The 57,671-nt window shown below is 48.1% G+C and carries 56 protein-coding genes and 2 other annotated features (2 of these 58 only partly in view); of the genes, 54 read left to right on the top strand and 2 right to left on the bottom strand.

Features of this window, described 5'->3' with window-relative positions:
• The 50 genes from lonB to yajC all read left to right on the top strand — a co-directional run.
• A protein-coding gene (lonB, locus tag FGT79_RS09440; RefSeq protein ID WP_138752421.1) for an ATP-dependent protease LonB crosses the window boundary here: on the top strand, positions 1 to 1,233 show its 3' portion. The gene continues 471 nt to the left of window position 1, outside the view; only the last 1,233 of its 1,704 coding nucleotides appear in the window; its start codon lies off the left edge, out of view; it ends in the stop codon at positions 1,231 to 1,233.
• A gap of 37 nt (positions 1,234 to 1,270) precedes the next feature.
• Positions 1,271 to 3,640, top strand: a complete 2,370-nt coding sequence (gene lon / locus FGT79_RS09435) for an endopeptidase La (protein ID WP_138752420.1) — start codon at positions 1,271 to 1,273, stop codon at positions 3,638 to 3,640.
• Entirely contained in the window at positions 3,637 to 4,224 is a 588-nt protein-coding gene (gene yihA, locus FGT79_RS09430) for a ribosome biogenesis GTP-binding protein YihA/YsxC (protein WP_138752419.1), read from the top strand. The genes lon and yihA overlap by 4 nt, the downstream gene beginning before the upstream one ends.
• Positions 4,225 to 4,437: 213 nt before the next feature.
• Positions 4,438 to 5,028 carry a non-ribosomal peptide synthetase module gene (locus tag FGT79_RS09425; RefSeq protein ID WP_138752418.1) on the top strand — a complete coding sequence of 197 codons (591 nt, stop codon included), beginning with the start codon at positions 4,438 to 4,440 and terminating at the stop codon, positions 5,026 to 5,028.
• A gap of 150 nt (positions 5,029 to 5,178) precedes the next feature.
• The gene (locus FGT79_RS09420) at positions 5,179 to 5,847 is read left to right on the top strand and encodes a DUF4309 domain-containing protein (RefSeq protein WP_138752417.1); all 669 of its coding nucleotides are present in this window, start codon (positions 5,179 to 5,181) and stop codon (positions 5,845 to 5,847) included.
• Positions 5,848 to 6,127: 280 nt separating this feature from the next.
• Positions 6,128 to 6,526, top strand: coding sequence for an adenosylmethionine decarboxylase (gene speD / locus FGT79_RS09415; RefSeq protein ID WP_138752416.1), 399 nt, complete (start codon positions 6,128 to 6,130; stop codon positions 6,524 to 6,526).
• A 199-nt stretch (positions 6,527 to 6,725) separates the two neighbouring features.
• The gene (gene hemA / locus FGT79_RS09410; protein WP_138752415.1) at positions 6,726 to 8,108 is read left to right on the top strand and encodes a glutamyl-tRNA reductase; all 1,383 of its coding nucleotides are present in this window, start codon (positions 6,726 to 6,728) and stop codon (positions 8,106 to 8,108) included.
• 22 nt (positions 8,109 to 8,130) lie between these two features.
• Entirely contained in the window at positions 8,131 to 8,943 is an 813-nt protein-coding gene (locus FGT79_RS09405) for a cytochrome C assembly family protein (RefSeq protein ID WP_138752414.1), read from the top strand.
• Between the two features lie 40 nt (positions 8,944 to 8,983).
• Positions 8,984 to 9,628, top strand: coding sequence for a precorrin-2 dehydrogenase/sirohydrochlorin ferrochelatase family protein (locus tag FGT79_RS09400; protein WP_138752413.1), 645 nt, complete (start codon positions 8,984 to 8,986; stop codon positions 9,626 to 9,628).
• Complete coding sequence (hemC, locus tag FGT79_RS09395) at positions 9,628 to 10,599, top strand: hydroxymethylbilane synthase (RefSeq protein WP_138752412.1); 972 nt, start codon at positions 9,628 to 9,630, stop codon at positions 10,597 to 10,599. The genes FGT79_RS09400 and hemC overlap by 1 nt, the downstream gene beginning before the upstream one ends.
• Before the next feature lie 5 nt (positions 10,600 to 10,604).
• Positions 10,605 to 12,173 carry a uroporphyrinogen-III C-methyltransferase gene (gene cobA, locus FGT79_RS09390; RefSeq protein WP_246096241.1) on the top strand — a complete coding sequence of 523 codons (1,569 nt, stop codon included), beginning with the start codon at positions 10,605 to 10,607 and terminating at the stop codon, positions 12,171 to 12,173.
• Complete coding sequence (gene hemB / locus FGT79_RS09385; RefSeq protein WP_138752410.1) at positions 12,174 to 13,175, top strand: porphobilinogen synthase; 1,002 nt, start codon at positions 12,174 to 12,176, stop codon at positions 13,173 to 13,175. It begins immediately after the preceding gene.
• Between the two features lie 4 nt (positions 13,176 to 13,179).
• On the top strand, positions 13,180 to 14,481 hold the full coding sequence (hemL, locus tag FGT79_RS09380) for a glutamate-1-semialdehyde 2,1-aminomutase (RefSeq protein WP_138752409.1): 1,302 nt from the start codon (positions 13,180 to 13,182) through the stop codon (positions 14,479 to 14,481).
• A 25-nt stretch (positions 14,482 to 14,506) separates the two neighbouring features.
• Positions 14,507 to 15,511, top strand: coding sequence for an RluA family pseudouridine synthase (locus FGT79_RS09375; protein WP_138752408.1), 1,005 nt, complete (start codon positions 14,507 to 14,509; stop codon positions 15,509 to 15,511).
• A gap of 89 nt (positions 15,512 to 15,600) precedes the next feature.
• Positions 15,601 to 16,893, top strand: coding sequence for a LysM peptidoglycan-binding domain-containing protein (locus FGT79_RS09370; RefSeq protein ID WP_171056148.1), 1,293 nt, complete (start codon positions 15,601 to 15,603; stop codon positions 16,891 to 16,893).
• Between the two features lie 123 nt (positions 16,894 to 17,016).
• Positions 17,017 to 17,257 (top strand) — a binding site (T-box leader).
• Between the two features lie 57 nt (positions 17,258 to 17,314).
• Complete coding sequence (locus tag FGT79_RS09365; protein ID WP_138752406.1) at positions 17,315 to 19,957, top strand: valine--tRNA ligase; 2,643 nt, start codon at positions 17,315 to 17,317, stop codon at positions 19,955 to 19,957.
• 30 nt (positions 19,958 to 19,987) lie between these two features.
• Positions 19,988 to 21,373 (top strand): bifunctional folylpolyglutamate synthase/dihydrofolate synthase, encoded by a 1,386-nt coding sequence (locus FGT79_RS09360; protein ID WP_138752405.1) that lies wholly within the window; start codon positions 19,988 to 19,990, stop codon positions 21,371 to 21,373.
• A 7-nt stretch (positions 21,374 to 21,380) separates the two neighbouring features.
• A complete protein-coding gene (murC, locus tag FGT79_RS09355) occupies positions 21,381 to 22,775 on the top strand; it encodes a UDP-N-acetylmuramate--L-alanine ligase (RefSeq protein ID WP_138752404.1) in 1,395 nt (464 codons plus the stop codon).
• Positions 22,776 to 22,948: 173 nt separating this feature from the next.
• A complete protein-coding gene (locus FGT79_RS09350; RefSeq protein ID WP_138752403.1) occupies positions 22,949 to 24,358 on the top strand; it encodes a hypothetical protein in 1,410 nt (469 codons plus the stop codon).
• Positions 24,359 to 24,419: 61 nt separating this feature from the next.
• Entirely contained in the window at positions 24,420 to 24,662 is a 243-nt protein-coding gene (locus FGT79_RS09345) for a DUF4321 domain-containing protein (RefSeq protein WP_138752402.1), read from the top strand.
• A 52-nt stretch (positions 24,663 to 24,714) separates the two neighbouring features.
• Complete coding sequence (locus FGT79_RS09340) at positions 24,715 to 25,344, top strand: Maf family protein (RefSeq protein WP_138752401.1); 630 nt, start codon at positions 24,715 to 24,717, stop codon at positions 25,342 to 25,344.
• An 86-nt stretch (positions 25,345 to 25,430) separates the two neighbouring features.
• A complete protein-coding gene (gene radC, locus FGT79_RS09335) occupies positions 25,431 to 26,120 on the top strand; it encodes a RadC family protein (RefSeq protein ID WP_138752400.1) in 690 nt (229 codons plus the stop codon).
• A gap of 39 nt (positions 26,121 to 26,159) precedes the next feature.
• Positions 26,160 to 27,191 carry a rod shape-determining protein gene (locus FGT79_RS09330; RefSeq protein ID WP_138752399.1) on the top strand — a complete coding sequence of 344 codons (1,032 nt, stop codon included), beginning with the start codon at positions 26,160 to 26,162 and terminating at the stop codon, positions 27,189 to 27,191.
• A 37-nt stretch (positions 27,192 to 27,228) separates the two neighbouring features.
• On the top strand, positions 27,229 to 28,110 hold the full coding sequence (gene mreC / locus FGT79_RS09325; RefSeq protein WP_246096239.1) for a rod shape-determining protein MreC: 882 nt from the start codon (positions 27,229 to 27,231) through the stop codon (positions 28,108 to 28,110).
• Positions 28,110 to 28,634 (top strand): rod shape-determining protein MreD, encoded by a 525-nt coding sequence (mreD, locus tag FGT79_RS09320; protein WP_138752398.1) that lies wholly within the window; start codon positions 28,110 to 28,112, stop codon positions 28,632 to 28,634. The genes mreC and mreD overlap by 1 nt, the downstream gene beginning before the upstream one ends.
• A 65-nt stretch (positions 28,635 to 28,699) precedes the next feature.
• Entirely contained in the window at positions 28,700 to 29,365 is a 666-nt protein-coding gene (locus tag FGT79_RS09315; protein WP_138752397.1) for a septum site-determining protein MinC, read from the top strand.
• A 3-nt stretch (positions 29,366 to 29,368) separates the two neighbouring features.
• Positions 29,369 to 30,160, top strand: a complete 792-nt coding sequence (minD, locus tag FGT79_RS09310; protein ID WP_138752396.1) for a septum site-determining protein MinD — start codon at positions 29,369 to 29,371, stop codon at positions 30,158 to 30,160.
• Between the two features lie 7 nt (positions 30,161 to 30,167).
• Complete coding sequence (locus FGT79_RS09305) at positions 30,168 to 31,313, top strand: FtsW/RodA/SpoVE family cell cycle protein (RefSeq protein WP_138752395.1); 1,146 nt, start codon at positions 30,168 to 30,170, stop codon at positions 31,311 to 31,313.
• A 257-nt stretch (positions 31,314 to 31,570) separates the two neighbouring features.
• Entirely contained in the window at positions 31,571 to 32,386 is an 816-nt protein-coding gene (locus FGT79_RS09300) for a M23 family metallopeptidase (RefSeq protein ID WP_171056146.1), read from the top strand.
• Positions 32,379 to 33,260: a M50 family metallopeptidase gene (locus FGT79_RS09295; protein WP_138752393.1), complete on the top strand. Its 882-nt coding sequence runs from the start codon at positions 32,379 to 32,381 to the stop codon at positions 33,258 to 33,260. The genes FGT79_RS09300 and FGT79_RS09295 overlap by 8 nt, the downstream gene beginning before the upstream one ends.
• A gap of 37 nt (positions 33,261 to 33,297) precedes the next feature.
• A complete protein-coding gene (locus FGT79_RS09290; protein ID WP_246096237.1) occupies positions 33,298 to 34,533 on the top strand; it encodes an Rne/Rng family ribonuclease in 1,236 nt (411 codons plus the stop codon).
• An 85-nt stretch (positions 34,534 to 34,618) separates the two neighbouring features.
• Positions 34,619 to 34,708, top strand: a sequence feature (ribosomal protein L21 leader region).
• A gap of 15 nt (positions 34,709 to 34,723) precedes the next feature.
• Complete coding sequence (gene rplU, locus FGT79_RS09285) at positions 34,724 to 35,035, top strand: 50S ribosomal protein L21 (protein WP_138752392.1); 312 nt, start codon at positions 34,724 to 34,726, stop codon at positions 35,033 to 35,035.
• Between the two features lie 11 nt (positions 35,036 to 35,046).
• On the top strand, positions 35,047 to 35,385 hold the full coding sequence (locus FGT79_RS09280) for a ribosomal-processing cysteine protease Prp (RefSeq protein ID WP_138752391.1): 339 nt from the start codon (positions 35,047 to 35,049) through the stop codon (positions 35,383 to 35,385).
• Between the two features lie 90 nt (positions 35,386 to 35,475).
• A complete protein-coding gene (gene rpmA, locus FGT79_RS09275; RefSeq protein ID WP_053374800.1) occupies positions 35,476 to 35,787 on the top strand; it encodes a 50S ribosomal protein L27 in 312 nt (103 codons plus the stop codon).
• Positions 35,788 to 35,994: 207 nt separating this feature from the next.
• On the top strand, positions 35,995 to 36,732 hold the full coding sequence (locus tag FGT79_RS09270; protein ID WP_138752390.1) for a Spo0B domain-containing protein: 738 nt from the start codon (positions 35,995 to 35,997) through the stop codon (positions 36,730 to 36,732).
• Positions 36,733 to 36,745: 13 nt separating this feature from the next.
• Complete coding sequence (obgE, locus tag FGT79_RS09265; protein WP_138752389.1) at positions 36,746 to 38,071, top strand: GTPase ObgE; 1,326 nt, start codon at positions 36,746 to 36,748, stop codon at positions 38,069 to 38,071.
• Positions 38,072 to 38,299: 228 nt separating this feature from the next.
• Positions 38,300 to 38,737: an ACT domain-containing protein gene (locus tag FGT79_RS09260; RefSeq protein ID WP_138752388.1), complete on the top strand. Its 438-nt coding sequence runs from the start codon at positions 38,300 to 38,302 to the stop codon at positions 38,735 to 38,737.
• Between the two features lie 27 nt (positions 38,738 to 38,764).
• Entirely contained in the window at positions 38,765 to 40,051 is a 1,287-nt protein-coding gene (locus tag FGT79_RS09255; RefSeq protein WP_138752387.1) for a homoserine dehydrogenase, read from the top strand.
• Between the two features lie 4 nt (positions 40,052 to 40,055).
• The gene (thrB, locus tag FGT79_RS09250) at positions 40,056 to 41,033 is read left to right on the top strand and encodes a homoserine kinase (protein ID WP_138752386.1); all 978 of its coding nucleotides are present in this window, start codon (positions 40,056 to 40,058) and stop codon (positions 41,031 to 41,033) included.
• Positions 41,030 to 41,899, top strand: a complete 870-nt coding sequence (gene pheA / locus FGT79_RS09245) for a prephenate dehydratase (RefSeq protein ID WP_138752385.1) — start codon at positions 41,030 to 41,032, stop codon at positions 41,897 to 41,899. Before thrB ends, pheA begins: the two co-directional genes overlap by 4 nt.
• Before the next feature lie 161 nt (positions 41,900 to 42,060).
• Complete coding sequence (locus tag FGT79_RS32240; RefSeq protein ID WP_138752384.1) at positions 42,061 to 43,905, top strand: LysM peptidoglycan-binding domain-containing protein; 1,845 nt, start codon at positions 42,061 to 42,063, stop codon at positions 43,903 to 43,905.
• Positions 43,906 to 44,240: 335 nt separating this feature from the next.
• Positions 44,241 to 44,876, top strand: coding sequence for a BofC C-terminal domain-containing protein (locus FGT79_RS09235; protein WP_138752383.1), 636 nt, complete (start codon positions 44,241 to 44,243; stop codon positions 44,874 to 44,876).
• A 171-nt stretch (positions 44,877 to 45,047) separates the two neighbouring features.
• Entirely contained in the window at positions 45,048 to 45,551 is a 504-nt protein-coding gene (gene ruvC / locus FGT79_RS09230) for a crossover junction endodeoxyribonuclease RuvC (RefSeq protein WP_138752382.1), read from the top strand.
• Complete coding sequence (gene ruvA, locus FGT79_RS09225) at positions 45,548 to 46,183, top strand: Holliday junction branch migration protein RuvA (protein WP_138752381.1); 636 nt, start codon at positions 45,548 to 45,550, stop codon at positions 46,181 to 46,183. Before ruvC ends, ruvA begins: the two co-directional genes overlap by 4 nt.
• 19 nt (positions 46,184 to 46,202) lie before the next feature.
• On the top strand, positions 46,203 to 47,204 hold the full coding sequence (gene ruvB / locus FGT79_RS09220; protein WP_138752380.1) for a Holliday junction branch migration DNA helicase RuvB: 1,002 nt from the start codon (positions 46,203 to 46,205) through the stop codon (positions 47,202 to 47,204).
• Positions 47,205 to 47,210: 6 nt separating this feature from the next.
• On the top strand, positions 47,211 to 47,678 hold the full coding sequence (locus FGT79_RS09215) for a thiol-disulfide oxidoreductase DCC family protein (protein WP_138752379.1): 468 nt from the start codon (positions 47,211 to 47,213) through the stop codon (positions 47,676 to 47,678).
• Positions 47,668 to 49,794 (top strand): SpoIID/LytB domain-containing protein, encoded by a 2,127-nt coding sequence (locus tag FGT79_RS09210; protein WP_138752378.1) that lies wholly within the window; start codon positions 47,668 to 47,670, stop codon positions 49,792 to 49,794. Before FGT79_RS09215 ends, FGT79_RS09210 begins: the two co-directional genes overlap by 11 nt.
• 10 nt (positions 49,795 to 49,804) lie before the next feature.
• Positions 49,805 to 50,851 (top strand): tRNA preQ1(34) S-adenosylmethionine ribosyltransferase-isomerase QueA, encoded by a 1,047-nt coding sequence (gene queA / locus FGT79_RS09205; protein ID WP_138752377.1) that lies wholly within the window; start codon positions 49,805 to 49,807, stop codon positions 50,849 to 50,851.
• Between the two features lie 22 nt (positions 50,852 to 50,873).
• Positions 50,874 to 52,007 (top strand): tRNA guanosine(34) transglycosylase Tgt, encoded by a 1,134-nt coding sequence (gene tgt, locus FGT79_RS09200; protein ID WP_171056145.1) that lies wholly within the window; start codon positions 50,874 to 50,876, stop codon positions 52,005 to 52,007.
• Positions 52,008 to 52,021: 14 nt separating this feature from the next.
• Positions 52,022 to 52,339 carry a preprotein translocase subunit YajC gene (yajC, locus tag FGT79_RS09195; protein WP_138752375.1) on the top strand — a complete coding sequence of 106 codons (318 nt, stop codon included), beginning with the start codon at positions 52,022 to 52,024 and terminating at the stop codon, positions 52,337 to 52,339.
• Between the two features lie 37 nt (positions 52,340 to 52,376).
• Here yajC and FGT79_RS09190 read toward each other — a convergent pair whose 3' ends face one another.
• Positions 52,377 to 52,772 carry a TIGR04086 family membrane protein gene (locus FGT79_RS09190; protein ID WP_138752374.1) on the bottom strand — a complete coding sequence of 132 codons (396 nt, stop codon included), beginning with the start codon at positions 52,770 to 52,772 and terminating at the stop codon, positions 52,377 to 52,379.
• A 474-nt stretch (positions 52,773 to 53,246) separates the two neighbouring features.
• Between FGT79_RS09190 and FGT79_RS09185 the strand changes: the two genes are divergently transcribed.
• Entirely contained in the window at positions 53,247 to 53,945 is a 699-nt protein-coding gene (locus FGT79_RS09185) for a YetF domain-containing protein (RefSeq protein ID WP_138753012.1), read from the top strand.
• A gap of 46 nt (positions 53,946 to 53,991) precedes the next feature.
• Here FGT79_RS09185 and spoVB read toward each other — a convergent pair whose 3' ends face one another.
• On the bottom strand, positions 53,992 to 55,575 hold the full coding sequence (spoVB, locus tag FGT79_RS09180) for a stage V sporulation protein B (RefSeq protein ID WP_138752373.1): 1,584 nt from the start codon (positions 55,573 to 55,575) through the stop codon (positions 53,992 to 53,994).
• A 332-nt stretch (positions 55,576 to 55,907) separates the two neighbouring features.
• Here spoVB and FGT79_RS09175 point away from each other — a divergent pair, with 332 nt between their 5' ends.
• The 3 genes from FGT79_RS09175 to secF form a co-directional block, all read left to right on the top strand.
• Positions 55,908 to 56,147: a post-transcriptional regulator gene (locus tag FGT79_RS09175; RefSeq protein WP_138752372.1), complete on the top strand. Its 240-nt coding sequence runs from the start codon at positions 55,908 to 55,910 to the stop codon at positions 56,145 to 56,147.
• Positions 56,148 to 56,230: 83 nt separating this feature from the next.
• The gene (gene secD / locus FGT79_RS09170) at positions 56,231 to 57,463 is read left to right on the top strand and encodes a protein translocase subunit SecD (protein WP_138752371.1); all 1,233 of its coding nucleotides are present in this window, start codon (positions 56,231 to 56,233) and stop codon (positions 57,461 to 57,463) included.
• On the top strand, positions 57,453 to 57,671 hold the beginning of the coding sequence (gene secF / locus FGT79_RS09165; RefSeq protein WP_138752370.1) for a protein translocase subunit SecF. 696 nt of this gene lie beyond the right edge of the window; the window shows 219 of its 915 coding nt (coding positions 1–219); the start codon lies at positions 57,453 to 57,455; its stop codon lies beyond the right edge, outside the window. The genes secD and secF overlap by 11 nt, the downstream gene beginning before the upstream one ends.

Raw genomic sequence — 57,671 nt, 5'->3', positions numbered from 1 at the left:
GGTGCTGGAGCGATGGGGGTGGCCGGAATTCCGCAGCCAAAGCCGGGAGCGGTCACGAAAGCGCATGGCGGTATATTGTTTATTGACGAAATAGGTGAATTGCATCCCGTTCAGATGAATAAATTGTTAAAAGTGCTGGAGGACCGCAAGGTTTTTCTAGAGAGCGCCTATTACAATTCAGAGGATTCCAATATCCCGGTGTATATCCATGATATATTCCAGAACGGCTTGCCGGCAGATTTTAGGCTTGTAGGCGCTACAACGCGCTCACCGCAGGAGATTCCACCAGCTATCCGCTCTCGCTGCATGGAGGTGTTCTTCCGTCCGCTGCTTGCAGTGGAAATTGGACTCGTCGCCGAAAATGCAGTGAAGAAAATCGGTTTTGCACCTTGCCCGGAAGCGATTGAAGTCGTCAAACGTTATGCGACAAACGGCCGTGAGGCTGTAAACGTCATACAGCTTGCTGCCGGTGTTGCATTGTCTGAGAAAAGGGACAGTATTACTGCAGGAGACATTGAGTGGGTGGTGAACAGCAGTCAGATCCCACCGCGCCCGGATCGCAAAGTGCCTGATGCTCCGCAGGTTGGCTTTGTGAATGGCCTTGCCGTATATGGACCTAATATGGGAACGCTGCTTGAAATCGAAGTAAGTGCGATTCCAGCGGCAGCCTCTAAAGGTCAATTTACAATTACAGGGGTTGTTGACGAAGAGGAGCTTGGCGGGGGCTCGCGTACGCTTAGAAGGAAAAGCATGGCCAAGGGATCTGTCGAGAATGTATTGACTGTATTACGGCGCATAGGGCTGAACCCGCAGGATTTCGATCTGCATATTAACTTCCCTGGCGGCACGCCAATCGATGGACCATCTGCCGGTATTGCGATGGCAACGGCCATAACATCAGCGATTAAGGGCATTCCTATCGATAATAAACTGGCGATGACCGGTGAAGTAGGCATCCATGGAAATGTGAAGCCCGTTGGCGGAGTGCTTGCGAAAGTTGAGGCAGCTTTTCAAGCTGGAGCGAATACGGTCATCATTCCGCGTGAAAATTGGCAAGCGATATTTGCAGACTTGGAAGGTTTGAAGGTAATCCCAGTCGAAAAAGTAGAAGAAGTGTTCAAATACGTTTTTCCTGGGGCCGAGAACTCTTCGGTGCGGGTGGAAGCCCCTTTTGGAACCGATCTTTTTATCGCTTCTGCCGTTCCCTATTTGCAGGCTGATTCTGTAGAATGATAAACTAAGGTAGATGTTAACAATTGGAGGTGCTGGTGTGGGACCTAATAAATCGAAAGGTCGTCGGCTGCCCTTGCTTCCGCTTAGAGGGCTGCTCGTTTATCCCAGCATGGTGCTGCACCTTGATGTGGGTAGGGACAAATCGGTTCGGGCGCTTGAGCGCTCGATGGTCGAAGACCATATGATATTGTTGTGTTCACAGTCTGAAGTGAACATTGAGGAGCCGACGGAGGAAGATATTTATAAAGTCGGCACGATTGCGAAGGTAAGGCAGATGCTAAAATTGCCGAATGGGACGATCCGCGTATTGGTAGAGGGCGTGTCTCGCGCGGAGATTTTGGATTATTTGCCGAATGATGAGTTTTATGAAGTATCTGTGAAAGAACTGCCCGAGCAGGAGACGGATGATCCTGAGGTAGATGCGCTCATGCGTTCTGTGCTGAACCAGTTTGAGCACTATATCTCATTATCGAAAAAAGTGACGCCCGAAACGTATGCGGCAGTATCGGACATCGATGATCCAGGCCGGCTTGCGGATGTGATTACGAGCCATCTGTCGCTCAAGATTAAGGATAAGCAGGACATTCTCGAAACAGTTGATGTTGGCGAACGACTGGAGAAACTTCTTGATATTCTGAATAACGAGCGCGAGGTGCTTGAGCTCGAGCGTAAAATCAACCAACGTGTTAAGAAACAAATGGAAAAAACGCAAAAAGAATATTATTTGCGTGAGCAAATGAAGGCGATTCAGAAGGAGCTTGGTGAGAAGGAAGGCCGAGCAGGAGAGGTCGAGGAGCTGCGTTCACAGCTTGCAGAAGCAGGCGTTCCTGATCAGGTGAAAGAAAAAATTGAGAAAGAAATCGACCGGCTCGAAAAAATGCCATCTACCTCTGCGGAGGGCGGTGTCATTCGGAATTATATCGATTGGCTTCTATCCTTGCCTTGGAACAAAACGACTGACGATGACCTCAGCTTAAGCAAAGCCGAAGAGATTCTGAATGATGACCATTACGGGTTAGAGAAGCCTAAAGAGCGGGTTCTTGAGTATTTGGCTGTTCAACAGCTTGTGAAGCAGTTGAAGGGTCCGATTCTGTGTCTGGTAGGACCTCCGGGTGTTGGTAAAACATCGCTGGCGCGTTCAATTGCTAAGTCGCTTGGCCGTAAGTTTGTAAGGATCTCGCTCGGCGGCGTACGTGATGAAGCGGAAATTCGCGGTCATCGTCGCACGTATGTAGGGGCTATGCCGGGACGGATTATTCAAGGAATGAAAACGGCAGGCTCGCTTAATCCTGTATTTTTACTTGATGAAATCGACAAAATGGCTATGGATTTCCGCGGAGATCCAGCATCGGCTTTGCTAGAGGTGCTTGACCCCGAGCAGAACAATACGTTCAGCGACCATTATGTAGAAGTGCCTTTCAATTTGTCTAATGTGATGTTCGTTACAACAGCCAATGCGCTGCATAACATACCTCGTCCACTTCTTGACCGGATGGAAGTATTGTATATCCCAGGATATACCGAACTGGAGAAGCTTCAAATTGGTACGCGCTACCTGCTGCCTAAGCAGAAGAAGGAGCATGGGCTTACTGAGGAACACCTGGTTATCAAAGAAGAGGTTTTGCTACAGCTAGTGAGAGAGTATACTAGAGAGTCAGGTGTCCGTAATTTGGAGCAGCAAATTGCTGCCGTGTGCCGCAAGGCTGCGAGGCATTTCGTATCCAAAGAGCAGTCCGAAATGCTGGAGCCTCTTGAGCTGACGAGTGAGTTGTTGAAGGAATGGCTCGGTCCATCAAAGTTCCGTTACGGCCTTGCTGAGAGCGAGAATCAAATTGGTGCGGTAACGGGTTTGGCATGGACAGAGGTTGGCGGAGATACGCTTGTTATCGAAGTAACGGTAATGCCGGGTAGCGGAAAGCTAACGTTAACTGGTAAACTAGGTGATGTCATGAAGGAATCGGCCCAGGCAGCGTTCAGCTTTACACGTTCGAAAGCGACCGAGCTTGGCATTGATCCGGGCTTCCATGAGAAGAACGATATTCATATTCATATTCCAGAGGGCGCCATTCCGAAGGATGGTCCATCTGCAGGCATCACTATCGCAACAGCTCTTATTTCAGCCCTTACCAATCGCTATGTGAACAAAGAAGTGGCGATGACGGGAGAAATAACGCTTAGAGGCCGTGTGCTGCCGATTGGCGGTTTGAAGGAGAAATCACTTGCCGCGCATCGAGCGGGAATTCGCACGATATTGTTGCCGAAAGAAAATGAACGGGATTTAAGGGATATTCCCGACAGCGTACGTCATGATATGCAATTTTTTCCTGTTAGTCATATGGATGAAGTTCTGCAGCATGCGTTGCTTCCGGTTCAAACGGAGGAGAAGGCAGGTACAACGATTTTATGAAAATTACACAAGCCGAATTTATCATCAGTGCAGTAAAGCCACATCAATACCCAGAGGACGCCTTGCCAGAGATTGCTCTGGCAGGGCGTTCGAATGTAGGAAAATCTTCATTGATTAACAAACTTATTTTACGCAAAAACTTAGCAAGAACAAGCTCGCAGCCTGGGAAAACGCAGCAGCTTAACTACTATCGGGTGAATGATGCGATTTATTTGGTCGATTTCCCTGGCTATGGCTATGCGAAGGTATCGAAGACTCAACGCGTGCTGTTCGGAGAAATGATTGAGCGTTATATTCAAGGCCGCGAGCAGCTCAAGCTGCAGCTTCTCGTTATTGATATTCGCCATGAGCCGTCGGAACAGGATCAGCAGATGTACAAGTGGCTGAAGCATTATGAAATCCCAACTTGTATTGTCGTGACTAAGGCGGACAAGATTCCGAAGTCGAAATGGGACAAGCATATGAAGATGGTTAAAAAGACGCTTGAGACAGACCCGCGCGACTCGGTTGTTTTATTCTCATCCGAATTGGGTATTGGAAGAGAGCAGCTTTGGGATATTATTAACGAAGCGATTGCTACATGAGGTAGCAAGAGCAGCAAGTTCTTATATAAAGCAGAGGATACAGTGAAAAAGTCGGCATTACTCGTGAATTCTACCGTTATTTTGTGGAATATGCGAGAATATCGAGGATGAGCGGCAGGAATAAAATGTTCAGATCACGTATAATATACTTAAGCAACAAGATCAGAGTTAAAAGTCCAAAGCGTGCAAGTTCAAAGAATTGAGGAGATTTTTATGGCTAAGCGGCTAGCCACAGAGTATGTAAATGCCAAACTGCAATTGACGAATGAAGAGATGGCTAAGTTTATCCAGTTGTTTGAAGAGCAACAAATTCACCTTCAGGTGCTTGTGCTCGACAATGGGAATCAGGAGCTTGTTCTCGAAGACGTGGCAGGGAGGGAAGAAGTCCGACTGACCTTTGAACGTCAACAAGACTATTATGTATGCGTACTATCTTGCCGTCTTGTTCAACCGAGGCTGACCAATGCTATGCGAAAGGCACTGTCTGCTTTCCGCGGCAACGCGATCGTCAACCGAATCTACAGTCATTATACGATGATCTATCATTATAAGAATGGTTCTGTTCACCAAATTGTTGAAAGCTCCAATACGGGAGAACGTGTCGTATTCGAGTTCAAAGACACACTGGGTCAGTTGGAACGGGTATTCCGCAGTCGGCTTATCGAACGTGAGATCGGCTTGCTGAGCAGCGCTGTCAATGAGCTGCTCGACCTTCGCAACCAAACGAAGGAAGCTGGCGAAATTCGTAAGATCGATGAGCGTCTTACCGATTTAACACACAAGCTGTTCATTCTTGAAGCGTAATGGGTTAAGAATAAGCACATGAAGGGAGCCGCCGCTGCGGCTCTTTTTTTGTTTGTGTAAAGTGCAACATTTTATGCGTTTTTGCAGTTAGTAGCAAGGTAAGGGAAATTAAGCTCGCATAAACAGACATCATATAGGAGATGAACGAAGATGAATCAAACCAAACGTTTCAAACAGTTCGCAATTGGAATATCCTTTGCGCTTGCCCTTTCATTGACAGCATGCAGCAACGAGGCAACCAATGTCGAAGCAACGCAGCCTGTGGCTGAAATGCCAAGCGAACAGCCAAGCACAGAACCAACGGGAGCCCCAAGTCCAGAGCCCACCTTGGAACCGACCAAGGATTCAGAGCAATCAGGCAATGGCGCAGCCGAGCATGGTTCTGAGATGTCTACATTGATTGGTTCTATTTATGATCTTGCCAAAGATGGTAAGGTGGCAGGCAGCGAATATGCAGCTCATTCCTCGCTCTTCGACGAAATCGAGCTGAAGTGGGGCAAGCCGGAAACGAATGAATCAGCGGGCAAAGGCATGTACGCTACCTACAAGGACAAGGGCATTACGTTTGGATATAACAAAGGCATGGTTGTTTTTGATGTAAGGTCGTATTCAGACAAATTGAAGAACATCACGCTGAAGGATCTTGATATTGCGCTCGGAACGGCAGAAGAGAAAACGGTCAGCGGAGATGACGAGATATATACGTATGAGGTTAATAAACAATATCAGCTGAAATTCGTGATAACAAAGTCTACCGGTAAGGTGGATCATATTTCGGTTTACAGCGCCGACGATACTAAAAATAATATGGCTGGATAATCAGGACACCGTTACAAGACAAGTTTCGATGTCATACATTGAAAGCGGGGCTGGCGCCAATAAGGTTTTTACGCCCCTAGAAAAAAAACTATTGCATTTATCTCGGATAGATGTTATTTTTATTCTCGTTGAAAACATTGTTGATGATAATAATAGGAACCAGGATTCACTCAGGACATAGTTATGTTGCGAGAGATTAATCCCTCGAGAAGTGAATGACGTAGGTCCTAGCGGATGAAATTTTTCAAACATTTTATTCCTAGGAAGGGGGAACCGGAGGATGGAATACTCAACTTTCGGAAGACACGTTGCTGTTGATACTTGGGGTGTAGACTTTGATCTACTTAACAGCGCTGAATTTTTGCAATCACACATGGTAGAGGCTGCTGAAGCATGTGGTGCTACTGTATTGTCGGTTCAAGCAAAACAATTCGATCCTCAAGGCGCAACTGTACTCGTGCTGTTGTCGGAGAGTCACCTCTCGATTCACACGTATCCAGAGAGAGGCTTTGCTGCATTAGACTGTTATACCTGCGGTGAAACTGTAGATCCTCAGCTTGCGATCGACTACATGCTAGCTGTATTGAAGCCAAAAGCGACTTATGCGAAGAAGCTTGTACGCGGTATGGGTGAACTGCAAGTGGAAGAGCCACAAATGAAACAAACTGAGCTCGTTTAAGAGCTTTAAAACTTATTATTCATAGCGAGATAACCATGGAGAACATCCATGGTTATTTCTTTGTATGAATAGGGAATAATGAGTCTGTACTTTTCAAATATTATTCATAAATGAACATTATCTGAATATCGAACTATGCTATAATAAGCGATAACATCAGTGGCTTATACGCACAAGAGAAGGAGGCAGGTGACCGCGCATGCACATTATCGCAGTAGGACTGAATTATAGAACAGCTCCCGTAGAAGTAAGAGAGCAGTTTGCATTTGCGGAACGGGAATTGCCTGAGGCAGTATCCCAGCTTATTCAGACACAAAGCATCATGGAATGTGTCATAGTAGCGACCTGCAATCGTACGGAGATTTATGCGGTAGTAGACAGGCATCAGCTATGTGGACATTACATTCGCAGTTTTATGGAGAAGTGGTTTAAGCTCCCGAGGGAGCATTTCACCAACCATTTATATATGTATGAGGATGAGAAGGCGATCGACCATTTGTTTCGCGTGACAAGCGGCTTGGATTCGATGGTGATCGGCGAGACTCAAATTTTGGGACAAGTGAAGAATGCCTTCTTGCTTGCGCAGCAGCATAAAACGACAGGAACGGTATTCAATATGCTGTTCAAGCAAGCCGTAACGATGGCTAAGCGCGCTCACTCCGAAACATCGATTGGAGAATCGGCGGTATCGGTCAGTTATGCAGCGGTAGAGCTGGGCAAACGGATTTTTGGCCAATTCAACAAGAAGACGGTTATGGTGATCGGTGCAGGTGAAACAGGCGAGCTTACGGCTAAGCATTTGTATGCGAACGGCGCTGAGCGAGTCATAGTTGTCAATAGGACGTTCGAGAGAGCGGCTCAGCTCGCTGACAAGTTTAATGGCTTGGCATGGTCTATGGAGGAAGCGGCTGACAAACTGCATGAAGCTGATATTATTATTAGCTCAACGGGCTCAGACGGCTATGTCCTCACGCGTCAACAGGTGGCGGCCGCCATGCAGCGCAGGAAAGCAAAACCTCTTTTCATGATTGATATAGCCGTTCCGCGTGATCTCGATCCATCGATAGCAGCAGTAGAGAACGTCTTTTTGTATGATATTGATGATCTGGAAGGTATTGTGGAGAGCAACTTGGAGCATCGCCGCCAGGAGGCTGCTAAGATTGAAGCTATGATATCCGAGGAAATTGAATTGTTCGAGCAATGGTACAAAACGCTCGGAGTCGTACCTTTAATTCGTTCTTTGCAAACGAAAGCGGCCGGCATTCATGAGGAAACGATGAACAGTCTGACGAACAAGCTGCCGGATCTTGGTGAGCACGAACTGAAGGTTATCCGCAAGCTAACGAAGAGCATCGTTAACCAGATGATGCAGGACCCGATTCTGCGTATTAAGGAAATGGCTGGAGAGAAGCGGGCTGACGAGGCAATGGACATGTTCGTGAAGCTATTCGCTCTGGAAAATGAGCTTGAAAAAACGCGTCAAGCTGAGCTTGAAGCGGCAACAGATACTGTCGCTGCAGCAAAAAAGAAAAATACTCAACCTCATGCGGCTGCGGCGGTATTAGCACCTATTACAAGGTAGACGGCTGCAAGGTGGAGGAGCTATGGTGACGCAAAACTTTTTATATGACGCGATACTTTATATTTACGCCCTGAGCCTGCTGTTTTATTTCTCTGACTTTATGAATGCGAGTCAGAAAGCGAAACGGATGGGTACAGGGCTGCTTATTTTTGTTTGGGTATTACAGACTGGTTATTTGATATTGCGAGTTGTGATGCATTTACAAATGACGGATGTGACCACTTTCGAATATTGGCTAGGATTTTCTTGGCTGCTCGTTACGATTTCATTAGTCATCAATAGGTTTTTCAAAATCGACTTCATCGTTTTTTTTGTCAATGTTGTCGGCTTCGCAGTACTCGCCTTAAATTTATACAGCAATCCCGGTAAGGGTGAGTCGCTTGAGCTGTGGGAAACGACGAGAGAGCTATTGTATATTCATATCAGTCTTGTATTATGCGCTTATGCTGCATTGACGATAGGTGCGTTGTTCGCAGGCATGTATTTGTTTCTTCACAATCAGTTGAAGCGAAAGCGGTGGACGAACTTTGTGCGCAGGCTGCCCAGCTTGGATATGATTGAGCGTTATGGCGACCGCGCCGTCATTATCGGTGTTCCATTGCTTGCGATGTCGCTCGCTATTGCTGTAACTTCATTGCTCGTTGAAGGACGTACTGCGCTTCTGCTCGATTGGAAGGTGTTGTCCTCCTTTGTTACGTTAATCGTTTATGGTATTTATGTATACCAAAGAGCGATGCTGAAGCGTCCTGGATTACAATTGGCACGTTTGTATATATTTTCGTTTGGCTTGCTGCTTCTGAATTTATTTTCGAATTATTTCTCTTCCTTTCATTGAGAGAATAAATAAAGCAAGCGGCTAAGGAGGACATGCTTCCATGAACGGATTTTATCCGGTGTACTTACAGCTTAAAGGTCGGCGCTGCCTTATTATCGGCGGCGGTAGGGTTGCCGAACGCAAGCTGCTTGGCTTGCTTGCTGCAGGTGCAGATCATGTTTGCGTCATTAGTCCTGCTGTTACGCCGCGGATTGCAGCTCTGGCTGCTGAAGGTGCTGTCCTCTGCAGCTTGCGCTCTTATGAAGCAAGTGACCTAGAAGGTGCACGGCTATTATTCGCAGCCACAAATGACAAGCGCCTGAATGCACAAGCTGCTGAGGATGCCGAGAGAATGGGCATTTGGGCGAGTACAGCGGACGAAGCGGGCAAAGGCTCTTTTATATCCCCCTCAACCATTAGAAGAGGCGATCTGCTCTTCGCGGTTACGGCATCAGGTGCCAGCCCGGCTTTATCCCAACATATCAAGCAAGAGCTCGAGGCCGAGTATGGTACGGAATACGAGGAATTAACAGCGAAACTGAGGCTTTTGCGCGAACGTGTTATCCGCGAGATTGCGGATGAGCAGAAACGAAAACAGATATTGAAGCTAGCGGCCGAAGAAGCCGCGCGCCATAAGCAGTACAATCGTGACATCGAGGAGTGGCTGAATAGTCTGCTTCATCGGATTGACAGGAGGCTTACATAATGGGAACAAATGAACAAGGTAAACGCGTTATCGTCGTAGGCACTAGGCAAAGCGCACTGGCGCTGACGCAAACGGGACAAGTCATTGATGAGCTTACACGGATCAGCGAGAAGCATGGATTTGGTTATACGTTTGAAGTGAAGAAGATTGTAACAAAAGGTGACCGTATTCTTGATGTTACGTTGTCTAAGGTTGGAGGCAAGGGCTTGTTTGTGAAAGAAATCGAGCAAGCACTGGTCGACGGCGTTATTGATCTGGCTGTACACAGCATGAAGGACATGCCCTATGAACTGCCAGAAGGATTAATGAACGGTGCCATACCGAAACGAGTAGATCCTAGGGACTGTCTGGTTACAAGGAAGGGTGGCGGCCTTGATGCATTGCCTCTTGGCGCTCGTGTAGGAACGAGCAGTCTCCGCCGTGCATGCCAGCTTAAGAACGCGAGACCTGATCTTCAGCTTGAGTCTATCCGCGGTAATATTGATTCCCGCATCCGCAAGCTGGAAACGGAAGGTTTCGACGCGGTCGTACTTGCTTCAGCAGGTCTGACGCGCATGGGTTGGCAGGATCGCATTTCCTCTAATATCCCGGTTGATGTGTGTCTACCAGCAGTTGGACAAGGTGCACTCGGCATCGAATGCCGTGAGAATGACGAGCAGATTCGTGAGCTGCTCGCCTTGTTGAACGATAGTGAAACGGAGCTTACGGTAAGAGCTGAACGCAGCTTCCTCGGCTCATTGAACGGTGGCTGCCAAGTGCCGATCGGCGCCTACTGCATGCGAGGCGAGGAGCTTGAAGGTCAGAGCGGGGCTTACAATTTGATTATGACTGGTATGGTCGGATCACCTGATGGCGCTACATTGCTGAAGGAAGTTATGCAGGGAACGAACCCCGAGCAGCTTGGCAAGGATGTTGCAGCCGCACTAATAGCACGCGGTGCAGACCGTATTTTAGCTGAAATCGGGGGATGACGGACTTGGATAAGGGGAAGGTATACTTGGTTGGCGCAGGACCGGGAGATCCTAAGCTGATCACAGTGCGCGGACTAGAATGCTTGAAGGAATGCGATGTGGTCGTCTACGACCGATTGGCAAGCCCAAGACTGCTCCGCTATGTAAAGTCGGGAGCAGAGCGGATTTATGTGGGGAAGCTGCCTGACCGCCATACGATGAAGCAGGAAGAAATTAATCAACTGCTTGTTGACTTGGCGCTTCAGGGCAAAGTGGTTACCCGTTTAAAGGGCGGCGATCCAACGATATTCGGCCGTGTCGGAGAAGAAGCGGAGCTGCTCTACGATAATGGTATCTCATTTGAGATTATACCTGGCATTACCTCGGCGATTGCTGTACCTGCTTATGCGGGCATTCCGGTTACTCATCGAGACTTCGCTTCCTCCCTGTCCATTATTACTGGGCATGAGAGTCCGGACAAGCTTGATCGTTCCATTCATTGGGATAAAGTAACAAATGCAACGGGAACACTTATTTTTTTGATGGGTGTTGCAAAAATCGGCTACATAGCGGACCAATTGATTAAGCATGGGAAGCCTCCTGAGACACCGGTTGCTCTCGTTCGCTGGGGGACGAGAGTGGAGCAGCGCACAATAGTCGGCACGCTTGAGACGATCGAGGGAATTGTTAAAGCCACAAACTTCCAGCCCCCCGCCGTAATTGTAGTTGGCGAGGTCGTATTGCAACGAGAGAAGCTCAAATGGTATGAGAGCAAGCCATTATTTGGTTTGCGGGTACTTGTAACGAGGGCAAGAGCGCAGGCGAGTGAGCTTGCTGATCAGATTGAAACGCTCGGCGGCGAGCCCTGTGAGTTCCCTGTCATTGAGACGAGAGAGCCTTCGGATCCAGGGGCGATTGAAGCTTTGCGCGAGAAGCTGGAGCAGGCGGAGCAATATCAATGGCTGATGTTCACAAGCGTAAACGGTGTTGACTATTTCTTGCGCTGGCTTCGGAAATTCCGAATTGACATACGTCGATTTTATGGTGCGAGGATTGCTGCTGTAGGTCCTAAGACAGCTGCAGCTCTTGCTGCTCACGGTCTAATTGCAGAAGTGATTCCGACGAAGTTCTATGCGGAAGGATTGCTTGAGCAGCTAAGGCCGCAGCTAAAAGCTGGGGAACGGGCATTGCTGCCGCGCGGCGATCTGGCACGTGAGGTATTGCCGCTTGAGCTGAAGGCAATGGGACTGCTTCCCACTGAAATTGATGTTTATGAAACGGTGCTCGCTGAGCAGCAGGACGAGCTCGCCCTTGAATGGATTATGGAGAAGGAAATCCATATGATTACGTTCACCAGCTCTTCCACCGTTACGAATCTACTGGAGCTTCTGAAGCGTAAAGGCGTTGATAACCCTGTAGAGCTTCTGTCTGGTATTCCGATCGCAAGCATGGGGCCGATTACGACTAGAACGGTACTGGAAGCGGGTTTAGAGGTTGCGATTGAGCCGGAAGCAGCGACACTGGACGGTTTACTTCAGGCTATGATCGACTATCAGCATACCCAGCTAGCCGCTAAGGCAAGGGAGGAAGTATAAATGTTAAGTTTTCCAACAGTAAGAAACCGCAGATTACGCAAAACGTCAGCGTTAAGAAACCTTGTGAGAGAAACAGCGCTGAGCGTGAATGATTTCATATATCCTATATTTGTAACCCATGGCGTGAATATTAAAGAAGAAATTCCGTCAATGCCAGGCGTTTATCACTTCTCAATGGACTTATTGGAGCAGGAAATTCGCGATGTGGTCAAAGCGGGTATACAGTCAGTACTGTTGTTTGGTTTGCCGGAGCATAAGGACGCGATTGGTAGTTCAGCTTATGCCGCGAACGGTATCGTTCAGCAAGCGATTCGCGCTGTCAAGCAATGGGCGCCTGAGCTTGTTGTCGTTGCTGACACCTGCTTATGTCAATTCACAGACCACGGTCACTGCGGAATCGTACACCTGCACGAGGAGTCGGGCATCGCCGAGGTAGATAATGATTCTTCCTTAGATCTGCTCGTTCAGACAGCAGTCTCGCAAGCTGAAGCTGGTGCGGATATTATTGCCCCATCGAATATGATGGACGGCTTTGTCATTGCCATTCGTCAAGGACTGGACGATGCGGGTTTCAGTGATGTGCCGATTATGTCTTATTCCGTGAAGTTCTCATCTGCTTACTACGGTCCGTTCCGTGATGCTGCCCATTCTGCACCGCAATTCGGTGACCGCAAAACTTATCAGATGGATCCAGCAAATACACGTGAAGCACTGCGGGAAGCGGAGACGGATATTGCAGAAGGAGCCGACTTCCTTATGGTTAAGCCTGCACTGGCATACTTGGACATTCTAAGGCTGCTTAAAGATAAGTACCATCTACCTGTTGTTGCTTATAACGTAAGCGCGGAGTATTCAATGGTGAAGGCTGCAGCTGCAAACGGCTGGATTGATGAGCGCTCAATCGTTCTGGAGACGCTGCTTGGGATGAAACGTGCAGGCGCGGATTTAATCATCACGTATCACGCAAAGGATGCGGCACGATGGTTGAAGGGAGAGGAATAAGCATATGAGTGAGAAAACCAATCTTAGAAATGATTCGCGTTCGGTCGAAGCTTTCGCAAGAGCGAAGAAGGTTATTCCAGGCGGAGTAAACAGCCCTGTTCGAGCATTCAAATCCGTAGGTTTAAATCCAGTTTATATGGATCGCGGACAAGGAAGCCGAATTTTTGATATTGATGGCAACAGCTATATTGATTATGTAGCTTCGTGGGGGCCGCTTATTATGGGGCATGCCCACCCGGAGGTCATTGATGCAATTAAGCGTACAGCAGAGAAGGGGACGAGCTTCGGCGCTCCTACTGAGCTTGAGACGCTGATGGCCGAGCTTGTGTGCGAGCGAGTACCTTCGGTAGATATCGTTCGTATGGTCAATTCGGGTACGGAAGCGACGATGAGTGCGATCAGACTTGCGCGGGGATATACGAAGCGCAACAAAATATTGAAATTTGAAGGTTCTTATCACGGGCATTCGGACAGCTTGTTGATTAAAGCGGGTTCAGGGGTGGCGACACTGGGCTTGCCTGACAGCCCTGGTGTTCCGGAGCATGTGGCATCGCATACCATCACTGTACCCTATAACGATATTGAATCGGTGAAGCTTGCTTTCGAGAAATTTGGCGAGGAAATCGCATGTGTGATTGTTGAACCAGTAGCGGGCAACATGGGCGTTGTACCACCTTTGCCAGGCTTTCTGCAGGGGCTTCGAGATATAACGGCTCAATATGGCACAGTGCTTATATTCGACGAGGTTATGACCGGTTTCCGCGTAGGATACAGCTGCGCGCAAGGTCTGTACGGCATTAAGCCAGATCTGACCTGCTTCGGGAAGGTTATCGGCGGCGGCTTGCCAGTCGGAGCCTATGGCGGCAAACGCGAGCTGATGGAGCTGATTGCCCCAAGCGGTCCGATCTACCAAGCAGGCACCTTGTCAGGCAACCCACTGGCGATGGCTGCTGGATTTGCAACGCTGAGCTTGCTTACACCGCAGGTGTATGAACGGCTAGAGCGCCAAGCCGTGCGGCTTCAGCTAGGCTTTGAGACAAATGCCAGCAAGCAGGGCATTCCGAGCACGATTAACCGCGTTGGCTCCATGGTTTGTCCGTTTTTCACAGATGCGACAGTCATCAACTTCGAATCGGCCAAAACCTCTGATCTTGAGAGGTTCAAAGCTTATTTTGCATCTATGCTTGATCTTGGCGTTAGCGTAGCTCCTTCTCAGTTCGAGGGCATGTTCATATCCGCTGTCCATACGGATGAGGATATCGATGCTACAATTGAAGCGAATCGTATCGCATTAAGCCGTTTATAGAGGTTGTCTACAGGAGGAATACGGAATGGTTGATGGTTATATAAAGCGAAGCGGCGAATGGCTGGAGCTGGATGATGCGGCTCTGGCATTCCTATCCGCTTCTCCAGCCATTAATCCCCATACGGAGAAGGATCCGGCGGCGTTGCCGGAGCTAGCACAGCCGCGGGCTGGCAGTCATCCGCACATGGTGCGGCAGTGGCTGCTGGCCCGTTCCTTTTTTCCGCAGAAATGGGTTAATCGGCTGTTTTCAGTAGGCGGCATAAGGTGGGAAGGTGAATGTCTGCAACTGCTTGCCTTCCCTGCGGTAGATCCGCGCAGCGACGCAGCTTATCGGAATATTCGGCTAAGTACACCTGCAATCTCACCGAAGGTGCTGTTCGAGGACGATTTCTGCATCGTCTTCGATAAACCGGCTGGAATGGCCGTGCACGGCTCAGCACCTGGTGAGTCCGGAACATTGGATGAAGCAGCAGCCAGACATTTGCTGAGGCAGGGAGATCCGCTAAACGTGCGTCATATTCATAGGCTTGATGATGAGACCTCGGGCCCGGTCTTATATGCCAAAAACGATCTTGCACAGTGGAAGCTGGATGAGGCGATGCGGGCCAAATTGATTGACAGGCAGTATATTGCAGTCGTGCACGGACAGCTATCCAAGGCTAATGGTGTGATTGATGCGCCGATTGGCAAAGATCGGCATCACCGCTCAAGGCGACGCGTATCGGATAACGGAGAGCATGCAGTTAGTCACTACGAGGTGCTTGCCTCGAATGGTGAGTTGTCTGTCATTCGTGTGCGGCTGCAAACAGGACGAACTCACCAAATTCGGGTTCATCTGAGTTATATTGGCCATCCACTGGCAGGGGACAGCTTGTACGGAGGGGACTCCAGGCTGCTCGGCCATCAAGCTCTCCATGGGGAGAGGCTGGTGTTCGCACATCCGTGGACGAATAGGCAGATGGAGATTCATTCGCCGTGGCCGAAGTGGCTTGTTGGGCTTTCTGAAAAGATACATAACCGTTCAAAATGATAGTCATGCTCCCGCCCCTCCTACCATATAGATAAGTAGTGAATGTAATGTTAGACCAAGCATTCAGTAGGAGAGGGGAGGACTTTAGCGTGTCGGATCAAACGAACGGATTACGCTTTGATGTGTATGAGCGCGTCCATTTGCCCGATGATGTAGCGGCAATTGACGAGCTGGAGGAAATCGAGCTTGTTCCCCGTATTCAGGTGATCGACCAAGGGGATCATGCTGTGCTCAAAGGGCAGCTTCTATTGAGCGGGGTATATCGGAATCAAGCTGATGCTGAGAACGTACTCACGCTTGAGCACTGGATACCTGTTGAAATTACGCTGCCGATGAACCGAATTTCGCGGCTGGACGATATTTCGATTGAAATCGATAATTTCGATGTCGATTTATTGTCCGCGCGTACGTTGAACATTACGGGTGTATTATCGCTTCGAGGTATTTCTGCCCAGCCTGTGTTAGAGCAGGAGGAAATCTGGCGCGAGGAGCCCTTCACGGTTGTACATCAGCGTGAGCCATTCGATGAGCGTGAGCGTGCATCCGAATCGTATTACGCGCAGATCGCGTCGAATGACACGCCGTACATATCGGCAGAGGATGCTGACTTCGGGCAGGAGGAAGAAGCATTCCAGCAGAGGCAGGAAGAACTGTCCGATGAAGCGGAGGCGACGGTTACGATTTCCTCTGGGTCGTCAGACACAGGATGGAGCTCTTCGCAGCTGTTTGCTACGCCTAGCGAGCAAGCGGAGGCAGAGGATGAATCGCAGAGTGAAAGAGAAATAACGTTAGCATCGCAGCAGACCAGCGACGAAGGATGGCTCGCTACGTCATCGGCGTTCGTAAATTCAGCCCCTGAATACGCACCCGCTGATGATGAGCTGTCGGAGCTACATGATCAAGAGCGGGTCGAACCAGAAGCGGAAGCCTCCGAATGGTCGCTTGCTCCGAATGAAGAAGTGGTGCTTCCACAGCGGATAGAGCCTGAAGCAGAGAAACAGGAGCTTCGGATTGCTTTCACAGGCAAGCCCCCTGAGAGCGGATCAAGTGTACCTGCTGATGTCGGAATCCTCACACTGCTGCAGACGAGCAGACGTGAGCAGGCTGCTCGTGAAGCTGCAGAGCAGGTTGTCGCCCAGCAGCGTGCAGACGAGGAAGCCAGAGTGCAAGCTTCAGGTGACGAGATTGAATGGAAAAACCTATTTCTTGGCAAGCGGTCGGAGGATACGGAATTCCGGAAAATTAAAATGTGCATCGTTCAGCGTGATGAAACGCTCGATATTATTGCTTCGCGCTATAGTCTGAACCCGAGAGAAATTGTCATATATAACCGGTTGGAAGACTCGGGAGTATCGGAAGGACAGCTACTGTATATTCCATAATGGCTGTGATGAATGGTGGAAATGCCCTTGTTGCTCAAAAAAATGAGCGGTAAGGGCATTTCTTACGTTCGTTTGGTTGACTCAGCAGTGCAACAAAGGTATGATTAAAAGTATATATGCGTTATAACGACGTTGAAGGGGAATAGTAGACAGCAAAGCCTTCAGAGAGTGGAACCGTTACGCTGAGAGGTTCCGCAGGAAGTGACTGCTACGAGTCGCCCCGGAGTTGCCTGAGCCAAGTAGGAGCAACGAGTGCTCTACCGAAGTCAGGCCGGCCACAGCCGTTATCTGTTTGAGTGCCGTGCAGATTTTGTTAGCGCGGAACAAAGGTGGTACCACGGAAGCTAAACCTTTCGTCCTTTATGTTGAGGGCGATAGGTTTTTTTTGTTTTTGTAGATCGATTTATGGAGGATGGAACCCATGTCAGAAAACCAAACGACAACTGCAATGCCAACTACCTATGATCCGAAGGCTGCCGAGCAGAAATGGTACGATTACTGGATGCAGGGCAAATTTTTTGAGGCAGGAAAACGCCCGGATGCGGAAACTTACACGATCGTAATACCGCCTCCAAACGTTACCGGTATGCTGCATATCGGCCATGCACTAGACTTTACGCTGCAGGATATTTTGATCAGAACGAAGCGTATGCAAGGCTACGACGCTCTATGGCTGCCAGGTACCGACCATGCAGGCATCGCGACTCAGACAAGAGTGGAGCAGAAATTACGGGAACAAGGCATATCCCGCTATGATCTTGGACGTGAGGCATTCCTTAAGAAGGTATGGGAGTGGAAGGATGAATATGCGAACACGATCCGCGACCAATGGGCAAAGATGGGCTTGTCACTCGATTATTCGAGAGAACGCTTCACGTTGGATGAAGGCTTGTCCAAAGCGGTACGCGAAGTTTTCGTAAAGCTGTATGAGAAGGGTCTCATTTATCGCGGCAAAAAAATCATCAACTGGGATCCGGCCGCACGCACGGCGCTTTCTGATATTGAGGTAGATCATAAAGAGGTTAACGGACATCTTTACCATTTGAAATATCCACTTAAAGACGGCTCAGGCTCCATAACAGTTGCAACGACTCGTCCTGAAACGATGCTCGGCGATACGGCAGTTGCTGTTCATCCTGAGGATGACCGCTATAAGCATTTGATTGGCCAATTGATTGTACTTCCAATCATTGGACGTGAAATTCCGATTATTGCTGATGAGTACGTGGATAAGGAGTTCGGTTCTGGCGCTGTGAAGATTACGCCGGCACATGACCCGAATGACTTCGAGATGGGCGAGCGTCATAACCTGCCTCGGATTATTGTAATGGATGAATCCGGTACAATGAACGCCGAAGCAGGCCCATATCAAGGTCTTGACCGCGCAGACTGCCGCAAGCAACTGGTAAAGGATTTGCAGGAACAGGGCGTATGCGTAAATATCGAGGACCATGTGCATCAGGTTGGGCACAGCGAGCGCAGTGGTGCCGTTGTCGAGCCTTACTTGTCCACCCAATGGTTTGTTGCAATGAAACCACTCGCTGAGGCAGCAATTGCTGCTCAGAAGTCTGGAAAAGGCGTGAACTTTGTACCGGAGCGGTTCGAGAAAATTTACTTGCACTGGATCGAAAATGTGCGCGATTGGTGTATTTCGAGGCAGCTATGGTGGGGTCACAGGATTCCTGCATGGTATGATGATTCGACAGGCGAAATGCATGTATCTCGCGAGGATATGGCAGGCGAGCATCTTAGTCAGGACAACGATGTTCTCGACACTTGGTTCAGCTCCGCCTTATGGCCGTTCTCGACGCTTGGCTGGCCGGATCAAACGGAGGATCTGAAACGCTTCTACCCAACGGATGTACTCGTGACCGGTTATGACATTATTTACTTCTGGGTGGCGCGGATGATTTTCACGGCGCTTGAATTTACTGATGAGTCTCCATTCAAGGACGTGCTTATTCATGGACTTGTACGCGATTCGGAAAACCAGAAGATGTCGAAATCGAAAGGCAACGGCGTTGATCCACTTGAGGTAATCGAGGAATTCGGTGCGGATGCGATGCGGTACATGATCTCGACAAACAGCACACCAGGGCAAGATTTGCGTTATAACGTAGAAAAGGTCAAGCAGGCACGCAATTTCGCGAACAAAATATGGAATGCGTCTCGCTTTGCCTTAATGAATCTGGAGGGCGTGAAAGCGGAGGATATCGACATTACCGTGAATCTGGGTACTGCTGACCGCTGGATTCTGCATCGTTTGAATGAAACGGTTCGTGATGTAACTCGTCTAATTAATAGCTATGAGTTCGGGGAAACCGGCCGTATTTTAAATAACTTTATTTGGGATGATCTATGCGATTGGTATATCGAATTTGCCAAGCTCAGTCTTTACGGTACGGACGAGGCGGCCAAACAAGCAACCAAATCGGTGCTTGCTTATGTCCTTGACCGCACGCAGCGGCTTATTCACCCGTTCATGCCTTTCATCAGTGAAGAGATTTGGCAGCATTTGCCTCATACAGGCGATACGATCACATTGGCCGAGTGGCCTGTATATGACACAGCTCTAGAAGCGCCTGACGCAGTTAAAGAGATGGAGCTGCTGATGGAAATGATTCGTGCCGTTCGCAACATTCGTGCTGAGGTTAATGTGCCGATGAGCAAAAAAATTGAAATGCTGATTAAGCCGTCCAGTGAAGCGGAAGCTGCCATTATGTCCCGCAATGAAGAGTTTATTAAACGATTCTGCGGCACTTCGAGCCTGGAAACAGGCTTTCACGTTAATGCACCAAGCAATGCTATGACAGCAATTCTGACAGGAGCTGAGCTTTACTTGCCGCTTGCAGGTCTAATCGATATCGAGCAAGAAATTGCTCGCCTTGAGAAGGAGCATCAGCATCTGAATACAGAGGTTGAGCGTGTAGAGAAGAAGCTTGGCAATGAAGGCTTTGTTGCGAAAGCGCCAGCCAAAGTCATTGACGAAGAACGCGCCAAAATGAATGATTATGCAGATAAACGCGACAAGGTGCTGGCTAGAATTGCGGAGTTGCGCGGATAACGCTGCGAAACGGAAGAAGGAACAATCAGAATGACGAATCAACCTATAGAGCAGCGGCCCTCTGAGCCGCTGCAGTCTTATAAAGAAGCGGTGGATTGGATTACTGGCCTCATCCCATTCGGTATCCGTCCAGGTCTTGAACGGATTGAGAAGCTGATGGAACTGCTCGATAATCCTCATCGCCGGCTGAAGTTTATTCACGTAGCCGGAACGAACGGCAAAGGATCTACATGTGCGTTCTTGACTAGCGTATTGCTGCGAGGCGGTTACGATGTTGGTACGTTTACTTCGCCTTATATTACGAAATTCACGAATCGATTCCAGTACAACGGGGTCGATATCGATGAAGAAACACTGCTTAAGCTCTCTAATGAGCTGAAGCCGGTTGTCGAAGAAATTGCCGCTACGGAGCTTGGCTCGCCAACGATGTTCGAGGTATCGACCGCACTTGCGATTCTTTTCTACGCGAAGGTGACGTACCCCGATTATGTCGTATGGGAGACTGGCCTTGGCGGTCGGCTTGACGTGACGAATATCGTGCAGCCGGTCGTTTCAGTCATAACGAATATCGGCCACGATCATATGGATCGGCTAGGCGATACGATTGCAGCTGTGGCAAGCGAGAAGGCGGGCATTATTAAAGCGGGCATACCAGTCATTAGTGCGGTATCTCAGCCGGAAGCGATCGAGGTTATTAAACGTACAGCAGCCGCTCAGAAGAGCACGCTCTATTTGATGGGCGAGCAGTTCCACGAAACAACGCTGTCCGTTCGCGAGAACGAGCAAAGCTTTCGTTTCGATAATTTATTCCGCAGCATTGATGCTTTGACGATTTCACTAAACGGAGCCCATCAGCGTTCCAATGCGGCAGTTGCCGTCATGACGCTCGAGGTGCTGCGACAATACAATGCACTTGTTGTTGAGGATGATGTGCTTGCCGAAGGTTTAAGGGCAGCAGCATGGCCGGGAAGACTGGAAATCGTTTCGCAGCAGCCGCGAATACTAATCGACGGAGCGCATAATCCGGAAGGTGCGGAGTCGCTGGCAGATGCGCTGAAAAACACCTATCACTATGATCGTTTACATCTTATGATGGGTATGCTGGAGAATAAGAATCATCAGGATGTACTAAAGCATATACTACCAATAGTGGATACGCTGATCTTGACCGAGCCTGATTTTCGTATGAAAAAGGATGCTGACGCATTGGCTGCCTTGGTGCAGGAAATGCGGGAACAGCAGCCTGAGAAGTATACGTTCGAGCTGATCGTAGAACAGAACTGGCAAGCAGCTTTACAAAAATTACAACAGTTAACCGGGGAAACAGACCTTGGGGTCGTAACAGGCACGCTTTATTTAATCGCTGACGTTCGCTCCCGCATTTTGTATAACTCGGATTCTGAAAAAGGTTGGTGAACCGTCTTTGAATACGGCAGAACACGTTCATTTCATCGGAATCGGCGGTTACGGAATGAGTGCCATTGCCCGCGTTATGCTGGAGATGGGCTATAAGGTGACCGGGTCCGATGTCGCGAGGCAAGAACTAACAGAGAAGCTTGCAGCTGGTGGTGCCAGCATTTATATCGGTCATCAGCCAGAGCATGTGAAAGGTGCGGATTTGGTCGTGTACTCCACGGCATTATCCAAGGATAATGTGGAGCGGAAAGCTGCAGAGGAGCTTAATATTCCCGTATTGCACCGATCACAGATGCTTGCGAGATTGATGAATGCGGGCAAGGGCATCGCGATAGCCGGGGCACATGGGAAAACAACGACCTCCTCGATGATTGCACTTGTCATGGAATCCTGTGGTGCAGACCCGACCTATATCATTGGCGGAGAAATCGTCAACGTAGGAACGAACGCGAAAGCGGGCAAGGGTGAGTACGTTGTTGCAGAGGCGGATGAGAGCGACGGTTCTTTCTTGCACTATCATCCGACGCTTGCTATCGTAACGAATATCGAGCCCGATCATCTTGAAAATTATGACGGCGATTTCGGAAAGCTGAAAGCAGCTTACGTACAGTTTTTGCAGCAGGTGAAAGCGGACGGGAAAGCGATTGTATGCGCGGATGATGAGACGGTTAACGAACTGATCCCGCAGGTTTACAAAGGCGATATCGACAAATCGCAGCTGGTTACCTACGGCATAGACGGTGATGCGGACTATTTGGCTCGTAACATCGTGCTGGGAGACCGCAAGATAGCTTTCACAATGACTCACAGAGGAATAGAGCTTGGCCAAGTTGAGCTATCTGTTCCTGGCCTGCACAATGTGTATAATGCGATGGCGACAATCATTACTTGTTTGGAATCGGGCCTTGCGTTCGATCAGATCGCAGTGGCGATCCAATCCTTTAGAGGTGCTAAACGGAGATTCCAGGTGCTTGGCGAAGTCAACGATATATTGGTTATCGACGATTACGCGCATCATCCGACAGAGATCAAAGCAACGATCAGCGCAGCTAAAGCAACGGGTAAGCGTATTATTGCGGTGTTCCAGCCACAGCGCTATACACGTACCTTTTTCTTGTTCGAGCAGTTTAGTCGTGCTTTTCCAGAGGCCGATGAAGTGATTATTACCGATATTTACTCGCCTGCGGGCGAGCTTCAAATAGAGGGAGTAACCTCGCATAAGCTTGTGGAGCTCATTAAGAGCAACAGTAATGCAAATGCCTTATATCTTCCTGCCAAGGAAGATGTGCTTGAATATTTGACAGGACGGGTCGCACCAGGCGACCTTGTTATCACAATGGGTGCAGGCGATATTTGGAAAGTAGCGGATTCGCTTGCCAAATCATTGAAGTCGAGCTTGTAAAGAATGAATGTCCGGCGGTTCCGACAAGGAGCTGTCGGACATTTTTTTTATATCCATTGTCGCTTGCTCGGAAGCTGTCATTCTAGCAGTTTAACTATCGCTTCCAATCCGGTCTAAATCTCGTAAAACGCTCATAGAATCTTACTAGATGAAAGGGACAAGGAGTGGATAGTATGACACAGAAAAATCGGATTACCTATCGATTCGATCGCAATGGGCAGACGGTAACCGGGGATGAGCGGGCCTTAGATACACAGAATGAGGTTTCTCAGCAAAAAGCAGATGACCACGGCAGCATCGTTCATCACGTTCATCCAAAGTCTAATAAAAATGTTATTCCTCTATATCCGGCAGCGGAGCAGCATGTGATGAGTGAAGTAAGCCCTTGGAACAGTCCGTTTCAAGAGGATATTGCCGCACTCGAAGAGCTCATTCGCAATGCAGATCATGAGCCTGTTGCTAAACCGGTGAAACGAACAAAGCAGGTTCCTGCACCGCAAATAGATAAGCAGAATGAAGTTGTTGCTTCTGAGCAGACACTCTTAAGTGCGGAGCAAGAGCTTTTGTCTGATCATGAAGTTATCGAATTTCCTATTGCAGAACAACGCGCTGACGGATCATCTTGGACGGAGGAAATGGTATATAGCGAGCAAGGAAGGGGCAAGCCGCAGTATTCTAGAACGAGCCGAAGCGCGGCACCGCCTTCTTGGTTTAATGTCTTTCTATCTGTAGCTGCCGCGCTTGCAACGGGAGCTCTGTTTGGTTATTTGCTGCTGTCTTTATTTACGGGAGCCAGCTTGTTCCCAAGCAAACCAGATGCACAGGCAGCAACGGGCAATGTTGCGACTAACGATGAGGGCGAGAATGTAGGCATGTCTAATGAAGATCCAGATGCAAATCAATTGCCAGTGGATAATGGCTCGATTGCAATGCCCGGTGCAGATGCAGCAGGAGTAACGCTTACGGGACTTGATCGCTCGTACTTTCTGCTGCAATTCGGAGTGTTCAGCAATACGGAAGGCAGAAATGCAGCACTTGAGCAGCTGTCCCAAAAAGGGCTTGCAGGTGCAGCGATGACGAGCAAGGCAGATTATCGTGTTTATGCTGGAATAGGCGGCGAACGCAGCAGTGCAAAAATCATTCAGGGACTGCTTCCTGAGCTGGATCTATATGTCAAAGAAGTAAACATAAAAACCCCTGCCAAGCTGCCGTTCCAAGGTGAGCCCAATGATGCACAAAGCTTCTTCGAGCAGTCAGCATCCATCGTCCAAATGTTGGATGAATTAACATTGGCGCAGCTGGAACAGCCAGCGCTTACTGCATTAAGCAAGGCAGCTGCAGCTTCTTGGCAGTCAGAGCATCAGAAATGGACAGAAAATGCTGCAACCATGCGAATAGGTATAGGTGATGCGGATGGTAAAGCTTATTTGGAGCAAATGATACAAGGGATAGATTCGGCTGCGAAATCGATGGTAGAGTATGATAAAAAGCCGTCAAAGGCATATTTATGGTCAGTGCAAACTGGGGCTATGCGGGCGGTAATCGCTCAGAAAGAATGGTTTGAGACCATCAGCGCATTGTAAACGAATAAGTTCATGCGTATAATGGACTTAGGTGTCATTTCATGGCGAGAGGCGTTGAAAGATGAAGAAAAACGGCTGGATCCTTCTCATTTTTATCATACTTGGCTTACTAGCCGGCGCGTTAGTTGCGCGGTGGCTTGCCCCCGTTTCAGGCATCTCGTTTTTGACGAAATCAATCGAGGCTTCATGGTCTCCCGCCGTTGATCTTTATGTGCTTAGTTTCAACCTATCGCTTCATCTTCAGTTCAGTCTGTTCAGCATAATTGGAGCTGTCATTGCTATATGGTTGTACCGTAAAGTATAGTGAAGCGGACCTAGACCGCATATGGAAAGCATGAAGGAGAAGCATTAATCAAATGGCTTATAACCAATTACGCAACGAAGCGTTCAGCCAGATCGTACTGGCCTCTTCGTCACCGCGCCGGAAGGAACTGGTCGCATCGCTGGACCTTTCTTTGCCGGTTTATATTTTGTCTACGGATACGGATGAAACAATCGAAGCAGGCTGGTCGCCGGCGCAAGTCGTAGAGGAGCTTAGCTTGAGAAAGGCGAATGCCGCGGTTCCTATGCTGCAACAAAAGCAAGGGGTTCTCTCGTCTTTAATTATTGGCGCGGATACGATTGTCGTGCTTGATGGCGATGTGCTGGGAAAACCGGTTGATGATGAAGACGCCGTGTCGATGCTTCGCCGCCTGCAAGGACGTTCCCATGAGGTATATACAGGGGTAGCACTCGTAGATGCCTCTAATGGGGAAGCATCTGTCGCTCATCGAATGACAAAGGTCACGATGAAGCCGCTAACCGAAGCTCAGATTCTAAGATATACAGCTACAGGCGAGCCGCGTGACAAGGCAGGCTCATATGGCATTCAAGGCTTGGGAGCCACGATGGTCGAGCATATTGAAGGCTGTTACTTCAACGTTGTTGGGCTTCCATTGTCATTGCTGTCAGACATGCTGGCTGCATATGAAATTGACGTATTCTGATGAATCTTTTATGAGCGTGATTGGATTTTTTATCAAAAATTAGGCAGGCTATGAATAATCCATTGTGGAGAAGGCGGGATTGGGACATGTTGCCGCAACCGATGATATTGCGAGACGTCCCCCATGAAGAACGTCCAAGAGAGCGCATGATGAAATATGGGGCAGAAGCACTTAGCCATACTGAATTGTTAGCCATATTGCTTCGCACGGGCACGCAGCGTCAATCCGCTGTACACCTGGCAGGTGCAATATTAAAGCAATGCGGCAGCCTGCGTAACCTGATGGATATGAGTATGGAAGAAATGACGGCCATTCGTGGAATTGGCCCAGCCAAGGCCGTCCAGCTTCGTGCTGGAATTGAGCTTGGCAAGCGAATCTCACGCAGTCAAATGGGCGAAGTGATTATCGTTCGCAAGCCTCAGGATGCAGCGGATTACGTGATGGAGGATCTTCGTTACTTGAAGAAGGAGCACTTCGTATGTCTATTTCTAAATACGAAAAACCACATCATTGCCCGCGAAACACTTTCTGTCGGCACACTTAACGCATCGCTAGTTCATCCTCGTGAAGTATTTCGTGCAGCTATCTCGCGCAGCAGCGCAGCCATTATTTGCATTCATAATCACCCAAGCGGCGATCCAACGCCAAGTCCAGAAGACATTACGCTAACACAGCGCTTGGCAGAGGCCGGTCAGCTAGTCGGAATAGAGGTTCTTGACCATTTGGTCATAGGAGACGGAAGGTTTGTCAGTTTGAAGGAACAAGGACATATGTAATATAATAAAGTGATGTGGCAATTAGAAGGGAGCAACAACATGTTTGGTGGATTTTCGAAAGACTTAGGTATAGATTTAGGGACTGCAAATACGTTGGTTTTCGTTAAAGGTAAAGGAATTGTCGTTAGGGAGCCTTCGGTAGTCGCCATTCGTACAGATACAAAAGTCATTGAGGCAGTAGGCGAACAAGCCAAAAAAATGATCGGTAGAACGCCAGGCAACATCCGCGCTGTTCGTCCAATGAAAGACGGCGTTATTGCCGATTTCGAGACGACTGCAACGATGATCAAATATTTTATTCGTCAAGCGCAGAAGCAGCGTGCATTGTTCCCGCGTCATCCAAACGTAATGGTATGTGTACCTTCGGGCATTACAGCAGTCGAGAAAAGAGCTGTAGAGGATGCGACCAAGCAAGCAGGTGCTCGTGATGCTTACACGATTGAAGAGCCATTCGCAGCCGCGATTGGTGCTGATTTGCCGGTATGGGAGCCGACAGGCAGCATGGTCGTTGATATCGGCGGCGGAACAACTGAGGTAGCCGTTATTTCATTAGGCGGAATTGTTACAGCGCGCTCTATTCGCGTAGCAGGTGACGAAATGGATGAAGCTGTTACGCAATACATTAAGAGACAATACAATCTCATGATCGGCGAGCGTACCGCAGAGCAGCTCAAAATGGAGATTGGCTCGGCGTTGCCGTTTGACCGCCCGGAAACCATTGAAATCCGCGGGCGCGACCTGGTTTCTGGACTGCCTAAGACGCTTGCTATTACGTCTGATGAAATTACTGAGGCACTGGCAGATACCGTTAATGCTATCGTAGATGCTGTGAAAGTAACGCTTGAGAAATGCCCACCGGAGCTATCCGCAGATATTATGGATCGCGGTATTGTGCTTACAGGCGGAGGCGCGTTATTGCGTAATTTGGACAAGCTTCTTCAACGGGAAACGGGCATGCCGGTAATCGTAGCTGATAATCCGCTAGACTGCGTGGCGATTGGCACGGGCCGCTCGCTTGATAATATTCATTTATTTAAAGCTAGAAGCTCAGCATCTCGTTCGAGACGCTAAATAAGCTCCACTTAGGAAACGGATATGAAATGGGCAGGTGATCGAGCTGTTTAAGCTGATGCGAAATAAGCGTATGTTTATGCTTATGATCGGGTTTATTGTGTGCATAGCGGTCATCGGCTTCTCGCTAAGTGACCGTAAGGAATTATCATGGCCGGAGAAATTTCTGAAGGATTCGGCAGCATACGTGCAGCAATGGTTTTACAAGCCCGCTGGTTATATAGCGGGCTTCTTTGAGGATATTAGCAATTTGCGCACGATTTATGAAGAGAATGAACAGCTTCGTCTTACAGCAGCTGCCTACTCTCGTGAGAAAATCAATTATAATTTCGTAGAGAAAGAGAACAAGCGTCTGCAGGAAGAGCTTGACTTCACAGTGGCTCAGAAAGCCATGTACAATTATAATTATTTGATTGCACAGGTTGTTTCGGTCAGCAATGAAGCAAATAACCGGACTTTAACCATTAATCTTGGTTCCAAGAATGGCATTAAGCCAAACATGGCCGTTACGACGATTGACGGTCTGATAGGCTTGGTAAGCTCGGTAACGCCATTTACCGCTGCCGTAACTCCTATTACGGAGCTTGATGAAGCGTCACCGACCTTTAATCTGATCGCGGTGACGATTATGGGCCGCGAGGATGAGTCTTTCGGTATTTTGAGCAGCTACAACAAAGAAACATCAAGGCTTCTCATGACGAAAATTGCTGAGAAGGATAAAATGGCTATACAGGATACAGTCATCACATCGGGACTAGGCGGTGTCTACCCACGGGGATTAGTCGTAGGTACGTTGGAATCGAAGCAGCTCGGCGACTTTGGACTTACTTATACAGCTTCAGTTGAGCTTGCGGCAAGCTTTGATCACTTGACTGAGGTGTTTGTTGTTCAGGTTCCTGAATTGGAGGATGCCGAATAATGAGCATGAACCGAATTATCCTGTTGATGGTTCTTCTATTCGTCATCGAGGGAGCGGTGATGCCATGGATTATTCCAGCAGGCTTCGGTCATCGAATCATTCCTCATTTTGTATTCGTTATGGTTATTTTCTCAGGACTTTATAGCAGGCGTCATCTCGCCTTGATCCTCGGCGTAAGCTTCGGAATGCTTCAGGATATTGTATACTTTGGTCATTTGCTTGGAATTAACGCGTTTATTATGGGCCTTATGGGTTATTTCACTGGTGTTTTGCTGGAGCGCCGCCGTTCCACCATCATGATGGCGATTTCAGTTATCGGCTTTGCATGTCTTCTGTATGACAGTGTCATATATTTTGTTTACAGTGTGTTTCGGATTACGAATGAAAGCTACGCATGGGCACTCATCGATCATATTCTTCCGAGTTTGTTTCTTCAGCTTGCGTTTGCGCTTGCTTGCTACGTGCCAGTGAGAAAGCTGTTTGAAGGCCAGAATGGTGTGAAGCCGGAGAATGATGATGAATAAAATAATGGCACAGGCAGGATTTTGTTAGTCGCATCAAGAATCCATTAGGTTGGGGAGGGACGAACGTGACCGATAAGCAGCATATTATTATAAAAGGTGTAAAAGAAGGTCTCGTGTTCCTTCTCGACGATAAATGTGAATTCGCGACGCTGCTGGATGAATTGCAGTATAAGTTGGAGAAAACGCATCAGCAGCTGCTCACTGGTCCTCTTGTACATGTGCATGTGAAACTTGGCTCAAGACAAGTATCGGATGAAGACAAAGACCGGATTAAGAATGTAATCCGCTCACAGGGGAATCTAATGGTTCAATCTGTGGAATCTGACCCGCCTAAAGTGGACAATTCAATAGGGGTGCAGCCTAATCTGCAGGTGCTCACATCTATCATTCGATCAGGTCAAACCTATGAGCATGACGGGGATTTACTTTTAATCGGCGATTTGAATCCAGGCGGCACTTTAATGTGCACAGGTGACATTTATGTGCTCGGAGCTTTGCGCGGAACTGCGCATGCGGGTATTGGCGGCAGGACTGACGTCATCATTGCGACATCGCTTATGAAGCCCACTCAGCTTCGCATCGCGGAAGTAATAAGCAGACCGCCAGAGGAATGGATGACCGGCGATGCATCAATGGAGTTCGCCTTCCTAAGTGAAGGCCGAATGCAAATCGATAAGCTAGCGCAATTATTCCGCATACGGCATAATCCTATCATATTTAAGGGAGTGTAGAATATGGGAGAAGCGATTGTTATCACATCAGGTAAAGGCGGCGTTGGCAAGACGACGACTTCGGCAAACCTGGGTACTGCGCTAGCTTTGCTTGGCAAAAAAGTATGCATGGTTGATACGGATATCGGTCTTCGCAACCTAGATGTGGTTATGGGGCTGGAGAATCGAATTATTTATGATCTGGTAGACGTTGCCGAGGGCCGCTGCCGATTGAATCAAGCACTTGTTAAGGACAAGCGCTTTGACGAGCTATACATGCTGCCGGCCGCTCAGACGAAGGATAAGGATTCGGTTACGCCTGAGCAGGTTAGAAATATGATATTAGAGCTCAAGAAAGAGCATGATTACGTCATTATTGACTGCCCGGCCGGTATCGAACACGGTTTTCGTAACGCGATTGCAGGTGCCGACAGGGCGATTGTCATTACGACCCCCGAGAATGCAGCTGTGCGAGATGCTGACCGAGTAATTGGTTTGCTCGAGCAAGAGAAAATTCCGAGCAAGCTCATTATTAACCGCATTCGCCAGAATATGATGAAAACAGGCGAGATGCTTGATATCGATGAAATTTGCCAGGTGCTGGCTATTGATCTTGTAGGTATCGTGCCTGATGACGAAAAAGTGATTTCAGCCGCAAACAGCGGAGAGCCGACAGTAATGAATCCGGCATCGCGTGCCGCTATCGCCTATCGGAATATTGCGCGCCGTATTTTAGGCGACATGGTTCCGCTCATGCTGCTCGATGAGAAGGCGGGAGCGTTCAAGCGTTTCCGTAAGTTCCTTGGAATAGGATGATTGCGATTTGCTTAATAAAATAAAAAAGCTGGATTGGGGAATTTTAATTATATTAATGTTCCTCATGGTGATCAGCACGATTGTGATTCATAGCGCTACTGCCAATTTTCCTTTATACGCTGGTAGGGAATATAGACAGCTTGGGTTTTACGGTGTAGGCTTTCTGCTTGCTATTGCAGCAACGCTGTTTGATTACCGAATTGTGCTCAAAAGCTGGTATGTCCTCTACGGCATCGGTGTGACGATGCTTATTCTTGTCTACTTCTTCGGAGCGGTCATCAACGGTTCAAGAGGCTGGTTTGTTATTGCCGGCCAATCGTTCCAGCCGGCAGAAATCGTCAAGCTCGTTCTTATTATCGGAATAGCCTATATAATGGGGCGCAGGCAGGGAGAACGCCTGACCTTTATGCAGGATTTGCTCCCGATTGCAGCCTTCGCGTTTTTACCTTTCTTGCTCGTTATGATTCAGCCAGACTTAGGGAATGCGATTATTTACTTGGTTATTGTGCTTGGCATGCTTTGGATCGGGAATGTTAAATATACGCATGTCATCGCGGGACTAGCCGTCGTTATTGCGGGACTTGTATTGTTTGTTTCGCTGTTTAACTCGTTCAATCAGGAAATTTTCAATTACTTGGACGACCGAGAAATGGGGCATTGGCACAAGCGTATCAACACGTTTATTAATCCGGAGACAGCTACAGCCGATGATAGTCATCAATCGAAGAATGCTCAGATCGCAATCGGGTCCGGTGGCTTGAGCGGAGACGGATTCATGCAGGGAGATATGAAAAACGGAGGGTTTGTTCCTTATCCGTATTCCGATTCGATCTTCGTCGTAATCGGAGAGGAGTTTGGCTTCCAGGGAGCCGCCATTCTCTTGCTACTCTATTTCTTGCTTATCTATCGAATGATCATTATCGCTTTCAAATGTTATGATTTGAGGGCTTCGTTTATTGTTATTGGTATCGTGTCTATGTACGTATTCCAGGTGTTCCAGAATATTGGCATGATGATCGGCATCATGCCGATTACAGGTATTACATTGCCTTTCGTGAGCTATGGCGGGACTTCGCTTCTGCTTAATATGCTGTCGATTGGGCTCGTCTTCAGCATAAAGGCGCATCAAGAAAAATATGAGCTGGCCGATTGAGGCCAAGCTTCCAGCAAAGCTGCTTCTGAAGCGGATTTCATCCGTTTCAGAAGTAGCTTTTTTTAATGATAGGAAAGGATATCATTTCGTCAACTTTCTCCATATTTCTTTGCGAAACTTTAGCTTGGCCTCCACAAGATGGCTTCAGTCGCTTACGCTTGTCGTTTATCGGTTCGCATACTTGTCTCTCCCCCCACATATTCATGTATAAAGAAACAAGCTGTATCAAGCATGATGGACGCAGGGAGGATATGAATATGCGGAAGAAGGATAGCAGCGGGTATGAGCACTTGCTAGATGACGATACCGTGGAGCTTGATCCGGAGCTTGTTTGGAAAACGAATCCAAACCCATGGGAGAGCTGGAGAGATGATAAAGGGGCAATGGATACCCGAAGCTTCGTCAAGCCGCCTGATCTCACGAATAAAAAAGACCCTGACTTCGGGAAGAACAAGCATTCCTTTGGAAAAGAGCTAAGATGGAAATTAGTCATTGCCATTATTCTTTTTGGTGCGGTATGGGCTATGTTTCATTATGAATCGGAATTTACGTTAAAGGGACAAGCAATCGTAAAGAAGGCGCTGACTGACGAAATTGATTTTGCAGCGGCAGCCGATTGGTACAAGGGTAGGTTTGCGGGGGCTCCTTCTTTTATTCCTATCTTTAAAGACAGCAACGAATCTGCAATTGGAGCGGATGGTACAGTCAAGCTGCCGATCGTAGCACCAATTGAAGATGGGGCACTGGTTAGAACCTTTGCCGAGCTCCTGAATGGCATCGAGCTCGCTGGACCATCGGAGGGACAGGTTGTAGCTGCTGAGACGGGACGTGTCCTGCTGCTCACTGACAAGGATGAGAAAGGTACTACAGTTGTCATACAGCATGCGAACCAGCGCGTTACGATATACGGGCTGCTGGGCAAAGCTGAGGTAAACGTGAATGATTGGGTAGAGGCTGGAGATCCAGTTGGAAGTCTGCTGAAGTCAGAGGGGACGCAGCCTAGCCTGCTTTATTTCGCGGTGAAACAGAATGATCGCTATATCGATCCATTGGGTGTGATACCGATTGATTAAATGGAAGGGAATTCTGTGGTCGGTCCATCCTCTTTTTGTCATCATTATGCTTGGATCGGTCATGACGGGGTACTTTGCCGAGCTCATTACTTTGTTTCTGTTGGTGCTCGTTCATGAGCTTGGTCATGTATTCGTAGCCCTTGGCTTTAAATGGACCATTCGGGAAGTTAAGCTGCTGCCATTCGGAGGAGTGGTAGAGGTAGAGGAAGCAGGCGGCTTGCCTGCCAAAGAGGAGGCACTAGTCGCTATTGCGGGTCCTCTGCAAAACGTATGGATGGGACTGGCTGCTTGGAGCTGTGGACAGCTTGGTCTATGGGACCCGGAATGGGCAGAATACGTGTGGAAGGCGAATGTGATGCTTGGTTTGTTCAACTTGCTGCCCATTCACCCATTAGACGGAGGCAAGCTGCTGCAGGCAGCTTTAAGCTATTCCGTAAATTATTATCAAATGCTGCTTTGGTCAGCCCGTATTAGCCTGCTGTTAAGTAGCATGATGATTGCGACTTCCCTAATTCCATTGCTGATTGGAGGCAGCGGCATCCAGCTCAACCTGCTTATCGTAGGTGTTTTTCTCGTTATGACGAATTGGACTTACTACCGGAACGTACCTTTTTTATTTTATCGTTTTCTCATGTATCGTGAACGCATATCGCTGCTGGCGCTTACAAAAGGCCATATTGCGAGCCCGCTTATCGTGAATGGGCGGCAGTCCATTATTTCGGTAGCGCGGCTGTTTCAGAGGGAAAGATACCATTTAATTTATTTGCTCGAAGCGGGCAGCAAGGAAGTGAAAATGCTGCCTGAACAAAAAATCGTAGAGGGCTGTTTGTCAGGAAATAATCCGAATCGTGCAGTATGGGAACTTTTCAGTTAAAATAGATGAAAAGCATACTGGCAGGTGATATTCACATATGAAGCAAATGTTGATGCATGTACAAGGTGAGATGCTGCAAACCGCAGTGCTTGCGAAAGGCGTCCTCATTGATTTTTTTATGGAAAAGACGAAAGCAAGCAGCTTGGTCGGCAATGTGTATAAAGGCCGGGTTGTTAACGTGCTGCCGGGTATGCAGGCGGCATTTGTGAATATTGGATTAGCCAAAAATGCATTTTTGTATATTGATGAGCTGCTGCACCCGCATTTGGAAAAACAGCCCGATCAGAAGCCGATGATTCAGGATTTAGTCAAACCGGGACAGGAGCTGATCGTGCAAGTCATGAAAGAGCCGCTCGGCGGTAAAGGCGCTCGTGTAACGACTCATTTCTCATTGCCCGGCCGTTGGCTCGTCTACATGCCCAGCGCAGATTATGTGGGCGTATCCAAAAAAATTAGTACGGAGGGCGACCGTAATCGATTGCGCATAATTGGAGAAAAGCTGCGGCAAAACGAAGAAGGCATTATACTGCGAACGGCTGCAGGCGGCGAAAGCGAGCTGTCGCTTCAAAGCGATATTGTGCAGCTCAGAGAGCTGTGGCAAGAAATTGTTGATCGCGGCACTGAGGCAGCAGTACCTTCAGAGCTGCATCGTGAAGCTGGTTTATTAAGAAGAGCGGTTCGTGATACGTTGACGATGGATATGGATGAAATCTGGATAGATGACAGCGAACGGTTTGAAGAAGTATCCGCGCTGCTTGAGGAGATGACGCCTCAGCTTCGTAAGCGATTAAAGCAATATGTGCATAAGAAAGGTCAGCCATTATTCGATGCTTACCGTGTGACAGATCAGGTCCGGAAAGCCTTTGATCGTAAAATATCATTGGAATGTGGCGGTCACCTCATATGGGAAGAGACGGAAGCGTTGACGGTTATCGATGTCAACACGGGGAAGTTCACTGGTTCCTCGGGTCTTGAAGACACGGTATTCCATACGAATATGGAGGCTGCCGATGAAATCGCAAGATTGCTGAGAGTGAGAGATGTAGGCGGCATTATTATTGTTGATTTTATTGATATGGGGCTGGACAACCATCGTGAGCAAGTGATGCATCGATTGATAGAGAGAACTCGCGGCGACCAAACGAAATGTACGATTCTCGGCTGGACGAAGCTTGGGCTTATGGAGATGACTCGCAAAAAGGCGCGTGAAACAGCGGTTCACCAATTGTCTGAACGCTGCTCTGTCTGTGGTGCGGTCAACGATTTTAAATAAATAGATGTTTTTCTTGCAGGAACAATTGATATAGCTTGCATAGTATGATACAATCTTTGGGTGTCTGTCTCAAACCTCAGTGGAATGAGACGTACAAGTACCGCTCCGATTGGGTTAACAAGCGTTTGCGGCGCAAGCTGCGGACCACCTGAATTAGGCGAGTCTTCGAAAATAAGGAGGTGCACCAACAATGTTCGCAATTATCGTAACAGGCGGAAAGCAATACAAAGTTCAGGAAGGCGATGTTATCTACATCGAAAAACTGGATTCTGAAGCAGGCGAAAGCGTAACGTTTGATCGTGTTTTGGCGGTTTCTAAAGGTGACGGTCTGGTAACTGGAACTCCGGTTGTATCCGGCGCTACAGTAACAGGTAAAGTCGAGAAACAAGGCAAATCCAAAAAAATCATCGTTTACAAATACAAAGCCAAAAAGAACTACCGTCGTAAGCAAGGTCATCGTCAACCGTTCACAAAAGTAACAATCGAGAAAATCCAAGCGTAAGCGGGATTTCTATGATAACCGTTACATTTGTACGAAGAGCCGCTGACAGACGAATTGTATCTTTCGCAGTCGAAGGACATGCTAAATATGCGAAGCCTGGCAAAGATATTGTTTGTGCAGGTGTATCGGCTATATCGGTCGGTACCGTCAACGCAATCGAAGCTTTAGCGGGAGAAGAGCTACCTGCCAAGATGAAGAACGGCTGGCTGTCGTCGGATATTCCGATGCTGGCGGACGAGGCTTCAGACGGCCGGATGCAGCTGCTGCTGGAATCGATGGCGGTTATGCTTGACACTATTGCAAAATCATACGGCAAGCATGTCGTCATTCATGAACTTCTTAATGCGTGAGCGTTCGAAGTAGGTTTGTACGTCAAACCTTAATGTCCATGCTTCCGAAGCAGGTTTGCTCCACAAACCTTGAAGAAGGAGGGAATATCTATGTTGAAACTTAATCTTCAGCTTTTCGCTTCGAAGAAAGGTGTAGGTTCCACGAAGAACGGACGTGACTCGCAGTCGAAGCGCCTTGGCGCTAAACGTGCTGACGGTCAAACCGTATCCGCTGGAAGCATTTTGTTTCGCCAACGCGGAACAAAAATTCACCCAGGAACTAACGTAGGCATCGGGAAAGACGATACGCTTTATGCAAAAGTAGAAGGCGTAGTGAAGTTCGAACGTTGGGGACGCGACCGCAAAAAAGTGAGCGTGTATCCAGCAGTTCTGGCTCCGGTAGCTGCAGCAGTAGAAGCTTAATACAACCTTATATATGCATCAAGCCCCGGCCTGCATTGCTAGGCCGGTTTTTTTTGTTTCAAGTTTGATGACCGTAGGACAACCGCATGATATACTGGACAAGCAAGCAGGCTTAAACGACTGAAGCTGTCCTCTGGCGGCGGAGCTAACGTTTCGCGTTGAAATATAGAGGAAGTTGGACAATTACGATGAAAGTAGGTTTAATCGATGGGACGCTTAACAACGGCGAAATATTACGCTGCTGGCACGGTTATATTGCCATGTGCTGCTGTACTTATTTGGCCCACTAAAGTGTGGTTAACTGCTGTCTTTCTCGTTTGGCTTATAGCTGCTGCTGCTTACTGGATACAAGCGGAACGGAAAGAGCATGCGGAGCGTACTTCGCGGATGATCCAATCGCTGCAAGGTTCCGCAATACGAACGCTCAATCATCATCGTCATGACTGGATGAACGATCTGCAAGTCGTGTTTGGTTATATCACGCTCAAGAAGCTGGATAAAGCGGCTGAGTATGTGGAGAAAATAAGTGAACGGATGGCTGTGGAGAGCAGTATATCCAAGCTCGGTGTTCCATCACTGATCTGCTATATCCAATCATTCCGTACGATCTCGAATTCGCTGGAGCTTCGGCTCGTCATTAATGGCGATATTCACTTAAATGAATTAACGGCAGATGCCGATCAAATAGCCGAAACGCTCATTCATACGATTAACGCATATCGGTTTGCGGCTAAGCCTGGCTACGGTAATGCTGCTGTTCTTACGCTGGAGCTTTCGCTTGACGAGGATATGCTTAATGCTACCTTCTATTATGATGGCGAGTTAATGAATGAACAGCAATGGAAGCAAAAAATACAACAGCAGTTGGTAGGCGCGCCAATGCAGCCGGTCAACTTCGAGCAGCCGTATGCAAAGGTGCTGCTGAGAGCGGAAATGCGCGCATGAACGGGGGCAAAACATGTTTGTCGATAAGGCGAAAATATTTGTAAAAGGCGGCGACGGAGGCGACGGTATCGTTTCTTTCCGCCGTGAGAAGTATGTCGAGCAGGGCGGACCTGCCGGTGGTGACGGAGGTCGCGGAGGCGACTTGATCTTCCAAGTGGACGAAGGACTTCGCACACTTATGGATTTCCGTTACCAGAAACATTTCAAAGCGAACCGCGGCGAGCGCGGTAAAGTGAAAAGCATGCACGGTGCTGGCGCGGATGACACGATCGTACGGATTCCGCCAGGAACGATCATTGTTGATGACGATACGCAGGAAATTATTGCGGATATGACACGTCATGGACAGAAGGTCGTTATCGCAAAAGGCGGACGGGGCGGACGAGGCAACATTCGTTTCGCTACGCAGAACAATCCGGCTCCATATATATCGGAGAACGGTGAAGAAGGACAAGAGCGCTGGGTCGTGCTTGAACTTAAAGTAATGGCAGACGTAGGGCTGGTTGGTTTCCCAAGCGTAGGCAAGTCAACGCTGTTGTCTGTCGTTTCGGGAGCTAGGCCTAAAATCGGAGCTTACCATTTCACGACGATTACACCGAATCTCGGTGTTGTCGATGTCGGGGACAGCCGCAGCTTCGTAATGGCAGATCTTCCCGGTTTGATCGAAGGCGCACATGAAGGCATAGGACTAGGACATGAGTTCCTTCGCCATGTTGAGCGGACGCGTGTTATTATTCACGTTATCGATATGTCGGCCTCGGAAGGCCGTGATCCCTTCGACGACTGGTTGAAGATCAATGAAGAGCTTGTGCTCTATAACGAGAAGCTCGCTGATCGTCCGCAAATTATTGCAGCTAACAAAATGGACATGCCGGACTCAGCGGAACAGCTTGAACTGTTCAAACAGCAGCTTGCTGAAGTAAGCGGAGAAAGGCACTACGAGATTTTGCCAATATCCTCGCTAACTAAGCAAGGTATACAGGAGCTGTTATACAAAGCGGCTGACGTGCTCGATACGATCTCTGAAGAGGTCGAGATCGAGGATGTTAAGGATGTTGCTGAACGTAAGGTCTACACGTATGAGAAACGTGAAGAAACAACGTTCACCATTCACAAAGAAGACGAAGTGTATGTAATCGTGAGCGAAGGCATTGATAAATACATGAAGCGGATGAATTTGACGTCATACGATGCGGTTATGCGCTTTGCGCGTACGATGCGTAAGATGGGCGTAGATGCCGAGCTTCGTAAAATGGGTGCCAAAGATGGCGACATGGTTCAAATCGGTGATTTTGCTTTTGAATTTTTTGAAGGCAATGATTATAATCCGAACGGCTAGCGTTAAACATATAGATCAAAGTGAAGACGGCGAAAGCCGTCTTTTCTTTACGTATAGGAAAGTATATGAGTTTACTCATGCTCTCTCTATACGTCTACGCGAAACGTGAGCATAGTCGCCAAAGGACGGCTTTAAACGTTTACGCTAGTTTGCCTATTGCCCCAAGCTGAATATTTCGATATAATGTCCACTATAGGTGAACAATTGTCTTTTTGAGGAGGACGTATAGTGACTAAAAGCTATTATGTCGTTCGAGAGGATATTTTACCGGAAGCGATAATGAAGACGATACAAGTGAAGGAAATGCTTAGCCGAGGAGAAGCAGCCACTGTTCATGAAGCGGTTGAGCGTGTTGGTCTCAGCCGAAGCGCCTTCTACAAGTATAAGGACGGCGTATATGCGCTGAACGAGCTCGAGAGAGAGAGGATTGCTACCATATCGATGGACTTGGAGCATCGCTCAGGTGTGCTCTCAAATGTGCTGAGCATGGTTGCATCCTTAGAAGGAAATGTTCTGACGATGAATCAGACCATTCCACTCCAAGGCTTTGCCAACGTTGTCATTTCAGTCGATATTTCGCAGCTTTCCGGGGAACTGTCATCGCTGGTCGATATGCTTCGAAGCCAGCCAGGCGTGCGCAAAGCTTCGGTCATCGGACAAGGATAACAGAATAGATCATGGAGGTATGAATATATGAAGCCAGTTAAAGTAGGTTTGTTAGGTCTTGGTACTGTAGGAACAGGTGTCGTTCGAATCGTGGAAGGCCATCAGGAGGATCTTGCAAGTCAAGTTGGCTCGCCGATCGTTATTGAGAAGGTGCTCGTTCAGAACAAAAGCAAAGCACGTAATATTGCTATTGATCAAGACAAGCTGACAGAGGATCCTTGGGAAATTATCCGTCATCCTGACATTGACGTTATCGTTGAGGTTATGGGCGGGATCGGACTTACGAAGGAGTACATTCTAGAAGCGCTCTCGCTAGGGAAGCATGTGGTAACAGCGAATAAAGATTTGATGGCGCTGCACGGACCAGAAATTCTAGCAAAAGCACAGGAGAACCGCTGCGACGTATTGTATGAGGCTAGTGTTGCTGGCGGTATCCCGATTATTCGTACACTCGTTGAAGGCTTCTCTTCCGATCGCATCAACAAAATTATGGGTATCGTTAACGGTACAACGAACTTCATTCTAACGAAGATGAGCCAAGAAGGCGCCTCATACTTGGATGTTCTCAAAGAAGCGCAAGAGCTTGGCTATGCCGAGTCTGATCCGACATCGGATGTCGAAGGACTTGACGCTGCTCGCAAAATGACGATTCTTGCTACAATCGGCTTCCGTTCGAACGTAGCGCTGGAGGATGTATCGGTTCAAGGTATTTCGTCCGTATCGAAAGAGGATATTTTGTATGCGAAGCGTCTAGGCTATGAAGTGAAGCTGTTAGGTATTGCTGAGCGTCAGGATGATCTGATCAGTATTAGCGTTCAACCGACGATGGTTAAGCAAACACATCCAATTGCTTCAGTAAACGGAGTGTTCAATGCCGTATATGTGTATGGTGAAGCGGTAGGAGAAACCATGTTCTATGGTGCTGGTGCTGGTGAGCTTCCGACGGCAACATCGATTGTATCGGATCTTGTAGCAGTTGTGAAAAACCTGAAGCTAGGCGTTAACGGCATGCAGGGTAGCCTGGCTTACAAGGAGAAGAAGCTCAAGACAGATGAGCAAATATCGTCCAAGTATTTCTTGCTTCTCAAAGTAGCTGACCGAGCGGGCGTACTTGCTCGCATTACGCAAGTATTCGCTGATTTCGAAGTAAGCTTGGAATCGGTGCTGCAGCAGCCGACGCCTTCCAACCCGGAAGCAGAAATTATTGTCATTACACATGATGCGAATAAAGCGGCCATTCAGAAGGTGCTCGCAACATTCGAATCGCTTGACGTGGTTCATAAAGTGAAAAGCGTTTACCGCGTAGAAGGGTAAGCCTATGAATAATCGCAGAGTAATTGTAAAAGTACCGGCAAGCACGGCAAATCTAGGACCTGGCTTCGATACGCTGGGAATGGCGCTCTCGCTATATGCATGGATTGAGATGAGCGTCAGCAAGCAAACGGAATTTCATTTCTACGGCGATCAGATGAGGGGCTTGCCGAGAGACAAGTCGAACCTGATCTATAAGGTTGCACAGCTTGTGTTCAAAGAAGCGGGCGTTCATGTGCCTGAGCTGTCGATATCGATGCATAGCGATATTCCGCTTACGCGTGGACTCGGCAGCAGCGCATCGGCAATCATAGGCGCTCTCGCAGCAGCGAATGCGCTCATCGGAGGACCGTTATCAGATGATAAGCTGTTCCAGATGGCAACAGCGTTAGAAGGTCATCCTGACAATGTCGGCGCATCACTGTTCGGCGGCATCGTCGTCTCTGCATGGGATGGGGAGCGGGCGGACTACATCCGTCTTGAGCCTGATTCAAGGCTCAAGACGCTCGTAGCGATCCCAGCCTTCCAGCTGTCGACGGAGAAAGCGCGTCATGCGCTGCCGTCGCAGATCTCAATGGCTGACGCTGTGTATAATGTCAGCCGCAGTTCTTTGCTCGTCGCAGCGCTTGCAAGCGGCGACCTCGGCATGATCCGTCATGCGATGAAGGATCGGCTGCACCAGCCATATCGTGCAGCGCTTATTCCGGGCATGGCGACGATACTGGAGCGCGCGGTTGATTATGGCGCGCTGGGCGTTGCGCTAAGCGGAGCGGGACCGACGCTGATCGCTTTCGTGGATGATCATACGGAGGCATCGAATGAATTAGAGCCGTTCTTGCTGGATACGCTTAAGCAAGAGGGAATCGAGGCTAGAACGTTATGGCTTTCGCCAGCTGTTCATGGGCCTCAATATATCATTGAGGATATCACGCAGCATCCCGCGATTCCTCTTCCCGACCGAATCAAAGGAGATATGTTGCAATGAAGACGATAGCAGTTCTACCTTCCGGCTCTGTATCGGATGAGGCGGCTAGACATTTTTTCCAGAACGAAGACATTCAATGGAAGTATCACAGGCTCATCTCTGATGTGTTCCTATCTACAGTCAACGGGGTAAGCGATTATAGCATCATTCCGATTGAGAATACGATCGAGGGATCTGTAAGCTTACATATGGATTGGCTCGTGCATGAGGTTGATCTTCCGATTCAAGCGGAGTGGGTTTATCCGTCCATCCAGAATTTGATTGGACGGCAATCGGAAACGCTAAGCGAGGACGGAACAGTCGATTATTCGAAAATTACGAAGGTTATCAGTCATCCGGTAGCTATAGCGCAATGCCTGCAGTTTCTCCGCACTCATCTTCCCCACGCGGTGACGGAGCATGTAAGCAGCACGGCGGAAGGCGTTCGAATTGTGCAGAACAACCCGAATGCCGGGTGGGCAGCTATTGGCACGAAGACAGCTGCGGCGAATGAGAAGCTTGACGTTATCGCCAGCGAGATTACAGATCATGACAATAATTATACAAGATTTCTGCTCGTTGGTTCTGAGCCCTATACAGCACGGCAATCGGAGCAGAAGAAGACGAGTATCTTGGTCACATTGCCTGAGGATTATGCAGGAGCGCTTCATCAAGTGCTTGCCGCTTTCGCATGGCGCAAGATCAATCTATCCCGTATTGAGTCGCGTCCGACAAAGAAGAAGCTAGGCAATTATTATTTCTTTATCGACATCGACATGGCACTGGATACGGTGCTTCTGCCATCGGCATTACAGGAAATAGAAGCGATTGGCTGCCAGGTAAGGGTGCTGGGGAGCTATCCAAGTTTTACGGAAAACAAGAAATAATGAAGCAAGCCGAGTTCGCTCTTTGTAGAGTGTGCTCGGCTTTTTGCTATTTTTTTTGTGAAAGTGGAGACACTCGCCCATATTCTGCATAGGATGTAAGGATTGATAATAGGCATTAGCAGTGCCATGTTATTCAGAACGTGACAGGAGGGTAACGGCGAGTGAAAATCCATATTGTGAAAAGTGGCGACAGCTTATACTCGATTGGCCAGAAGTATAATGTATCGCTGGAAGAGATTTTGAAGCTGAACCCGGGCATATCGAACCCGGATGTCATCGAAGTTGGGATGAAGCTGAAAATTCCATCAACGCACACAGGTGGCTCTGGAGGCGGGATGGACATTATGCATCAGCATGTTGTGAAGCAAGGAGATACGCTTTGGAAGCTGTCCAAAGCTTGGGGCGTACCATTGGCTGACATGATCAAAGCAAATCCGCAGCTTAAAAACCCGAATGTGCTGTTAACGGGAGAAGTTGTAAATATTCCTAAGGTGAGCGACACAGGTCATGGCGGAACCGGTGGTCATAGCGTCGGGCAAGGCGGCAACGGCATGGGGACACTGCATCCTACATCCGTTATGCAAAACGTACAGGGCTGGGTCGGCAAGCTGTCTACTGCTCCAATAACAGGAAAAACGCCAACAGGGCCGATAACAGGTAAAACGCCGACAGCTCCAATTGCACCAGCACCTGTAGCACCTGTTCAACAGAAGCCTGTAGCACCTGTCGAACAGAAGCCGGCAGCACCTATTCAACAGAAGCCTGCTGCGCCTATTGTGAAGCCAGTGAAGCCTGCGCCGTTGCCTGCACCTAAGGCCGCGGCAGTCGAACCGGCGAAAAAAGCGTTGCCGATTGAAAAACCTGTTGAGAAGAAGCTTCAGCCTATTCATTCGGAATATAAACCGAACGTTGATTTGTTCAAGCAATATGGCATACCGGCAACGGAAGCATTATCATTATATGATTTGCCGAAAGCTCCTGAATCGGTTTCACCTGTTCAGCAGCAACCTGCTTTCGGTGGCTATGGATATGGTCATCCAATGACGATGCCGGCACAAACAGGGCATGGTTACGGATATGGCGGCTGGCAGCAGCCTGTTCCGTTCGGCAGTACGGTAAGTCCGCTGGGAGAAGGCAACGAAGCGCCATTTGATTGCCCGCCGGGCACCGTATTTGTCGGAAGCTATCCTTCTCCATCTACTTTGCCGACCACGGCAGGCCCGGGATGGGGATATGGCTATCATGGCGTGAATCCGCTCCAGCAGGACGTTAATGAGAATAGTCATTTGGTTGCCGGAGCTGCAGCAATGCCGAACCAAAGCTTGGTATCGCCGTTTGCAACGCATCCAAACCAAGGAATGGTATCGCCGTTTGCAGCGCATCCAAACCAAGGAATGGTATCGCCGTTTGCAGCACAGCCAAACCAAGGAATGGTATCGCCGTTAGCAGTGCAGCCAAACCAAGGAATGGTATCGCCGTTAGCAGCGCAGCCAAACCAAGGAATCGTATCGCCGTTTGCAGCACAGCCAAACCAAGGAATGGTATCGCCGTTTGCAGCGCAGCCAAACCAAGGAATGGTATCACCGTTAGCAGTGCAGCCAAACCAAGGAATGGTAGCACCATTTGCAGCGCAGCCAAACCAAGGCTTTGTATCCCCTGCCAATTTCCAGCCTGATTATGGCTATGGATATGGCTACGGGGGTCAGAGTATGATCATGCCAGCTCAGGCTCAGCATGACAACGGTTATGGTTACGGCTATCCGTCTTATCCGCCTTATCCGGGCTGGCCACAAACGGCAGGTGCTAACGATGCGAATCAAGCGGATTGCGGTTGTAAGGGCAATCGTTCGGATCAGAATACGGAAAAGCAAGTGGAGCTGGAACAAGAGAAACCTATAAAAACAGTTGTTCAACGGAAAAATGCTAAAAAAGCAGTTATCCGCACCGTGTCTTCCCGTCCGAATAAGACGAAAAACCGCGGTAACCAGCCTTGGCTTAATCGTTAATTAAAGTCAGCCCCGATGACCAAATACGGTTATTGGGGCATTTTTATTTTGTTTAGGAAATGATTTGAAGCTAAAATGGTTGCAGTAAGCACTCATACCTGTTTATGGGGTCGGAATGTCGTAGGAGTAAGTTTGGACGGGAGCTGTATGCGCAAATGTGCTCTTACAGCAGCCAAAATACCATAATTAGTGACCTGTAAGCGCATATGTACGCTTATGAGATTGGAATGTCGTAAGAGTAAGTTTGAACGGGAGTTGTAAGCGTAATTTATTCTTTGCATATTTATGTAATATTGGCGCATACTATCAAAAAATATAATAAAGGGGTCTTCCCAATGATGGAATTCAGCCTTTGGAAAAACTTGAAAAAGCAGCTCCGGAGAAAGCGTCGACCAACTTGGAGTCTTGGAGGATTGCTGCCTCTCTTATTGGCAGGTGGTTTAATGCTCACACAAGGAGAGCTTGCTGAGGCAGCTCCACAAGTTGCTGGAATAGAGAGCGTTATCAACAAGCTGGAGCTTGGGAAAGAACCGCTGTCAGTTGAACTGCGACGTATTTATGTATGCGGCGAGGAATCAAAGCCGCTTGGACGGATGATGGGTAAACAGGTAGCTAGTCTGTTGCAAAGCCATCCAGATTGGACGGCAGTACTTGATCAGACGAATAGCATCGTGCACGTTGAACAGCGCGTGGAAGATTTGTCTGAGCATTGCAAAGCAAATGCATATATGGGGGTGGACAAGCTAGGAAATTTCAGTCTATATGACGGAATACCGAAGAAAGAAAAGGTGGTTCGAACCTTTTTCCAACTAGATGTGCATTATATGGAGAGCAGTCTCCCTCAGGACAAGCTGGATCAGCTCACCAAAGGTATACGAATTAACGACATAGAAGAATTCAACAGCGTATTGTCCACGTTTAGTGACTACGCTATTGAACAAAATCAGAAGGTAATGAAGCCAGCCTACTAGACTTCGAACCTGCGAAATAAGAGGCTGCACAGCGATGTGCAGCCTCTTTTTGCTCACGTATGGACTGAAATATCAAACGCGCGTTCTCATTCCTCTTATCTTTTGCTATAATAGATGAAGCAACTTTCAGTGTTTGGAATGGAGAAAGCAAGTTTTTGAGGAGATGACCGTTTGCGCGTTCTTGGAATTGACCCTGGTTATGCGATTGTTGGATTTGGATTCATAGATAAGATTGGCCATAAGCTTACGCCCGTTCAATACGGTGCGATTCAGACGGAAGCCCACACGCCCCCTGAGCAGCGCTTGCTTCAGATTTACGAGTCTGCGGGTGCATTAATGGATAAATATAAACCGGATACAGTCGGTGTGGAGAAGCTGTTCTTCAACCGAAATGTGACCACGGCCTTCGAAGTGGCACAGGCTAGAGGCGCTATTATATTAGCTGCAGCGCAGCGCGGGCTGCCGATTGGCGAATATACACCGCTTCAGGTTAAGCAAGCTGTAGTAGGCTACGGGAAAGCAGAGAAGAAGCAGGTGCAGGAAATGGTCAAAATGTTTTTGAAGCTTGCGGCAGTACCGAAGCCGGATGATGTGGCCGATGCGCTTGCGGTGGCCATTTGTCATGCGCATTCCGTCGTTTTGAACGACAAAATAAATGGGGTGAATCGCTCGTGATTGATTTTTTGAGAGGCAATGTTGTCCATCTGGAAGCCGAATATATCGTGCTGGATGTGAGAGATACCGGCTATCGCGTATTTACTCCTAATCCGTACGTATTCGCGAAGAAGGAAGAGCCGATTACTGTGTATATTCACCACAACGTACGTGAGGACGCGATACTGTTATTCGGTTTCGAGACCAGAGAGGAGCAAACTTTGTTCCGCAAGCTGCTCGAGGTGTCGGGAATAGGACCTCGCGTTGCATTGGGCATTCTGTCAGGAGGAAGACCGGACGCTGTTATTGCAGCCATTCAGCAGGAGAATATTGCCTTTTTAACGAAACTTCCTGGAATTGGGAAAAAGACGGCGCAGCGCATGATTCTGGACTTGAAGGATAAGCTGGTAGGCGCAGGCTTAGATGGTGGCTTGCTTACGGCAGCCGGCGTTGCGCTTGATCTTACTTCGAGTAGACATTCTGGCCAAGGGGCTGGCACTGCATGGCAGGAAGCGAGAGAAGGGCTAACGGCGCTAGGCTACACAGCAGCGGAGCTGGATAAGGCGTGGCTTGGCTTGCAGCACAGCGTGACGTCCGAGGAAACAGTGGATGCATTAATGAAACGGGCGCTGCAGCAGCTGTTCAAAGGGTAACGGAAGGAGATGAAAGCTAATGGATGATCGAATCATTTCCGCCAACCTGATGATGGAAGACCAGACTGTTGAGCTCAGCCTGCGTCCTCGTTATCTGGCCGAATATATTGGACAATCGAAGGCCAAGGAAAACTTGAAGGTCTATATTGAAGCAGCGAAGCTTCGCAAGGAATCGCTTGATCATGTACTCTTGTACGGGCCTCCTGGGCTGGGCAAAACAACACTTTCCAATATTATTGCGAACGAGCTTGGAGTAAGCTTGCGAACGACGTCTGGACCAGCCATTGAGCGGCCTGGTGATCTAGCAGCGCTGCTGACGAATTTGCAGGAGGGGGATGTGCTTTTTATCGATGAGATTCATCGCCTGCACCGGACGGTTGAGGAAGTGTTGTACCCGGCGATGGAGGATTTTGCTCTTGATATTATGATCGGGAAAGGTCCGAGTGCCCGTTCGGTAAGATTGGATTTGCCGCCGTTTACATTAATTGGTGCGACAACGCGGGCAGGCTTGCTTTCGGCACCGCTTCGCGACCGCTTTGGTGTGGTCAGCAGACTTGAGTTTTATACAATTGATGAATTGGCATTCATCGTTGCTAGAACGGCTGAGATTCTGAATGTCAGCATTGTCGGTGAGGCGGCGGGAGAAATTGCGATGCGCTCACGGGGAACACCGAGAATTGCAAACCGCCTTCTGAAGCGCGTAAGAGACTTTGCACAGGTTCGCGGGGACGGTATCATTACGCATGATTTAGCGAGATCTGCACTAGAGCTGCTGCAGGTTGATCCGATGGGTCTTGATCTAATCGATTTCAAAATGCTGCAAGCGATGATAACGACATTTGCTGGCAGGCCGGTTGGCCTTGATACCATTGCAGCAACCATTGGAGAAGAAAGCCAAACCATTGAAGATGTCTATGAACCCTATTTGATGCAGATTGGATTCCTTCAGCGGACGCCTCGCGGAAGAATTGCGACAGATAATGCCTATCGGCATTTGGGGCTGCCTATTCCAGGGAGGTAACGAACAATGGGTAAAGCGCATGGCTTAGCGAAAGAGAAACTCTATGTGCTGTACGACGGGTATTGCAACCTATGCCTAGCTTCTGTAGCAAAGCTAAAGGAGCTTCCATCAAGAGCAGACTTGCAATTCATTCAAATCCAGCAACTGGAGTCGGTGGAAGATTCGGTACAGCTTTTACCGCGAAGCACGAAGCTAGATATGGCTGTGTTATATGAAAAAATGCATGTTGTTGATGATCAAGGGAAGCTGTATGCGGGTGCAGACGGTGTTGTAAGAATATTGAGGACGGTGAAGGGCTTTCGCTGGCTGTCCGCTTTCTATCGTATTCCTGGCATGAGCCGTATTGCAGATCGCCTGTACCGCTATGTCGCGAATCGAAGATATGAATGGTTTGGCTCAACCGAGCAAAGCTGTTCCATTAATGGCTGTGATTTGCCGAAGAGCAGAGAGGAGAGAAACACACATGGCAAATAAACGGTCACTGAAGCTGAAGCAATATACGATGCTAGTTGTTGCGATTATGCTTCTTGCAACCTCATGGACGGGTTCACCGTCACATGCAGCAGTACCAAAGCTTGATCTTATTCGCGTTGCTCTATTTATGCAATTGCCTGGGAAATATGATGATACAACTGCTGCGGCAACCTTCTCGTCGCCAAGCGGCCTCAGCATAGGCTCAAGGCAGCCGGACGGCGTGAGCAGCTGGTTTAATGTATCTGGCGGAACAAATGTGCGTTTTGCCCCAGACAGCTTTAAAGTAAAGGTGTATGAGTCATCGACTTTTGCATCAGCATTAGCTGTTCAGAAGAGACTGCAAGCGTTAAAGGGAGCGGCTTTCCTCACTTCGCTTTCCAAAAACGGCACAATCATTTACCAAGTTATTGAAGGTACATACAAGACAGCGGCAGAAGCGGCAGCAGCTGGTACCAAATGGACAGCTGACAGCGAACTCTCCAAGCTTGTTGGCGGATTTAAGGCTGTTCAGCAAGGACCTTTGCACTTGGAGAGCGCTGCGTATGCAGGGAAGACGGAAGCTATAGCGGCTGCCAGCGGCTTCGGTGCTGCGGGCTTGGATGCTTTCGTCGCTGTCCGCTCCTCCCAAACAGGCACGGCAAGCTACTCCGTCATGGTAGGCGCTGCATTAACAGATGCGGAGCTTCAGATTGTACAGGCAGCTGCTTCGAAAGCAGCTGGTGGAAGCACATTGAAAACGGCAGATACCAAACTGCCTTATCTATTGCTGCGTAATGATCATACCGTGAGCGCTAAAGCGGAAAGTAATTCAGAGCTTTATATGTTTGCAGGAAGCGACACTAAGATTTCGATCGCTCCAGTCGGCTCTGACCCAATCAAGCTGACGGAGCGAAGTAATCGCAGCTATCGCGGGCAATTTGAGCTTAGTATGCTTAATGGTCGGATGGCGGTTATTAATGAGCTGCCATTCGAACAATATCTTTACTCCGTTGTCGGCGTAGAAATGTATTCTACCTGGCCAGCAGAAGCGCTTAAAGCACAAGCAGTTGCTGCTCGCTCGTATGCGCTGAACAAAGGCTTTGGGTTTCAAATTGCTCATGTTGTGGACACAACCTTGAGTCAGGCTTACTATGGCACAGGCTCAGAGAGAGCGTCTACCATTGCCGCTGTTGATGATACGGCAGGAGAAGTAGCCTTATACAATGACAAAGTCATTGAGGCGTTATTTGCAGCGAGCAGCGGTGGCATGACAGCGGACGCTAAGGAGATTTGGGGAAATGCAGTCCCTTATTTGCAGGCGGTGAAAAGTCCTGATACCTCAAGCGAGGTGGGCTTACACAGCTGGTACCGCGTTGTGCTGCCAAGTGGGTTACTCGGATATGTTCGGGATGACTTGCTTGATGAGACAGGACAAACAACGGCAGCTGGAAGCTCCATTATGCAGGTGAATACGAATGGTACGAAGGTACGGAAGCATCCGCAAATTCAAGATGCGATTCCAGTTGTTGCGACGGCAGAGAGCGGAACTAGGGTCATCGTGCTCGAGAAAAAAGTGGAATCGAATTCCATGTCTTGGGTAAGAGGCCCTTATACGCCGCAAGAGATGCTGACAGTTATCAATGCGAGAGTGAAAACGCCAATAACGGGTCCGCTGCGTACGTTGGAAGTCAGCCAAAGCGGAGCTTCTGGACGTGCTACGGAGATTCTGGCTAATGGTCAGAAGCTGAATGTGAGCTATCCGGATATGTTCCGCAGTACGCTTGGCATAGACGGTTCGCTGCCAAGCACGCTCTTTCAAATTGAAGAAACCGCTAAGGTTTCGCTGCTAGGTGCTGGATCAGCAACAAGGACGAAGCCAAGTGACACCGCGCCTGTGTATGTGATTACTGCTGGCGGCAAGGTAACTGAGGCCAGTCAGTCTAATTTGTTTATTCTGGATGGCAGCAAGCAATTACGCGCCTCAACCAAGGAGCCTTCCTTCCGTTTCATCGGTACAGGTAACGGACACGGTGTTGGATTATCTCAATATGGTGCTTTAAGCCTTGCTCAGCAAGGGTATGACTATCAATATATTTTGAAATACTACTACAAAGATGTAACCATCGCTAAGGAATGATTGAATCGATATGAACGTAGAATGGTTTGACTTTGAATTGCCGGAACATCTCATTGCCCAAACGCCACTGCTTGATCGCACAGCCTCAAGGCTGCTTGCGCTAAACAAGCAAACAGGCGAAATCACTCATAACAGATTTACAGATTTGGAGCAGTATGTGAAGTCAGGGGATGTTCTTGTCCTCAATGATACTAGAGTAATTCCAGCACGCTTAACAGGCATCAAAAGCGATACGGGCGCTAAGATTGAGCTGCTGCTTCTAAAACAGCTTGAAGGCGACAGCTGGGAGGCGCTTGGCAAGCCAGCCAAGCGGTTAAAGGTAGGTACGGCACTTTCTTTTGGAGATGACGGGCAAGGCAATCCTTTGCTTAGAGCTGTAATCGAGAAGGAAGGCGAGATGGGCGGTAGAACGATCCGTTTCGAATATGAAGGTATTTTCCAAGAGCTCTTGGATCGTTTAGGCGAAATGCCATTGCCTCCTTATATTAAGGAGCGGCTTGAGGAGTGCGAACGCTATCAGACCGTTTACTCGAAGCATGCAGGCTCTGCTGCTGCGCCTACTGCCGGTCTTCATTTCACAGATGAATTTCTAGCCAGGCTGCAGGCAAAGGGAGTGAAGCTTGCGTACGTAACACTTCATGTGGGACTCGGCACTTTCCGTCCAATGTCGGTTGACTTGGTAGAGGATCATGAGATGCATTCCGAATATTATGAGCTGAACGAGCAGAATGCCGCAATAATAAATGAAGCCAAACAGACTGGCGCGCGTATTATTGCAGTGGGGACAACCTCTTCGAGAACATTGGAGACGGTAGCAGCAAGATTCGAAGGGAATCCACTAGAAGCTTGCAGCGGCTGGACCTCGATTTTTATATTCCCAGGCTACGAGTTTAAGCTCGTTAATGCGCTATTGACTAATTTTCATTTGCCAAAATCTACGCTAGTTATGCTCGTAAGTGCGCTGGCTGGTCGTGATGAGGTTATGCGTGCCTATGAAGAAGCGATTGCTCATGAATATCGTTTCTTTAGCTTCGGTGATGCAATGTTTATTTACTAACTAGGAATAGGAAGCGTGAATTGTGGCTGTAAAATATGAATTAATCAAACAATGCAAACAATCGGGAGCGCGTCTTGGACGCGTTCATACCCCACATGGCGTAATAGAGACGCCAACCTTTATGCCGGTAGGCACGCAAGCTACGGTCAAAACGATGAGTCCTGAAGAATTGAAAACGATGGATGCCCATATTATTCTCAGCAATACGTATCATTTGTTTCTAAGACCAGGACATAACATCGTAAGGAACGCAGGCGGCTTGCATAAGTTCATGAATTGGGATCGTCCAATTCTGACAGACAGCGGCGGCTTTCAAGTGTTTAGCTTGAGTGAAATGCGTAAAATCACGGAAGAAGGCGTACACTTCCGATCTCATCTCAATGGCGATAAGAAGTTTCTATCGCCAGAGGTGGCGATGGAGATTCAGAATGCGCTGGGTTCAGATATTATGATGGCATTCGATGAATGTCCGCCATTCCCAGCCGAGCATGACTATGTGAAAAAGTCGCTGGAGCGCACGACTAGATGGGCAGAGCGTTGTCTGAAAGCACATGCTAGACCAGACGATCAGGGACTTTTTGCGATCGTGCAAGGCGGAATGTACAAAGATTTGCGCATTCAAAGTGCAAATGATTTGACTTCCATGGATTTCCCGGGGTATGCTATTGGTGGACTGAGTGTAGGCGAGCCTAAGCATCTGATGTACGATGTGCTCGATTATACGGTGCCCATTTTACCAGCGAATAAACCTCGTTACCTTATGGGCGTAGGATCCCCAGATGCACTGATTGAAGGATCCATCCGCGGTATTGATATGTTTGATTGCGTACTGCCGACACGGATTGCCCGTAACGGAACAACGATGACAAGCCAAGGCAGACTCGTTATTCGCAATGCGAAGTACGCCGAGGATTATGGTCCGTTGGACCCTGAATGCTCATGCTACACGTGTACGAATTATTCGAGAGCATACATACGACATCTTATCAAAGCGGATGAGACGTTCGGGATGAGGCTTACGACATACCACAACTTGCATTTCTTACTTCAACTCATGCGGGACGTTCGGCAAGCGATTATGGATGACCGACTGCTTGATTTCCGGGATTCCTTCTTCACAAGCTACGGCCTGTTCGATAATGAGAAAGGATTTTGAAAGGGGGGATTTCGATGTGGCTAGCAGCTGAAGCAGCAAGTCAAACTAACATCCTAAAAATGGTTGGCCCGTTTGTGCTGATGTTCGCGGTGTTTTATTTCTTGCTTATTCGTCCGCAGCAGAAGAAACAGAAGCAACGTACTTCCATGCTCAACCAATTGAAAAAAGGCGATAAAATTTCAACAATTGGTGGTTTGCACGGCACGGTTGTAGAGCTTAGCGATGACACAGTTGTACTTCGTGTAAACGATACAACGAAAATGACATTCGAGCGCAGTGCGATCAACACAATCATTAACTCTGCACCAGCAGCAGTTGATTTGGAAAAATAATAAAAAAAGGCTGACATGCCATCATGTCAGCCTTTTTTTATTGCTTTTTCATGTTGACGCCAATGATTCCACCGAAGGCACCTGCAAGAAGAGACAAGCCAAGCAGAAGTGCGCTATGGAGCGAAAGTGATGCGTCAGATGCAAGAAAGCTGATGATAATGACGATTGCTCCATATATGAAACCAAGTAAACCGCCATTATACCAGCCCTTGTTCTCAGATCGCCTTCCCGATGTAAAACCGCCAGCAAGCGATGCAAAGCCATGAACGAGCAAGGCATTCGTCGCAAGGCTGCTTTCCTTCATGCTTGTGAAATGCAGTAGAAAGGATAACAGCAAGGCGCCTGCTGCCAGCCAAATAATCGAAAAAAGCACTCCGGCAAGCAGCGGTGATGCAATTAATGGTGGTTTAATAGCTTGTTTTACCGAGCTCATCAAATTCCCCCCTATGATTGGTACTTATTACTTAACCATATGGTCAAGCTAGCCGGAATAGTACAACTACTGTATGAAAGTACTGGAAATATGAACTGTCTTGCCATATATTCGTATAAGCTTGCAGAGTATGAGGTTATCGACGGCAGGTGAGAATACCTTTACCAAGGTGAAACGGCTGTCGCCGTTCTTGGTGGCGCGGCGCGTTTCATTCCGAGAAATATAGAGAAAGGATTATGGAATCGTATGCTTTCCTATATTTCAAGGTGAAACGGCTGTCGCCGTCCTTGGTGGCACGGCGCGTTTCATTCCGAGAAATATAGAGAAAGGATTGCGGAATCGTATGCTTTCCTATATTTGAACAAAGGAGCTGACTACAGCTCACATGACATAAGTCGAGGAGGAGGTTTCCGCTTGGAATTCTGGAGCCTGTTAATCCGGACGGTGATTATTTACTTCGTTGTGTTTCTGATCATGCGCTTTATGGGAAAGCGAGAAATTGGAAAGCTCTCAGTGTTCGATCTTGTCATTTCCGTTATGATCGCGGAGATAGCGGTTATTGTGATTGAGGATATGGATCGATCGATGTGGAGCGGCATCATGCCAATGGTTATCTTGCTGCTCATTCAAGTAGGAAGTGCATTTATGACGATGAAAAGCCGCAGGTTGAGGCTGCTGTTCGACGGCAAGCCTAGCGTCATTATTGACAAAGGCAAATTAAATAGTGACGTTATGCGAAAACAGCGATACAACCTAGACGATTTAATGCTTCAATTACGAGAGAACAAAATAAGCGCGGTTTCAGACGTGGAATTTGCAATATTGGAAACGAGTGGGAAGCTGTCCGTCATTCCAAAAGAGGATACGAAGTCATCCGAGAATAGCGGAAACGATAATCCGTTTGTTGGAAATAAGACGAATGACAGGAATTTGAAGACATTTGATCCGTCCAAAGTTATTCCATCAAAATATCGGTTTGAAATATTGCCTGTGCCGCTGATTATGGATGGCAAAGTTCAGGATAGAAATTTGGAGAAGCTTGAGAAAACAAGATTTTGGCTTAAAAATGTGCTGCAGGAAAAAGGGGTCACAGACTTTAAGGATGTGTTTTTTTGCACGATAGACCATAAAGGAAAGCTATTCGTCGATATGCATGATAAAAAACAGCGGTAAGAAGAGGGATTTCTCCTCTTTCTACCGCTGTTTATTGTCGATTAGGCTATTTAAACCATTTGCCGAATAACGGAATTCTAATCATATCGTGACGGTCGATAATTTTCATCAGGATCATAAGAATTAAGTAAATAATGGCACTTGCAGCGCAGGCAAGCAGCAAATTTATCCATTCAGCCGGGAGTGGCTGCTGATTCATCGTATATTGGGCAGCGGCGCCCATCATGACCATAGCGGCTCCAACTTTGACAAAGTCGAGCAGCTTCATATGGAAGCCTATAAATCTCAAGACGCTAATGGCATGTAGTACGGTAACTAGAACGATATTGACGTTTATCGCGATTAGCGCTCCATAGATGCCGTATGCCGGGTCAGATGCAAGCTGCGCAATGAGGAATAGCTTTACGACCGCACCAATTAACGTGTTGATTAATGCGGTTCCGGGTTTATTAAGCGCTTGAAGAGCGGCTTGTAGTGGAGCTTGTAAATAAATAAAGATGCCAACAGGCGCGATAAGCTGGAGCATAGGTGCAATGTCTGCATGGTTATAAAGCATGCGACAGATCGGTTCGGCGAATAAAACCATAATAACGACAAATGGGGCACCGGACACGAGAGAAAGTCTCATCGATTGATGCAGTCTTTTATGAATTAAGGAATGGTCACCTCTAGCTGCTGCCTCCGACAAGGAAGGGACAAGTGACACCGCTAGCGAGTAGGTTAACGCAGTGGGAAGCAGCAGTAGCGGAACGATCATACCTTGAAGAGCACCGTATTGTGCAGTTGCGATGCCAGTTGCGATGCCTGCCGCCGCTAGACTGCGTGCGGTAAGGATGGACTCAAGCAAATAAGAGAATGAACCAATGAGCCTGCTGCCTGTTACAGGAATAGATAAACTGAGTAATCTTCGGAGTACAGGTTTGCTTGGGATTGATGATGAAGATGCAGGTTGTAGTTGTGCGTTTGTATGCTTGCTCGCAACTTTGTCACGGTAATATTTCCATAATAAGACGGCTAACCCGCCGATCTCTCCAATGACCGCACCGAGCATCGCTCCAGCAGCAGCCCATTCCAGGCCATATGGGAGAAATAAATAAGCGAAGAAGAGGGAAGCGATGATGCGAAGCACCGTTTCCACGATTTGCGACACAGCTGTAGGAATCATATTCTGCTTACCTTGGAAATAACCCCGATAGACAGAGGATAAACCAATAATGATAAGCATAGGCGTCATGACCAGAAAGGTCTGGTACACACGTGCATCTGGTAGGACATGTGTCGTAATCCATTTGGCCCCAAGCAGCATGACGCCAGTCATTACAATTCCGAGAAACGCGACTAATCCCATTGCGGTGCGGAAAATATATTTGACACGAGCCGAATCGCCCTGTGACTCAGCTTCTGCAATCCATTTCGCTACCGCAAGCGGAATGCCGCCGGTTATAATGGTTAGCATGACGGTTAGAAAGGGATAGCTAAGCTGATACAAACCTACGCCTTCCGCCCCAATGATGCGAGGCAACGCGATACGTGGCACAAACCCAAGCAATCGATTGATTATGCCTGCGGCAAGCAATATCATAGCACCTTTGATAAACGTTTGCTTGGTTGAATGGTTCTGCTTCGCCATACTGGATTACCCTCTTCTCTATTATGGAATAGCTGAGCTGCTCCTGACTTGGCAAATAGCCTAAGCTGTGAGACAGGCTTTTACTATCATCTTTATGCTCGGCATGTCCAGTTCCATGTCACTCAATTTGCAGAATGCTTAGATAACGGGAAGGAATTCGGGTGGTGGGCAGCGAATATTTGGAATACAGCAATTAGGAAGACTGAATCGTTCCGTATCGCCGAAGGACGGCAAGAGCCGTTTCACCTTGGTAATAGGTCGGATAATAACGTGCAGCTTATCCTTTCTTATATGAATCATCGTTGATGTAACAAGGCATTAGGAGGCGCAGCATGGATGACGAAGAATTAAACCGCGTGATAGAGGAACTGTGTATGAGTAAAGCGGAAGAGTTTCATCTGATCGGGTATGAGCATGTTTCGGGCCAAGAGATATGGGCGTGTGTCAGCGAGAAGTATAAGAAGACAGGCGAGCCTGAACTTCATGAATTGGTGAACGATATTTTATCGCTGAAAGTGACGAAATTTATGAATTTCTTGACGATTAGCGCATACAAAGGAAACCCGTTCTGATTAATTGGGTTTCTTTTTTTTTGACTCGATTTTACCTCGTCTGTATAATAGGAATATTGAGATCATAAGGGGGATTTAGACGTATGTTCGGGAAGAGAATTGTTGCCTTCCTTGCGATTATTGTCATTATGTTTGGCGTTATCGCTTGGACAAGCCCATCGCTAGTGAAAGACGTAAGGCTAGGCCTTGATTTGAAAGGCGGATTTGAGGTTTTGTACGAGGCATCCCCGCTTGAGGGCGGAGAGGCTGTAACGCCGGAATCGTTGAAAGAAACGGCAAGAAGCTTGGAAAAAAGGATAGATGAGCTCGGAATTGTAGAGCCTGAGATTACACCAGAAGGTTCGAATCGGATCCGGTTGCGGCTAGCCGGTGTGGCGAACGAAACTGAGGTGCGAGAGAAGCTCGCCAAACCGATCATTCTGACATTCAAGGGCCCAGACGGGAAAATCGAGCTTGATGGCAGTGATTTCAAGCCGAACGGCGCGGGCATCGGCTACGATAACCTAAGCAAGCCGTTCGTAACCATTGAGCTCAAGGATGCCAAAAAATTCGAAGAAATTACAACGCGTTTAACAGGGCAATATTTGGCTATTTATCTCGATGACAAAGAGCTGTCTAAGCCTTCTGTCAATTTTCCAATTACTGGAGGTTCCGCGCAGATTTCAGGAGATTATACGAGAGATGAAGCTAAGGAATTGGCAGATATGATTAATCTCGGCGCGCTTCCGCTCAAGTTGACTGAAAAGTATACGCAAAGTGTCGGCGCCAAGCTCGGGCTTGCTTCTCTAAAGGAAACCGTTGAGGCGGGTATTATTGGTACGGTTATCATTCTGGTATTTCTGCTCATTCTGTTTCGAATTCCTGGAGTTGTAGCAGGTATAACAGTTATTACTTATACGTGGCTGTTGCTCGTTGTTTTCAATTTAATGAACGCCACGTTAACTTTGCCAGGTATCGCCGCCTTTGTGCTGGGGATAGGGATGGCTGTCGATGCGAACATCATTATGTATGAACGAATCAAGGAAGAGATTCGCAGCGGCAAAAGCTTGCTATCCTCGCTTAAAGCAGGCTCGAAAAATTCATTCCGTACGATTATGGATGCCAATGTTACAAATATTATTGCTAGTGGTGTGCTTTATTTCTTAGGTAGCGGTGCGATTCGCGGCTTTGCCTTAACGATGGTCTTCAGTATTTTTGTAAGTATGCTGACGAATATTTTCTTATCCCGTTTCTTGATTATGCTGCTTATCAAGAGTAATCTATTTACAAAACCAAGCTATTATGGTGTGAAGGAGGCAGAAATCCGTGAACTTTAATACAAAGATTCGATACGATTTTATTGGGAACCGCAATAAGTTCTTTCTGTTCTCAATCACGTTGACAATAGTAGGGATCTTGTCCTTACTGTTCTTTAGCCTGAATTTCGGTGTTGATTTCAAGGCGGGAACAAACATGGATATATTGGTGGGAAAAGCTGCTACCCAGCAGGATGCAAAAGAAATTTTAGTGAAGGCTGGAATTGAA

Origin of the sequence: Paenibacillus sinopodophylli, from assembly GCF_005930355.1 — a bacterium.
GTDB classification, from domain to species: domain Bacteria; phylum Bacillota; class Bacilli; order Paenibacillales; family Paenibacillaceae; genus Pristimantibacillus; species Pristimantibacillus sinopodophylli.
The sequence above is the reverse complement of the archived record's forward strand: the minus strand, read 5'-3'. Positions and strand labels throughout refer to the sequence as shown.

Bases quoted from the DNA above. Each gene is read 5' to 3' on its own strand.
- yihA (WP_138752419.1), top strand. From the start codon at position 3,637: ATGAAAATTACACAAGCCGAATTTATCATCAGTGCAGTAAAGCCACAT.
- FGT79_RS09425 (WP_138752418.1), top strand. From the start codon at position 4,438: ATGGCTAAGCGGCTAGCCACAGAGTATGTAAATGCCAAACTGCAATTG.
- FGT79_RS09420 (WP_138752417.1), top strand. From the start codon at position 5,179: ATGAATCAAACCAAACGTTTCAAACAGTTCGCAATTGGAATATCCTTT.
- speD (WP_138752416.1), top strand. From the start codon at position 6,128: ATGGAATACTCAACTTTCGGAAGACACGTTGCTGTTGATACTTGGGGT.
- hemA (WP_138752415.1), top strand. From the start codon at position 6,726: ATGCACATTATCGCAGTAGGACTGAATTATAGAACAGCTCCCGTAGAA.
- FGT79_RS09405 (WP_138752414.1), top strand. From the start codon at position 8,131: ATGGTGACGCAAAACTTTTTATATGACGCGATACTTTATATTTACGCC.
- FGT79_RS09400 (WP_138752413.1), top strand. From the start codon at position 8,984: ATGAACGGATTTTATCCGGTGTACTTACAGCTTAAAGGTCGGCGCTGC.
- hemC (WP_138752412.1), top strand. From the start codon at position 9,628: ATGGGAACAAATGAACAAGGTAAACGCGTTATCGTCGTAGGCACTAGG.
- hemB (WP_138752410.1), top strand. From the start codon at position 12,174: ATGTTAAGTTTTCCAACAGTAAGAAACCGCAGATTACGCAAAACGTCA.
- hemL (WP_138752409.1), top strand. From the start codon at position 13,180: ATGAGTGAGAAAACCAATCTTAGAAATGATTCGCGTTCGGTCGAAGCT.
- FGT79_RS09375 (WP_138752408.1), top strand. From the start codon at position 14,507: ATGGTTGATGGTTATATAAAGCGAAGCGGCGAATGGCTGGAGCTGGAT.
- FGT79_RS09365 (WP_138752406.1), top strand. From the start codon at position 17,315: ATGTCAGAAAACCAAACGACAACTGCAATGCCAACTACCTATGATCCG.
- FGT79_RS09360 (WP_138752405.1), top strand. From the start codon at position 19,988: ATGACGAATCAACCTATAGAGCAGCGGCCCTCTGAGCCGCTGCAGTCT.
- FGT79_RS09350 (WP_138752403.1), top strand. From the start codon at position 22,949: ATGACACAGAAAAATCGGATTACCTATCGATTCGATCGCAATGGGCAG.
- FGT79_RS09345 (WP_138752402.1), top strand. From the start codon at position 24,420: ATGAAGAAAAACGGCTGGATCCTTCTCATTTTTATCATACTTGGCTTA.
- FGT79_RS09340 (WP_138752401.1), top strand. From the start codon at position 24,715: ATGGCTTATAACCAATTACGCAACGAAGCGTTCAGCCAGATCGTACTG.
- radC (WP_138752400.1), top strand. From the start codon at position 25,431: ATGTTGCCGCAACCGATGATATTGCGAGACGTCCCCCATGAAGAACGT.
- FGT79_RS09330 (WP_138752399.1), top strand. From the start codon at position 26,160: ATGTTTGGTGGATTTTCGAAAGACTTAGGTATAGATTTAGGGACTGCA.
- mreD (WP_138752398.1), top strand. From the start codon at position 28,110: ATGAGCATGAACCGAATTATCCTGTTGATGGTTCTTCTATTCGTCATC.
- minD (WP_138752396.1), top strand. From the start codon at position 29,369: ATGGGAGAAGCGATTGTTATCACATCAGGTAAAGGCGGCGTTGGCAAG.
- FGT79_RS09300 (WP_171056146.1), top strand. From the start codon at position 31,571: ATGCGGAAGAAGGATAGCAGCGGGTATGAGCACTTGCTAGATGACGAT.
- FGT79_RS09290 (WP_246096237.1), top strand. From the start codon at position 33,298: ATGAAGCAAATGTTGATGCATGTACAAGGTGAGATGCTGCAAACCGCA.
- rplU (WP_138752392.1), top strand. From the start codon at position 34,724: ATGTTCGCAATTATCGTAACAGGCGGAAAGCAATACAAAGTTCAGGAA.
- FGT79_RS09280 (WP_138752391.1), top strand. From the start codon at position 35,047: ATGATAACCGTTACATTTGTACGAAGAGCCGCTGACAGACGAATTGTA.
- rpmA (WP_053374800.1), top strand. From the start codon at position 35,476: ATGTTGAAACTTAATCTTCAGCTTTTCGCTTCGAAGAAAGGTGTAGGT.
- FGT79_RS09270 (WP_138752390.1), top strand. From the start codon at position 35,995: ATGGGACGCTTAACAACGGCGAAATATTACGCTGCTGGCACGGTTATA.
- obgE (WP_138752389.1), top strand. From the start codon at position 36,746: ATGTTTGTCGATAAGGCGAAAATATTTGTAAAAGGCGGCGACGGAGGC.
- FGT79_RS09255 (WP_138752387.1), top strand. From the start codon at position 38,765: ATGAAGCCAGTTAAAGTAGGTTTGTTAGGTCTTGGTACTGTAGGAACA.
- thrB (WP_138752386.1), top strand. From the start codon at position 40,056: ATGAATAATCGCAGAGTAATTGTAAAAGTACCGGCAAGCACGGCAAAT.
- pheA (WP_138752385.1), top strand. From the start codon at position 41,030: ATGAAGACGATAGCAGTTCTACCTTCCGGCTCTGTATCGGATGAGGCG.
- FGT79_RS09235 (WP_138752383.1), top strand. From the start codon at position 44,241: ATGATGGAATTCAGCCTTTGGAAAAACTTGAAAAAGCAGCTCCGGAGA.
- ruvB (WP_138752380.1), top strand. From the start codon at position 46,203: ATGGATGATCGAATCATTTCCGCCAACCTGATGATGGAAGACCAGACT.
- FGT79_RS09215 (WP_138752379.1), top strand. From the start codon at position 47,211: ATGGGTAAAGCGCATGGCTTAGCGAAAGAGAAACTCTATGTGCTGTAC.
- FGT79_RS09210 (WP_138752378.1), top strand. From the start codon at position 47,668: ATGGCAAATAAACGGTCACTGAAGCTGAAGCAATATACGATGCTAGTT.
- queA (WP_138752377.1), top strand. From the start codon at position 49,805: ATGAACGTAGAATGGTTTGACTTTGAATTGCCGGAACATCTCATTGCC.
- yajC (WP_138752375.1), top strand. From the start codon at position 52,022: ATGTGGCTAGCAGCTGAAGCAGCAAGTCAAACTAACATCCTAAAAATG.
- FGT79_RS09190 (WP_138752374.1), bottom strand. From the start codon at position 52,772: ATGAGCTCGGTAAAACAAGCTATTAAACCACCATTAATTGCATCACCG.
- FGT79_RS09185 (WP_138753012.1), top strand. From the start codon at position 53,247: ATGCGCTTTATGGGAAAGCGAGAAATTGGAAAGCTCTCAGTGTTCGAT.
- spoVB (WP_138752373.1), bottom strand. From the start codon at position 55,575: ATGGCGAAGCAGAACCATTCAACCAAGCAAACGTTTATCAAAGGTGCT.
- FGT79_RS09175 (WP_138752372.1), top strand. From the start codon at position 55,908: ATGGATGACGAAGAATTAAACCGCGTGATAGAGGAACTGTGTATGAGT.
- secD (WP_138752371.1), top strand. From the start codon at position 56,231: ATGTTCGGGAAGAGAATTGTTGCCTTCCTTGCGATTATTGTCATTATG.